General features: G+C 67.5%; 32 protein-coding genes. 21 read left to right on the top strand and 11 right to left on the bottom strand.

All coding sequences use genetic code 11. The features are described 5' to 3' along the window. Positions 1-91 precede the first annotated feature (91 nt). From IP83_RS02300 to IP83_RS02290, 3 genes are all read right to left on the bottom strand, one after another. A complete protein-coding gene (locus tag IP83_RS02300; RefSeq protein ID WP_054120594.1) occupies positions 92-3,151 on the bottom strand; it encodes an efflux RND transporter permease subunit in 3,060 nt (1,019 codons plus the stop codon). Next, the gene (locus tag IP83_RS02295; RefSeq protein WP_231624870.1) at positions 3,148-4,110 is read right to left on the bottom strand and encodes an efflux RND transporter periplasmic adaptor subunit; all 963 of its coding nucleotides are present in this window, start codon (positions 4,108-4,110) and stop codon (positions 3,148-3,150) included. Before IP83_RS02295 ends, IP83_RS02300 begins: the two co-directional genes overlap by 4 nt. A gap of 209 nt (positions 4,111-4,319) precedes the next feature. Then, positions 4,320-4,952: a TetR/AcrR family transcriptional regulator gene (locus IP83_RS02290; RefSeq protein WP_054120593.1), complete on the bottom strand. Its 633-nt coding sequence runs from the start codon at positions 4,950-4,952 to the stop codon at positions 4,320-4,322. Between the two features lie 48 nt (positions 4,953-5,000). On the opposite strand from IP83_RS02290, the gene IP83_RS02285 reads away from it, so the two are divergent. Next, the gene (locus IP83_RS02285) at positions 5,001-6,452 is read left to right on the top strand and encodes an efflux transporter outer membrane subunit (RefSeq protein WP_054120592.1); all 1,452 of its coding nucleotides are present in this window, start codon (positions 5,001-5,003) and stop codon (positions 6,450-6,452) included. A 111-nt stretch (positions 6,453-6,563) separates the two neighbouring features. Continuing rightward, the gene (locus IP83_RS02280; protein WP_054120591.1) at positions 6,564-7,463 is read left to right on the top strand and encodes a L,D-transpeptidase family protein; all 900 of its coding nucleotides are present in this window, start codon (positions 6,564-6,566) and stop codon (positions 7,461-7,463) included. Here IP83_RS02280 and IP83_RS02275 read toward each other — a convergent pair. Continuing rightward, positions 7,460-8,365, bottom strand: a complete 906-nt coding sequence (locus IP83_RS02275; RefSeq protein WP_054120590.1) for a LysR family transcriptional regulator — start codon at positions 8,363-8,365, stop codon at positions 7,460-7,462. The genes IP83_RS02280 and IP83_RS02275 overlap by 4 nt on opposite strands. A gap of 98 nt (positions 8,366-8,463) precedes the next feature. On the opposite strand from IP83_RS02275, the gene IP83_RS02270 reads away from it, so the two are divergent. The 5 genes from IP83_RS02270 to IP83_RS02250 are packed head-to-tail and all read left to right on the top strand — an operon-like array spanning position 8,464 to position 14,928. After that, positions 8,464-10,575, top strand: coding sequence for a malate synthase G (locus tag IP83_RS02270; protein ID WP_054120589.1), 2,112 nt, complete (start codon positions 8,464-8,466; stop codon positions 10,573-10,575). Positions 10,576-10,591: 16 nt separating this feature from the next. Further along, positions 10,592-12,085 (top strand): FAD-linked oxidase C-terminal domain-containing protein, encoded by a 1,494-nt coding sequence (locus IP83_RS02265; protein WP_054120588.1) that lies wholly within the window; start codon positions 10,592-10,594, stop codon positions 12,083-12,085. Next, positions 12,085-13,212 (top strand): FAD-binding protein, encoded by a 1,128-nt coding sequence (locus tag IP83_RS02260; RefSeq protein WP_054120587.1) that lies wholly within the window; start codon positions 12,085-12,087, stop codon positions 13,210-13,212. The genes IP83_RS02265 and IP83_RS02260 overlap by 1 nt, the downstream gene beginning before the upstream one ends. Further along, complete coding sequence (gene glcF / locus IP83_RS02255) at positions 13,190-14,491, top strand: glycolate oxidase subunit GlcF (protein WP_054120586.1); 1,302 nt, start codon at positions 13,190-13,192, stop codon at positions 14,489-14,491. Before IP83_RS02260 ends, glcF begins: the two co-directional genes overlap by 23 nt. A 5-nt stretch (positions 14,492-14,496) precedes the next feature. After that, positions 14,497-14,928 carry a heme-binding protein gene (locus tag IP83_RS02250; RefSeq protein ID WP_054120585.1) on the top strand — a complete coding sequence of 144 codons (432 nt, stop codon included), beginning with the start codon at positions 14,497-14,499 and terminating at the stop codon, positions 14,926-14,928. Here the strand turns inward: IP83_RS02250 and IP83_RS02245 are convergent. The 3 genes from IP83_RS02245 to IP83_RS02235 all read right to left on the bottom strand — a co-directional run bounded on the left by IP83_RS02245 (position 14,903) and on the right by IP83_RS02235 (position 17,170). Continuing rightward, a complete protein-coding gene (locus IP83_RS02245) occupies positions 14,903-15,910 on the bottom strand; it encodes a pyridoxamine 5'-phosphate oxidase family protein (protein ID WP_054120584.1) in 1,008 nt (335 codons plus the stop codon). The genes IP83_RS02250 and IP83_RS02245 overlap by 26 nt on opposite strands. A 63-nt stretch (positions 15,911-15,973) precedes the next feature. Further along, positions 15,974-16,594 carry a glutathione S-transferase family protein gene (locus IP83_RS02240; RefSeq protein ID WP_054120583.1) on the bottom strand — a complete coding sequence of 207 codons (621 nt, stop codon included), beginning with the start codon at positions 16,592-16,594 and terminating at the stop codon, positions 15,974-15,976. 111 nt (positions 16,595-16,705) lie between these two features. Further along, complete coding sequence (locus tag IP83_RS02235) at positions 16,706-17,170, bottom strand: nuclear transport factor 2 family protein (protein ID WP_054120597.1); 465 nt, start codon at positions 17,168-17,170, stop codon at positions 16,706-16,708. 454 nt (positions 17,171-17,624) lie between these two features. Between IP83_RS02235 and IP83_RS02230 the strand changes: the two genes are divergently transcribed. From IP83_RS02230 to IP83_RS02185, 11 genes are all read left to right on the top strand, one after another. Beyond that, positions 17,625-19,844, top strand: a complete 2,220-nt coding sequence (locus IP83_RS02230; RefSeq protein ID WP_197274252.1) for an ABC transporter substrate-binding protein — start codon at positions 17,625-17,627, stop codon at positions 19,842-19,844. Next, a complete protein-coding gene (locus IP83_RS02225) occupies positions 19,841-20,857 on the top strand; it encodes an ABC transporter permease (RefSeq protein WP_197274251.1) in 1,017 nt (338 codons plus the stop codon). Before IP83_RS02230 ends, IP83_RS02225 begins: the two co-directional genes overlap by 4 nt. Next, positions 20,854-21,921 (top strand): ABC transporter permease, encoded by a 1,068-nt coding sequence (locus tag IP83_RS02220; RefSeq protein WP_054120582.1) that lies wholly within the window; start codon positions 20,854-20,856, stop codon positions 21,919-21,921. The genes IP83_RS02225 and IP83_RS02220 overlap by 4 nt, the downstream gene beginning before the upstream one ends. Beyond that, on the top strand, positions 21,902-23,503 hold the full coding sequence (locus IP83_RS02215; protein WP_197274250.1) for an ABC transporter ATP-binding protein: 1,602 nt from the start codon (positions 21,902-21,904) through the stop codon (positions 23,501-23,503). The genes IP83_RS02220 and IP83_RS02215 overlap by 20 nt, the downstream gene beginning before the upstream one ends. A gap of 98 nt (positions 23,504-23,601) precedes the next feature. After that, positions 23,602-24,441: a phytanoyl-CoA dioxygenase family protein gene (locus IP83_RS02210; RefSeq protein ID WP_054120580.1), complete on the top strand. Its 840-nt coding sequence runs from the start codon at positions 23,602-23,604 to the stop codon at positions 24,439-24,441. A 10-nt stretch (positions 24,442-24,451) separates the two neighbouring features. Further along, positions 24,452-25,312 carry a helix-turn-helix domain-containing protein gene (locus IP83_RS02205; protein WP_054120579.1) on the top strand — a complete coding sequence of 287 codons (861 nt, stop codon included), beginning with the start codon at positions 24,452-24,454 and terminating at the stop codon, positions 25,310-25,312. Positions 25,313-25,344: 32 nt separating this feature from the next. Then, a complete protein-coding gene (locus tag IP83_RS19795) occupies positions 25,345-25,506 on the top strand; it encodes a hypothetical protein (RefSeq protein ID WP_156309541.1) in 162 nt (53 codons plus the stop codon). Between the two features lie 725 nt (positions 25,507-26,231). Beyond that, entirely contained in the window at positions 26,232-26,867 is a 636-nt protein-coding gene (locus tag IP83_RS02200) for a TetR/AcrR family transcriptional regulator (protein ID WP_054120578.1), read from the top strand. 123 nt (positions 26,868-26,990) lie between these two features. After that, positions 26,991-28,052, top strand: coding sequence for an efflux RND transporter periplasmic adaptor subunit (locus IP83_RS02195; protein WP_054120577.1), 1,062 nt, complete (start codon positions 26,991-26,993; stop codon positions 28,050-28,052). A 39-nt stretch (positions 28,053-28,091) separates the two neighbouring features. Then, complete coding sequence (locus tag IP83_RS02190; RefSeq protein ID WP_054120576.1) at positions 28,092-31,142, top strand: efflux RND transporter permease subunit; 3,051 nt, start codon at positions 28,092-28,094, stop codon at positions 31,140-31,142. Positions 31,143-31,155: 13 nt separating this feature from the next. Continuing rightward, positions 31,156-32,586, top strand: a complete 1,431-nt coding sequence (locus IP83_RS02185) for a TolC family protein (protein ID WP_054120575.1) — start codon at positions 31,156-31,158, stop codon at positions 32,584-32,586. Here the strand turns inward: IP83_RS02185 and IP83_RS02180 are convergent. Genes IP83_RS02180 through IP83_RS02170 form a run of 3 tightly spaced genes read right to left on the bottom strand, consistent with a single transcriptional unit; the run spans position 32,578 to position 35,111 of the window. Further along, on the bottom strand, positions 32,578-32,991 hold the full coding sequence (locus tag IP83_RS02180; protein WP_054120574.1) for a RidA family protein: 414 nt from the start codon (positions 32,989-32,991) through the stop codon (positions 32,578-32,580). The two genes, IP83_RS02185 and IP83_RS02180, sit on opposite strands and share 9 nt — an antisense overlap. A 24-nt stretch (positions 32,992-33,015) precedes the next feature. Then, positions 33,016-33,645 (bottom strand): cytochrome c, encoded by a 630-nt coding sequence (locus IP83_RS02175; RefSeq protein ID WP_054120573.1) that lies wholly within the window; start codon positions 33,643-33,645, stop codon positions 33,016-33,018. Beyond that, positions 33,645-35,111, bottom strand: coding sequence for an FAD-dependent oxidoreductase (locus tag IP83_RS02170; protein WP_054120572.1), 1,467 nt, complete (start codon positions 35,109-35,111; stop codon positions 33,645-33,647). The genes IP83_RS02175 and IP83_RS02170 overlap by 1 nt, the downstream gene beginning before the upstream one ends. A gap of 144 nt (positions 35,112-35,255) precedes the next feature. On the opposite strand from IP83_RS02170, the gene IP83_RS02165 reads away from it, so the two are divergent. After that, the gene (locus tag IP83_RS02165; RefSeq protein WP_054120571.1) at positions 35,256-36,719 is read left to right on the top strand and encodes an NAD(P)/FAD-dependent oxidoreductase; all 1,464 of its coding nucleotides are present in this window, start codon (positions 35,256-35,258) and stop codon (positions 36,717-36,719) included. Between the two features lie 28 nt (positions 36,720-36,747). Then, entirely contained in the window at positions 36,748-38,919 is a 2,172-nt protein-coding gene (locus IP83_RS02160) for a N,N-dimethylformamidase beta subunit family domain-containing protein (protein ID WP_054120570.1), read from the top strand. 22 nt (positions 38,920-38,941) lie between these two features. On the opposite strand, the gene IP83_RS02155 is transcribed toward IP83_RS02160, so the two are convergent. Continuing rightward, positions 38,942-39,553, bottom strand: coding sequence for a TetR/AcrR family transcriptional regulator (locus IP83_RS02155; RefSeq protein ID WP_054120569.1), 612 nt, complete (start codon positions 39,551-39,553; stop codon positions 38,942-38,944). Between the two features lie 314 nt (positions 39,554-39,867). Between IP83_RS02155 and IP83_RS02150 the strand changes: the two genes are divergently transcribed. After that, on the top strand, positions 39,868-41,328 hold a 1,461-nt coding region (locus IP83_RS02150), incomplete at its 3' end, for a TonB-dependent receptor (protein WP_156309540.1).

Here is a 41,328-nt window from a genome sequence, read left to right as displayed (position 1 = left end):
CCCGCCGAGCCGTGGGCGAGCATGGAGAATACCGGCAGCTGGTGAGGGCCGTTCCCCTCTCCCAACCCTCTCCCCTCAAGGGGAGAGGGCTTCAGCGCCGCACCATCCACAGCGCGTAGAGCGCGGGGAGGAAGAACAGCGTGAGGGCGGTGCCGACAAGTGTACCGCCGATCAGCACGACCGCGAGCGGGCCCCAGAAGCTGGACAGCGTCAGCGGCAGGAAGGCGAGCACGGCGGCGAGCGCGGTGAGCAGCACCGGCCGCGCGCGGCGGACGGTCGCCTCGATCACCGCTTCTTCAAGGCCCAGCCCCCGCGCGCGTTCGCTGTCGATCTGGTCGACGAGGATCAGCGTGTTGCGCATGAGGATCCCGGCGAGGCCGATCAGGCCAAGGATCGCGTTGAACCCGAAGGCGAACCCTGTGACGAGCAACGCCGGGATCGCGCCGAGCAGGCCCAAGGGAGCGGTCGCGAAGACGAGGCCGGTCATGCGGAACGAGCGGGTCTGCAGCATCAGAACGAGCAGCATGAAGCCGATCATGATCGGGAACAGCGGTGCCAGTGCGGCGTTGGCCTTGCCCGCCTCCTCGACCGAACCGGCGGTGACGATGGCATAGCCGGCGGGCAGCTTGTCGATCAGTGGTTGCAGTTTGGGCTGGATCGCTGCGGTGACGTCGGCGGGCTGGATGCCCTTGGTGATATCGGCGCGTACGGTCATTGTCGGCGCGCGGTTGCGGCGCATGAGCAGCGGGTCCTCGCTGGTGGGCACGATTTTCGCGACTTGTGAAAGCGTCACGCCTGTCCCGTTCGCCGTGCCGATAACGAGGCTGCCGAGATCGCCGAGCGCATGCCGTTCGGTGCCCGGGGTGCGCACGACGACATCGGTGGTGCGGTCGCCGTAGCGGGCCTGGCTGACGGTGGCGCCCGAGATCAGCGCATAGACTTGCCGGGAAACACTGGCCGGATCGAGCCCGAGCAGGCGCAGGCGGTCGTTGTCGAACTGAAGCGTGACGGACGGCGTGCGGTCACCCCAGTCGGTGTTGACGGCGACGGTGTTCGGGTTGGCGCGGACAACCTCCGAAACCTCGGCAGCGATGCGGCGCAGCTGGTCGGGGTCCGGGCCGGTAACGCGGAAGGCCACGGGATAGGGCACCGGCGGCCCGAACAGGAGGCTCAGCGCGCGGACGCGGGCGCCCTGGTAGGCACCTTCTGCGGCGCGCTTCTGCACCGCCAGGCGCAGCCGGTCGCGCGAGGCGGGGCTGTGGGTGAGCACGATCAGCTTGGCGAACGAAGGGTCGGCGGGTTCGGGATTGAGCGAGAGAAAGAAGCGCGGGGCGCCGCCGCCGAGGTAGCTGTTCACATAGCGCGCTTCGCCCTTCATGTCGGGCCGGGTGAGGAGATCGTGCTCGATCTTCTCGACCACGCTGCGGGTGGCAGCGAGGCTTGAGCCATGGGGATTGTAGACCTCGATCAGCAATTCCGGCCGGTCCGAGATCGGGAAGAACTGCTTGGGGATGGCGACGACAAGGAGCACGCCCGCAAGCACCATCGCGAGCACCACGCCGATGGTCAGCCGCCCGCGCTGCGCCACGCTGCGGGTGATCCAGTGGCGCAGCTGCTGGTAGCGCGTTGTTGCGTAGATGGCATCGTGGCCGCCTTCGACCGGCTTGATATCGGGCAGCAGCTTCACGCCGAGATAGGGGGTGAAATAGACCGCGACGATCCACGAGACGAGGAGCGCGAAGCCGACGATCCAGAAGATGTTGCCGGCATATTCGCCCGCGGTGGAGCGTGCGAAGCCGACAGGAAGGAAGCCGACAATGGTGACAATGGTGCCCGCCAGCATCGGCCCGGCGGTCGCACCCCAAGCGAAGGTGGCGGATTCGACGCGGCTCATGCCTTCCTCCAGTTTCACCACCATCATCTCGATCGCGATGATCGCGTCGTCGACAAGCAGGCCGAGGCTGAGGATCAGCGCGCCGAGGGTAATGCGGTCGAATTGGCGGCCGGTCATCAGCATGATCACGAAGACGGCGGCGAGCGTCAGCGGCACCGAGAGCGCGACGACGATGCCCACGCGCCAGCCGAGCGCGATGAGGCTGACGACCATGACGACGCTGAGCGCGACCGCGAATTTCAGCATGAACTCGCCGTAAGCCTCGCTGATGTTGGCGGCCTGATCGGCGACTTCGGTGACGGTGACGCCAAGCGGCAGCCTTGCGCGCACGTCCGAGAGCTTGGCACTGAGTTCGCCGCCCAGCGCGAGGCCATTGTACTTGTCCTGCATGACCACGCCGAGCATGACGGCCTCGCCGCCCTGATGGCGCACCTGATAGGTTGGCGGGTCCTCGTAGCCGCGCTTCACTTCGGCCACGTCGCCCACGTGCAGCACGCGGCCACCGGCGGCGATCGGCGTGGCGCGCACGGCATCGAGATCATCGAAGGCGCCAGTCACGCGGATCGGCACGAGGCGCGAGGAGGTCTCGAACTGGGCAGCGGGTTGGATCAGGTTCTGGTTCGCCAGCGCGCCCAGCACGGCGTCGGCGCCGAGGCCCAATGTCGCCAGCTTGCGGTTGGAAATCTCGACATAGATGCGCGGGCGCTGTTCGCCGATGAGGACGACCTTCTTGACGCCCTTGACCTGCTGGAGTTCGCTGCGGATCGCCTCGGTCCGCTCGATCAGCGCGCGGTGGGGGAGGCCCTTCGCTTGAACCGCGATGAGCGAGAAGAAGACGTCGGAATACTCGTCGTTGACGATCGGGCCGATCACGCCGCGCGGGAGATTGATCGCTTCGTCGCTCATCTTCTTGCGCGCCTGATAGAGCATTTCAGGCACCTCGCTGGGCGGCGTCTTGTCGCTGAAGACGACCGTAAGGGTGACGAGGCCGGGGCGGGCCTGCGTCTCGATGCGGTCCGACCAGGGCAGTTCCTGGATGCGCTTCTCGAGCCGGTCGGCGACCTGGTCCTGCATTTCGCGCGCGGACGCACCGGGCCAGACGGCCGTGACGGTGAGCACCTTCAGGGTGAAATTGGGGTCCTCCGCGCGGCCGAGCTGGAAGAAGGCGAAGATGCCGGCCGCCATCGCGGCAAGCAGCAGGAACAGCGTGACCGACGGTTCCTTGACCGCGATCGAGGAGAGGTTGGGGCCCTTCACCGGACTTGTCCTTCGATAAGGTGGACTTTCTGGCCGGGGCGCAGCAGCTGGCCGCCCAGCGCGACGACGCGGGTGCCGGGAGGCAGGGCTGAGGCAGGGAGGAAGGCTTCTTCTTCGGTCAGGCGCAAGGGCTGGGCCGGGCGGAAGAGCAGGCTGCGGTCGGGCTGGATGACCCACACGCCCTGGCCTTTGCCCAGATCGACCAGCGCGCCGAGCGGTACGCGGCTGGTGGCGGATGAGGCGCCGGGCAGGCGGACGGTGATGGTCGCACCGAGCGGAGCGTCTTCCGCGGGACCGGAGAGGACGTAGCGCGCGGCAAATGTGCGGGTCAGCGGATCGGCGGCCCCGGCAACCTCGCGCAAGGTGGCGGTGACGGGGGCGCTCCGACCGTAGACTGCGGCCTGCGCGGACTTCGGCAACGCGGCGAGCGCGGTTTCGGGCACGGCAACGAGCGCTTCGCGGGCGCCGCTGCGGGCGAGGCGCAGGACCGGGGTTCCGGCGGCGACGACTTGTCCGGCCTCGGCGAGCACTTCGGTTACGATACCGTCAGCATCCGCAACCAGCACAGCATAATCGCGTTCGTTCGATGCGTTGCTGGCGGCGGCGCGGGCGGCGGAGAGCGTGGCGGCTGCAGCATCGCGCGCCGCGCGTGCGCCGTCATAAGTGGAGGGCGAGATGGCGCCGGTGGCGACGAGCGGGCGCAGGCGGGCTTCGTCTGCCGCGGTGCGTGCAGCATCGGCCTGTGCAGCGCGGACCCTGTCGGCAGCGGCGGAGGCGGCAAGGCCGAGATCGCGCGCGTCGAGCCGATAGAGCGGCTGTCCCGCGCGGACATGGGCACCCGCATCGACGAGGCGGGCGACGATCTTGCCGGGGACGCGGAAGGCGAGCACGCTTTCGGTGCGGGCGTGGACCGTGCCGGTATAGGCTTCGCCTGCCGCGCCGCCTTCGCCTTGTGCCACCGCTGTTGCGACAAGCGGTTCTGCGGTTTGCGCGGACGGTGCGCCCGAGCATCCGGCAAGGAACGAGCTACCGGCAAGTGCGGCAAAAAGGGCGAAATGCCGGGATCTGGACTGCGATCGCATCAAAGCCTCCGTGCCCCTCAGGGCGCTGACGACTCCGATATAGTAGCAGTGGGGCTTTCAGAAAAGATGAAAATAAGTTTCTTTTTTCATTTTTTTGATTGGAGGGCGGTCAACATGAGTTGTGTGAGCGCCGCCGTCTCGCTTTCGAGGTCTGCAACGCCAAAGGTGTCGAGCATGACCGGGTGCCAGACCTTGACCATCGCGCTCACCACTGCAGCCGATGTCTGCTCCAGCGGCAAGTCGGCGCGCATCACGCCCTGGCGCTGGCCTTCGGCGATGACGTGGCGGATGACGCCGTGCAGTGTGTCGGTGAAATCACGCACCGGCGGCCAATGTCCGCGCGTGGCGGCCAGGCAAAGATCGCTCGCGCGGCCGCTGCGAAATAGAATATCACTCATTTTCAAAGCGATATCGCTACAGAGATGGCGGAACGCCGCGATCGGATCAGCAGCGGCAGTGCGCGCGACCTGCCACGCGGCGTCTTCCACGGCAGCGAGCGTGCGCTTGGTCACCGCCTCGTCGATCGCCTGCCGGTTAGCGAAGCTGCGATAGAGATTGGCCGGTGACATGCCGAGCGCGCGCGCAACGTCGGTCACCGTTACCTTCTCGAACCCCATTGCGTCATAGAGCCGTTCGGCCGCGTCGAGGATCTCGTCGCGGCGATCCACGGTCGGACGACCAGCCTTGCGTTTTCCTGAAACGGCGGGATTGATTTTCATGAAAAAGGATATATTCTTTCATCATTCACAGGTCAAGGACTCTATCCGATGCGGACCTTTCTTGCCGCAACCACTGCCCTCCTTCTGCTCGGCACAGCAACGCCCGATGCGTTGGCTGCGTCGCACCGCGTGCCCCCGCCGCCGCCTGCGTTGAGTACGGCGTTCCGCAATGCACCGGTTGCTGCGGACAGCGTGCCCCTTGCCGAGGGCTGGTGGAAGAGCTTCGGCGATCCGGTGCTGGACCGACTGGTGGACACGGCGCTGTCCGGCAATCTCGACATCGCCGCTGCGGCGGCGCGGCTGGAGCAGGCGGCGGCGGGCCTGAAGGCGGCCAAGGGCGCGCTGCTGCCGCAGGCCTCGCTCGACGGATCGGGCGGGTTCAAGCAGCAATCGATCGAGGACGTGCAGGGGCGCGCCTTCTCGCGTTTTCCCGGCTTCAAACGTACCGTCGAGCAATATGGCCTCAATGGCGCGGCTTCGTGGGAGCTTGATCTGTTCGGGCGGCTCTCCGCCGGGGCGCGTGCGGCGCGGGCGGAAGCAGGCGCGGCGGATGCGGGCCTTGCGGGCGCCCGGCTGACGATCGCGGCGGAAGTGGTGAACACCTACATCGACGTGCGCGCGATCGAGGCGCGGCTTGAGCTCGCCAAGGCGCGTGTCGATGCGGCACGCGACGCGGATGCGCTGCTTCGCCAGCGGGCGGAGCGCGGGGTTGCGGCGCTGACCGAGACCGACCGCAGCAGCGCGGAACTGGCGGGCGCGACATCGGCGGTGCCGGCGCTGGAAACGGCGCTGGAAGTCGAGCGAAACCGGCTTGACGTGCTGCTTGGCCGCGCGCCCGGGCAAGCTGCGGCAGAGACGGGCAGCGGCGCGATCCCCGCCGTGCGTGCACCTGCGGTGCCCGATGGTCCGGCCTCGCTGCTGGCGCGGCGGCCCGATGTGGTCGCGGCGGAGCGGCTGGTCGCGGCGAGCGATGCGCGCGTGGCCGAGGCGATCCGGGCGCGCTATCCGCGGTTCACGATATCGGGGTTTGCCGGGTTCGTCGCCAACGGGATGAGCAACCTGTTCACCGGCGGTGCGGTGCAGACAGGGGCAAGTGGGGGCTTCAGCGTGCCGGTGTTCACTGGCGGGCGGCTGCGGGCGCAGCAGAAGGCGGCCGAGGCGCGGCTCAAGGAAGCGGTGGCGCAATGGCAGCAGACGGCGCTGCAGGCTGCTGCCGAGGGCGAGAATGCGCTCCTCGCGCTGACCAAGCGCAGCGAGCAGGCCGATGCAGCAGCTACCGTCGCCGCGCGGCTGGGCGACAGCCGGCGGCGAATCGAGACAGCGTTTCGTGCCGGAGCGGTCAGCCGTGTCGAGGCGCTGAACGTGGAGCGGCAGCGGCTTGACGCCGAGGATTCCGCGATCGCCGCCAGGGCTGAAGCTGCGCGGGCTGGCGTTGCGGCATTCCGCGCGCTGGGCGGTGGCTGGCAGGCGGGCGGCGAGCGGCTGGCGCTTTCCCGTTAGGGCAGGCGGCGCGCCCCGGTGCGGCGCAAAAAAGCAGTGTCGCGTAAGGTAACGATCCGTTAACCATAAGCCATGGGGTGGGCTAAGGGACGAGTCTCCGTCATAGCGGCAATGGCGCTGGCGCTGCTGGGATGCGGCGGGCTGGCGCTTTTCGCGTTTTCCAACCGGGCGGCCGTGGCGGCAACTCCGGTGCAGTTTGCAACGAGTGGCGCGCAATGCGGTCCCGATCCGGCGCTTGACGGTGCGCCGCAGGCGCCGCCTCCGCCGACGCCGGCGTCTGCCGCGCACCGGGGGGTGCTGATCGTGGTGAGCATCGCGTCGCAGCGGCTCTTCGTGTTCAAGGATGGCGCGGAGTGGGGCTCGACCACTGTCTCCACCGGGAAGCGCGGCTATGGCACGCCGGCAGGGACGTTCACGATCCTGCAGAAGCATGTGAAGCATCGCTCGCGCACCTATGGCAACGCGCCGATGCCCTATATGCAGCGGCTGACCTGGCGCGGGGTGGCACTCCATGCCGGGCGGGTGACAGGCTATCCGGCCTCGCACGGCTGCATCCGCCTGCCGATGGACTTCGCGCGGCAGCTCTATGCGCTGACCAATCCAGCTTCCACGTCGGTGGTGATCCTGCGTGAGCCGCTGGCCTATGCCGAAGCCGCGAAGAGCGCGGCGCTGGGGCTGCCTCCGCCGTTTCGCGAACCGCCGGTGCGGCAGGCCTATTTGCCCCCGCTGATGGATGCACCCAAGCCCGTACATGGACCCGCGCCGCAGCCAGTTCAGGGCCAGCGCCAGACGATCCAGCTGGCCGCAACGCCCGATGTCGAGGGCGCGGACGACCTGTGGCAGGAGCTCTCGGAAAGCGAACCGGAACTGCAGGCGCTCGATCCGGTGATCATTCCCGCGGTGGTCCGCCAGATGCAGGTCTACCGGCTGCGCGCCTCCGGGCCAGATGCCTTTGCGATCTGCTCGCGGCTGACGGCGCGGGGGATCGCCTGCATGAAAGTCACCGCCTAAAAATCTGGGGCCTGACCAAGGCCGCTGCCCGCCTGCAGGTGGGCGCCAAGATGCGCGATAAAGGCTTCGATCCGCGCAGGCAGGGCGGGCGTTGGCGCATGGACGGCGTAGATGCCGACATCCTGCGAGCCTTGGTATTGCGGGAGGACGCGGGCCAGAGCGCCTGATGCCAGCGCTTCGTGCACATCCCACAGCGAGCGCAGCGCGATGCCGCAACCGCCAAGCGCGAGTTCGCGCACGACTTCGCTGGAATTGGTGCGGACGTGGCTCTGGCCGGAATGCGTGACGGTGCCTTCGGGGCCATCGAGCTGCCAGGGGAGCTGGCTGACGGTGGCCAGCACGCGGTGGTGCCGCAGGTCTGCCAAGGTCTTTGGCGTGCCGAACTGGGCGAGATAGGCGGGCGCGGCGCAGAGCACGCGGTGGCTGGTGCCGAGGCGGTGGCCGACAAGACCGTTGCCGATCCGCGCGCCGATGCGGATGGCAAGGTCGCAGCTGCCGTCGAGCAGGTCGGCGAACTCGTCGGAGAGATCGAGTTGGAGGCGGACGTCCGGGTGCGCGGCGAGGAAGGTGGGCACGTGGGGGACGACATGCATGCGGCCGAAAGAAGTGGGGGCGGTGACGCTGAGAGGGCCGCGCACATGGGCGTGGCGGCCGCTGACGCGCTCTTCGGCGGCCTTGAGACTGGTGCGCAGCGGAAGCAGGGCATCGTGCAGGTCCTGCCCGGCCGGGGTGAGCGCGAGGCGGCGGGTAGTGCGGTTGACGAGGCGGGCGGAAAGACGCTCCTCGAGGCGGACGAGGCGCTTGGAAAGCGCGGCGGTGGAAATACCGCGCGCGCGGGCCGCAGCGGAGATCGAGCCGGCTTCGACGATGCCGAGGAAGAGATCGTAGTCGGGATCGAACATTGTTAACCTGCAGGATAAGCTGCGTTGAATTATTTCCTTCTACCGCATGAGCAGGTGCGGGCCTAGGGAAGGGGCACGAAATTTCAGGAGTCGATGCGATGAGCGGATATGTCGAGCGTTCGGGGCTGCAGGTGGCGGAGAGCCTTGCCGCGTTCATCGAGAGCCGCGCGCTGCCGGGGACGGGGCTGGCGGCGGATGCGTTCTGGGCGGGCGCTGCGGACATCTTCGGCAAGTTCGCGCCGCGCAATGCCGCGCTCTTGGCCAAGCGCGAAGACCTGCAGGCGAAGATCGATGCGTGGCACAAGGCACGCGCCGGGCATTTCAATCAGAATCTGGCGCAGGACATGGCGGCCTACAAGGCGTTCCTCACCGAGATTGGCTATCTGGTGCCGGAGCCTGCGCCGTTTTCGGTTGCGCCGCAGAATGTCGATGCCGAGCTGGCGACCACCGCGGGGCCGCAGCTCGTTGTGCCGATCCTCAATGCGCGGTTCCTGCTGAACGCGGCAAATGCGCGCTGGGGCAGCCTTTATGATGCGCTTTATGGCACGGATGCCATTCCGGGCGCGGCGCAAGGCAAGGGTTACGATCCGGTGCGCGGCGCGGAAGTTATCAAGTGGGCCAAGGCGTTTCTCGATGAGGCGGTGCCACTGGCTTCGGGTTCGTGGGCGGAATGGGCCGGCGGCGAACCGGCGCTGAAGGACCCTTCGCAGCTGGTCGGCCGGGCGGGCGCGAACCTGCTGTTCAGGCACAATGGCCTTCACATCGAAGTGGTGATCGATCCCGCGCATCCCATCGGCAAGGACGATCCGGCGGGCATTGCCGATGTCGTGCTGGAAGCGGCGATCTCGACGATCTGCGACTGCGAGGATTCGGTCGCGGCGGTCGATGCCGAGGACAAGGTCATGGCCTATGCCAACTGGCTGGGGCTGATGCAGGGCAATCTCGAGGATACCTTCGAGAAGGGCGGTGCGATGATGACGCGGCGGCTGAATGCGGACCGCGTCTATACCGCGACCGATGGCAGCACGCTGACGCTGCATGGCCGCTCGCTGCTGCTGGTGCGCAATGTCGGCCACCTGATGACCAATCCGGCCGTGCTGCTGCCGGGCGGCGGCGAGGCGCCTGAGGGTATCCTCGACGGCATCGTCACCAGCCTGATCGCGATGCATGACATCAACGGGGCGCGCCGCAACAGCCGCACCGGCTCGGTCTATATCGTGAAGCCGAAGATGCATGGACCGGAAGAAGCCGCCTTCGCCAACGACCTGTTCGATGCGGTGGAGGACTTGCTCGGCCTCGCGCGCCACACCATCAAGATCGGCGTGATGGACGAGGAGCGCCGCACCAGCGCGAACCTTGCCGCGTGCATCCATGCGGTGAAGGACCGCATCATGTTCATCAACACCGGCTTCCTCGACCGGACCGGCGACGAGATGCACACCTCGATGCAGGCGGGCGCCATGCTGCGCAAGGGCGACATGAAGACGACCCCGTGGATCACCTCCTACGAGGATCGCAACGTGCAGATCGGCCTCGCTTGCGGGCTTTCGGGCAAGGCACAGATCGGCAAGGGCATGTGGGCAATGCCCGACCGCATGGCTGACATGCTGGTGCAGAAGGTGGGGCACCCCAAGACCGGCGCGAACACCGCATGGGTGCCTTCGCCGACCGCCGCGACGCTGCATGCCACGCACTACCACAAGGTCGACGTGTTCGCCCGGCAGGTGGAGCGCCGCGCGGAAGGCATCGCCAGCCTCGATGCGCTGCTGACCATTCCGGTGGCGGCGGGGCAGAACTGGTCGGAAGCGGATATCCAGGCCGAGATCGACAACAATGCGCAAGGGATTCTGGGCTATGTCGTGCGCTGGGTCGATCAGGGCATCGGCTGCTCCAAGGTGCCCGATATCAACGACGTCGGCCTGATGGAGGACCGCGCGACGCTGCGCATTTCGAGCCAGCATATCGCCAACTGGCTGCTGCATGGGGTGGTTACGGAAAGCCAAGTCGATGCGGCGCTGCTGCGCATGGCGGCCAAGGTCGATGTGCAGAACGCGGGCGATCCGCTTTATCAGCCGATGGCTGGCAACCCGGACGGCAGTCTGGCGTTTCAGGCGGCGCGGGCGCTGGTGTTCGATGGCGTATCACAGCCGAGCGGCTATACCGAGCCGCTGCTGCACGCGTTTCGCCAGAAGGTGAAGGCAGCCGCCTGAGCCGGAGAACCCGCCGATGTCGATTGCCATGCCGGTGCCCGATGCCGCGACGCTCGCCAAGTGCGAGCGGATCGCGCGGGCGCTGCGGGCAATCGTGCCGGGAGAAGGCGTGATCGATGCGCCCGAGGCGCTGCGGCCGTGGGAATCGGATGGGCTGACCGCCTATCGCCAGCTGCCGCTGCTGGTCGTGCTGCCCGAGACGACGGCGCAGGTTTCGGCGGTGCTCAAGTGGTGCCATGCCGAAGGCGTGAAGGTCGTGCCGCGCGGGGCGGGGACTTCGCTATCAGGCGGCGCGCTGCCGCTGGCGGATGCAGTGCTGCTGGGGCTGGGCAAGTTCAAGCGCGTGCTCGAGGTGGACTACGAGGACCGCGTGGCGGTGGTGCAGCCGGGCGTCACCAATCTGGCGATCACGCAGGCGGTGGAGGGCAAGGGCTTCTACTACGCGCCCGATCCTTCGAGCCAGATTGCCTGCACCATCGGCGGCAATGTCGCGGAGAATTCCGGCGGGGTGCATTGCCTGAAATATGGCCTGACAACCAACAACGTGCTCGGCGCCGAGGTGGTGCTGATGGACGGGGAAGTCGTGCGGCTGGGCGGGCGGCATCTCGATTCCGGCGGGCTGGACCTGCTCGGCGTGCTGGTGGGATCAGAGGGGCTGCTGGGCGTCGTCACCGAAGTGACGGTGCGGATATTGCCGAAACCGGAAACCGCGCGTGCGGTGCTGGTGGGCTTTCCGGATGCCGAACAGGCGGGCGCGTGCGTGGCGCAAGTGATCGCCGAGGGGATCATCCCGGCGGGCATGGAAATGATGGACCGGCCTGCGATCCACGCGGCGGAGGCCTTCGTGCAGGTCGGCTATCCGCTCGATGTGGGCGCCCTGCTGATCGTCGAGGTCGACGGCCCGGCGGCGGAATGCGATTTCCTGATCGGCGAGATTGCGCGGATTGCGGGCGCGAATGGTGCGGTGACTTCGCGCGTTTCTGAAAGCGAGGCCGAGCGCATGGCGTTCTGGGCGGGGCGCAAGGCGGCGTTTCCGGCGGTGGGGCGCATTTCGCCGGATTATCTTTGCATGGACGGCACGATCCCGCGCCGCCGCCTTCCGCAGGTGCTGCGGCGGATGGAGGAGCTTTCAGAGGAGTACGGCCTCAGGGTCGCCAATGTGTTCCACGCGGGCGACGGCAATCTGCATCCCCTGATCCTCTACGATGCCAATGTGCCGGGCGAACTCGACAAGGCCGAAGCCTTTGGCGCGGATATCCTGCGGCTGTGCGTGTCGGTGGGCGGGGTGCTGACGGGCGAGCACGGCGTGGGGATCGAGAAGCGCGATCTGATGCCGGAGATGTTCAGCGAGGTGGACCTCAAGCAGCAGCAGCGGGTGAAGTGCGCGTTCGATCCGGAGTTGCTGCTCAATCCGGGCAAGGTGTTTCCGGTGCTGCACCGCTGCGCGGAGCTGGGGCGGATGCATGTCCACCACGGCGCACTGCCACATCCCGAGTTGCCGAGGTTCTGATGCTGGAGCCCAGGGATGTGGCAGACCTCGCCGAGATCGTGGCCGATGCGGCATCGAACGGGCGCAAGCTGGAACTGCGTGGGGGTGGGACCAAAGCCGGGTTCGGCGCACCGCGCGAGGCAGCGGTGGTCTCGCTGGCGGGGCTGACAGGGGTCGTCGATTATGATCCGGCGGAACTGGTGCTGACGGTGCGGGCTGGCACTTTGCTGAGCGAAGTGCAGGCGCTGGTCGCGGCGGAAGGGCAGATGCTGGCGTTCGAACCTTGGGGCGAGCCGGGGGCGACCATTGGCGGGACCATTGCGGCTGGCGTGGCAGGCTCGCGCCGGGTGACGGCGGGCAGCGCGCGTGATCATCTGCTCGGGCTGACGGCGGTGTCCGGTCGCGGCGAGGTGTTTGTCGCCGGAGCCAAGGTGGTCAAGAACGTGACCGGCTATGACCTGCCCAAGCTCATGGCCGGGTCGTGGGGCCGGATCGGGGCGATGGCCGAACTGACTGTCAAGGTCCTGCCGGTCCCTCGCGAGGTGGTGACGCTGGCGGCGTGCGGCCTGACACCCGAGGCAGCGCATGCCGCGATGGCCTGCGCGCTCGGGAGCAATGCCGAGGTTTCGGCGGCGGCGGCGCTTTCTGACGGCACGGTGCTGCTGCGCGTCGCAGGTTTTGCGCCATCAGTCGCGGCGCGGTGTGCGGCGCTGCCGGGATTGCTGGCGGGGCATTGCGGGTTGGCTCGGCTCGAGGATGCCGCGCCGCTGTGGCAGCAGGCGATGACCGGCGAGGGGTTGAAGGGCGCGGTGCGCTGGGACGTTCATCTGCCGCCGCGCGCTGCGCCCGCGCTGATTGCGGCGCTGCCCGCTGATGCGCAGTGGGCAATGGATTGGGGTGGTGGACGCGTGTGGGTCGAGACGGACGCTGAGGATAGCGGGTTGCGCCAGCTTGCGGCGCAGCTTGGCGGAGAGGCACGGCTGGTCGCAGCACCCGAAGCCATGCGTGCCCGCGTTCCGGCATTCCACCCACGCGCGCCCGGCGTGATGGCACTAGAAGCTCGCGTTCGCCGCGCGTTCGATCCTGCCGGGGTGTTCGTCACCGGCCGTTTTCCGGAGGACGCGGATGCAGACGCAGTTCTCGCCTGAGGCGCTCGCCGATCCGGCGATGGCAACGTCCGAGGGCGTGATCCGCAAGTGCGTGCACTGCGGGTTCTGCACCGCGACGTGCCCGACCTACGTGCTGCTCGGCGATGAGAACGACAGCCCGCGCGGGCGGATCTATCTCATCAAGGACATGCTGGAGAACCAGCGCGAGCCGGGGCCGGAAACGGTCAAGCATGTCGACCGCTGCCTTTCCTGCCTTGCCTGCATGACGACCTGTCCTTCGGGCGTGAACTATATGCACCTCGTCGATCACGCGCGGGCCTATATCCACGAGAACTACCGGCGGCCCTGGCCAGAACGGGCGATGCGGCGGTTGCTGGCATGGGTGCTGCCCTATCCGGGGCGGATGCGGCTGGCTCTGGAGCTGGCGCCACTGGGGCGCCCGCTGGTGCCTTTGATGAAGCGTTTGAAGGCGCTGCGCCCGCTGGCGGCGATGGTTGCGCTGGCGCCGGCGCGCGTTCCGGCGCCAGTGCTGGTCCAGCCCGCGCGGCGTGCCGACGCCAAGGGCCGCGTCGCGCTGCTGCAAGGCTGCGCCGAGCCGGTGCTGAGCCCGCAGGTGCGCGCGGCGACGGTGCGGCTGCTGGAGCGGGCAGGGCGGGAAGTGGTTTTTGCGCAGGGCGAGGGCTGCTGCGGCGCGCTGGTGCACCACATGGGGCGGGAGAGCGATGCGCTCGATGCTGCCCGGCGCAATGTCGATGCCTGGATGCGCGAGATCGAGGGCATGGGCCTCGACGCCGTCATCATCACAACCTCGGGCTGCGGCACCACGATCAAGGACTATGGTCATATGCTCCGTGCCGATCCTGCCTATGCGGAGAAGGCGGCGCGGGTGAGCGCACTGGCGATGGATGTCAGCGAGTATCTGGCCAAGGTCGGGCTTCCTGTCGCTACCCCGCACGGGATGACCGTCGCCTATCACCCGCCTTGCTCGTTGCAGCATGGGCAGAAGGTGACCGAAGCGCCGAAGCGGCTGCTGGCCCTTGCAGGCTACACTGTGCGGCTGCCTGCCGAAGCTCATCTGTGCTGTGGATCGGCGGGCACCTACAACATCCTCCAGAGCGAACTGGCCGGTCAGCTTGGCGCGCGCAAGGCCGAGCGGCTGGCGGCACTTGAGGCCGACGTCATCGCCACTGGCAACATTGGCTGCGCGGTGCAGATCGCCCGGCACTCTGGCCTTCCCGTCGTCCACACCATCGAACTGCTCGACTGGGCGACCGGCGGGCCAAGACCACAAGCACTGAACCACCTTCCTCAGGAGTAACTGCAATGACCCGGATTACCCTCGATCAGGCCCAGACCATCGTCTCGGGGGCCATCAAGGAAGCGCGCGCGCTCGGCCTCAAGCCGATCAGCGTCGCTGTGCTCGATGCCGGTGGCCACATGATTGCCTTCGGGCGGGAGGACGGCTCGTCGAACCTGCGCCCGCAGATCGCGACGGCCAAGGCCTCCGGCGCGCTTGCGCTGGGCGTTTCCTCGCGCACTATCGGCGAGATGGCGATCGAGCGGCCAACCTTCATCAACGCGGCGGCGGGCCTCAATCCGGCAGGCATCGTACCCGCAGCGGGCGGCGTGCTGGTGCGCGCGGATGGCCCAGATGCCGGAGCCGTGATCGGCGCGGTGGGCGTGACGGGCGATACCAGCGACAACGATGAACTCGCCGCGCTGGCCGGCATCAAGGCAGCCGGGCTGGCCGCTTAGGCGCAGACGCGGCGGCGGTTTCCCAGTCGCCGGTCGCAAGCGCTTTGGGTGACCAGCCGTCCTCGCGCATCACCCAGCGCAGCGGCAGCGCGTCGCGCCGGCGGACCATGCGCCGCGTGCGGAAACGCCAGAACCGTTCGGCGCCCTGGAAAGCCGTGACTTCGGAGGCGTCGGGCACCAGCTCGGCGTCGCCGGAAAGCTGCAGCAGGTCGCCCGTCTCGAAGCTGGCGAAGGCGAGGCCCGCCTTCCTGTTGGTGAAGATGTTGCCGAGCGTGGAGAAGAACTTGTTCCCGGCGAAATCGGGGATCGTCAGCGTGCCATCGGCATCGACGCGGACGAAGCCTGCTTTGCCGCCGCGATGCGACACGTCGACCCGGCGCTCGCCCTTGTCGGGGTCTGCGTAGGACGCGACGAAAAAGGTGTCGGCTGCGGTGATGGTGCGGCGCGCTTCTGCATCGAGCGTGGCGGCGGTCTCGACCGCACCGGTGGATACCTGCTGCGGATCGCGGACGAAGGCGTAGTCGCGCAGCTGGATGTACTGTGGGCAGTTGCCGAAGCTTTCCTCGACCGCGACGGCCATCTGGTCCTCGCCAAGCGCCGCGAGCCTCCCGTTCAGCCGATTGCGGCGGCGGGTGTGGAGTTCGATGCCCAGCAGGCCGACCGGGTCTCCCGCCAGCATGCCGCTGCGCGCCGGATCGCCGTTGTCCGGCGGCAGGCGCATGTGCAGCGCATCGTCGGTGGGCGCGGCAAGGAAGCCGGGCTGGCCGCAGAGCAGCGTTGCCCAGGCATCACCTTCGGCGTCGACGCTGCCAGCGACGATGAAGGGCAGCTGCGCGTAGAACGCGCGGTGCTGATCGAGCAGGAAGCGGCGGATCATGCGGCTGCCGAGATCTGCCATCCGCTCCGCCGCGCCTATGCGGCCCTGCAATTCGCGTTCGCCGGCGTGCCAGGGGCCGGGACCGGTGTTCGGATCATCGCTCATCGGTCGGCTCCTTGACGGTATGGGGGATCGGGGCGCACCGCGATGGATGCGCCCCGCCCGGGGTCAGGTGGCGGCAGAAAGCCCCACCGCGGTTTCGGCAAAGGGCGTGAAGCCCGGCAGCGCCTCGATCCGCCGCAGGAACGCGCGGACGAGCGGGTAGGCGGCAAGGTCAACGTTGCCTTCGGGCGCGCGGGCGACATAGCTGTAGATCGCGACGTCGGCGATGGTCGGATGGTCGGCCACCAGCCAGTCCCGCCCCGCCAGCGCGGCTTCGAGCCTTCCCAGCAGCACATGGGCGCGGGCGATCACTTCATCGGGGTCGTACTTGGCGCCGAAGATGGTGACGAGCCGCGCGGCCGCCGGGCCAAAGGCGACATCGCCCGCCGCGACCGAGAGCCAGCGCTGCACGCTGGCGGCACCTGCGGCATCCTCCGGCAGCCAGTCGGTCCGACCAGTCTTGCGGGCAAGATAGACGAGGATCGCATTCGAATCCGCAATCACCGTGCCGTCGTCGTCGACCAGCACCGGCACCTGGCCAAAGGGATTGAGCGCGAGGAAGGCGGGCTGCTTGTGCGCGCCGGCCCTGAGATCGACTTCGATCATCTCCGGTGCAAGGCCAAGCAGCGAGGCGAACAGGCGGGCGCGGTGCGAGTGGCCCGAAATGGGGTGGTGATAGAGCTTCATGGATTGTTCCTTTGACAGGCGCGAGCTATCGGGCTCCGCCGCACGGCGCGGCGGGGCGAATGGGCTCGCATTTGGGGGGTGCCGGTGCCAGATCAGCACTGGCTGTGGGCGTCAGAAACCGAAGTGGCTGAGGCCCGGATGGTCGTCGGGCCGGCGGCCGAGCGGCCAGCGGAACTTGCGGTCGGCCTCGGTGATGGGGTGCTCGTTGATATTGGCAAGGCGGCGCGCCATCAGGCCGTCGGCGTCGAACTCCCAGTTCTCGTTGCCATAGGCGCGGAACCAGTTGCCGCTGTCGTCGCGGTATTCATAAGCGAAGCGCACCGCGATGCGGTTGCCGCTGTGCGCCCAGACTTCCTTGATCAGCCGATATTCCAGCTCGCGCGTCCACTTGCGAGTGAGGAAGGCCTCGATCTCGGCGCGGCCCGAGATGAACTCGGCGCGGTTTCGCCATTGGCTGTCAGGCGTGTAGGCGAGGGCGACGCGCGCCGGGTCGCGGCTGTTCCAGCCATCTTCGGCCAGCCTTGCCTTCTCGGCGGCAGTTGCGTCGGTGAACGGGGGCAGCGGGGGGCGGCTCATGTGATGTCTCCTCGGCGGGTAACCGGTCTGTCCGGCTGAAAGCGGAGTAGGCCATTCACGCTGACGGGAGGAGTAGGGCGTTTGTGGAACCACCCTCTCGTAATCCGGAAGGAAAGCTTTGGATTCGTCGAGGCCGGCGATCTCGAAGTGATACTGCCCGCGCTCCTCATTCACGCTGATGTTGACCTTGCCCTCCGCAAAGCCAGCCGGGTAATAATCGAAATCGGGCAGAGACCCGCGGCCCTTCGGCGTGAAAGCAAAGCGCGGCGCGAGCACCTGCGCCATCAGCGGGCTGGCCGCGATTGCCTTCAGCGTGTCGTTGATAGCTCTGCCACGATTGCCATTCTCTGAATTATCTTATCAATATGACATTGCGAAATCGCCAGTTCCGGGTAACATTGGCGTTCGGCAATATCTGCGCTTGGGGCTGCGCAAAAGCCGATTGTCATGACTATTGACTGAAGCAGTCAGGCCGCGGGCATCGCCCGGACCGACCGGCCGGCAGGGAGAGGGCCAGATCATTACCCTGCAAAAGCGACCCTTTGCAGAACCGGCCCGGCAGCGCGGCACGGCCCCGCGGGGCCTGGATACCCTGGCGCTGGCCGCCTCCCTGCTGCTAGCGGCTTGCGGCGATCATGCCGCCGCGCCCCACCCCGACCGCCGTCAGGATCCGGACGTCCGCGGGGCAATCGATTTCGACGCCGCGGCACGCACAGGACGCTTCACCCCGACCGATCTGGTCGGCTTCCGCGCCCTGCCGCGCTACAGCGAGCCGGATTGGGTGACACGCGACTTCGTGCGCACCGGCCGGCTTCCCCCGGTGGCCCAGCGACTGCCGCGGGAGCCCCTGGTCTATGGCCCCGGCGCCATGCCCGACGGCCCCGGCGTCTACGGCGACGTGCTCCGCCAGGTGACCGGCGGGCGGCCCGAGGGCTGGAACTACAGTGCCGGGCAGTCGCAGGGCTGGGGGGGCATCGATCTCGCCACGATGGAGTGCCTGACCCGCACCGGACCGCTGTTCCTGGTCGATCCAGCCCGGCTCGAACCCCTGCCCAATCTGGCGCGCAGCTGGCAATGGTCGTCCGACGGGCACCAGCTGACCATGCAACTGGTAGAGGGCGCGCGCTGGTCTGACGGGCATCCGTTCACCAGTGACGATGTCATGTTCTACTGGACCGACAACGTGCTAGATTCCAACGTCAGTCCGCTCAACGGAGCCTCGCCCGACAGCTTCGGGCCGGGCACCAGGCTCGAGGCGCTCGGCCCCTACACCATCCGCTGGACCTTCCAGCGCCCCTTCCCGCGCGACTATCTTTACCAGATGGCCTACGGGAAGTTCTGTCCCGGTCCGGCTCACGTGCTGCGCCCGCTCCATCCGCGCTACAACCCGCGCAGCAGCTACCAGGCCTACAAGTTGGCCTTTCCCGCCAGCCGGATGAATTTTCCGGTGATGGGTGCCTGGGTGGTGACCGAGTATCGTCCGGACGACATCCTGATCCTGCGACGCAATCCCTATTACTGGAAGGTCGACGCCCGCGGCCGGCAGCTCCCTTATCTCGACGAAGTGCAGTACCGCCTGCTCGGCTGGTCCGATCGTGATATCCAGGTGATGGCCGGCGGCTCCGATCTCGCCAATGTCGACGCGCCCGCGACCTTCGCCGAGGTGCTGCGCGGCGCGGCTCGCCCGGGCGCCAGCTACCGTGCGGTCTTCGGTCCGCGGACGATCGCCTACGCCGTTCAGTTCAATCTCTCCGGAAACGGCTGGGGCTCGCCCGATGCCCGGGGGCAGGCCATCCGCCAGCTCAACCGCGATGTCCGCTTCCGCCGTGCCGTGAGTCTCGCGATGGACCGCGTGGCACTCGGCGCGACCCAGATCGGCGGGCCGTTCATCAAGCCCTACCCCGGCGGGTTGCTGGAGAGCGCGCCGTTCTACGACGCCGCCGCCAGCCGCCGCTACGGCTACGATCCGGTCGCCGCCCGTGCCCTGCTCGCCGAGCTGGGGTTGGTCGATCGCGACGGTGACGGCTTCGTCAACCATCCCGCCGCGCAGCTCGGTGGGGCCAACGTCACCATTGTGCTGACTGCCAGTCCGGACAGCGTGATCGAGCGCTCGCTCGCCGAAGGAATCCAGATGCTCGCGCGCGATGTCGGGCTGCGTGTCGTTCTCCGCTTCGCCAGTGGTCCACAGCGCGACGCGCTGCGGGCCAGCGGGCAGTTCGACTGGGTGCTCCAGCGCAACGAGACCACCGAGCTGAACACCGTGGTCCAGGGCGCCGACGCGCTCGCTCCTACGGGACCCTTCACGCATGCCTATCATCGCGCTGGTCCCTCGGGCCGGCTCGACCTGCTCCCGCACGAGCGGCGCATGCTCGATCTGGTCCGCGCGTTCATCGCCACGCCCGATCAGGGCGAGCGCCGCCGACTGATGCGGTTGTACCAGCAGGTCTCTACCGAGAACGTCGATGCGGCAGGGCTGATCCAGTACTCCGGCGGGGTGCTCATCGACAAGCGCTTCGCCAATGTGCCGGTCGGCACGCCGGTGATCATGTTCAACTGGGCCGAGGATGCGATCATGCGCGAACGCCTGTGGGTGCCGCGTGCGCGGCAGAGCGGCTATGAACTGCGCCCGCACACCCTGCCGGGCTGTTTCGCCTGCGGGGGAGAAAAGCGATGAGCGTGCTGTGGTTCCTCGGCCGACGGCTGTTGGCAGCGGTGCCGACCATCGTCCTGCTCAGCCTGGTCACCTTCCTGATCATCAAGGCGCCGCCCGGCGACTATGCCGATACCCTGCGTACCCAGCTGATCAATCAGGGCGGCGCCAGCGTTGCCGATGCCGATGCCATGGCCCGCGCTTTCCGCGCCGAGCACGGGCTCGACGATCCGGTCCTGCTGCAATACGTGCACTGGATCGAGGGGATCGTCACCCGCGGCGATTTCGGATTCTCCTATGCGGCGAACCGCCCCGTCGCCGATATCGTCGCGGAGCGGCTTTGGCCGACCTTGCTGCTTGCACTGACCAGCCATCTGCTGGCGACCGCGCTGGGTATCGGGCTGGGCGTGCTCGCGGCCATGAGGGCCGGTCGCTGGGTGGACAGCGCGCTCAACCTGTTCGCCTTCATCGGGATGACCACACCGCGCTTCCTGCTCGCGCTGATCGCGCTCTACGTGCTGGTTTTCCAGTTCGACGTCGCCTCGGTCGGCAGCTTCCAGTCGGCGCGCTACGTCGGTGCGCCATGGTCATGGGGCAGGTTCGTCGATCTGGTCGGGCACATCTGGCCGGCGATCCTGATCGCGGCCTGGGGGGGCATCGCCTATTCGATGCGGGTGATGCGCGGCAACCTGCTCGACGTGCTCAACGCGCAATATGTCGAGACCGCCCGCGCCAAGGGCCTGTCCCCGGCGCGAGTGATCTGGCGGCACGCGGTCCCCAACGCGCTCCACCCGCTGGTCGCCTACCAGGGCGTTGCCTTGCCCTACATGGTCACCGGCGAGATCGAGGTGGCGATCGTCTTCGGGCTCGCCACGGTCGGTCCGGCGATCGTCGGGGCCATGGCAGTGGGGGACGTTTTCGTCGCCGCGACCTTCATGCTGGTACTCGCGATCACGCTCATCCTCGGCAACATCCTCGCCGATCTCGGCCTTGCGCTGCTCGATCCGCGGATCCGGCTCGAAGGACGCAAGGCATGAGCGCGGCCGGTGGCGATAGCTATGGCAGGCTGGTCTGGCGGCGTTTCCGCCGCTCGCGGCTGGGGATGACCGGACTGGGCGCGCTCGTCCTGCTCGGCGTGATCCTGCTGGTCGGCCCGTTCCTGGCTCCGCTCGATCCCGATCGCCGCTTTGCCGCCTATCAGCCGCCCAGCCAGATCCGGCTGGACGGGCAGGGGCTCTACGCGATCAACGCCCGGCCGACAGGACAGCTCGATCCGGTAACCTACCAGCCGATTCTCAGCCGTGAAGGCGCCCCGCGCGAGCGCCTTGGCCTGCTCGTGCGCGTTGCGCCTTATCGCCTGCTCGGTCCACTGTGGATCGACTGCCGCCTGATCGCGCCGACCGCGCCGGGCGGGCGGGTGCACCTGATGGGAGCCGACCGGTTCGGACGCGACATCTTCTCCCGCGGGCTGGTCGCGGCGCGGGTGTCGATGCTGATCGCGCTCGCGGTGGGCACCCTGACCACGCTGGCGGGACTGCTCGTCGGCGCGACTTCGGGCTACCTGGGCGGCGCCACCGACCGCTGGATCCAGCGGGTGGTCGATTTCCTGCTCGCCTTCCCCCAGTTGCCGCTTTACCTCACGCTGGGTGCCTTGATCCCGGTCACCCTCTCCTCGGGATGGTTTGTCGCGATCCTTATCGCCACTCTGTCGGTGCTTGGCTGGGCCGGGCTCAGCCGCGAGATCCGCGGCAAGACCCTGACGCTGGCACGGATGGACTATGTGCGCGCCGCGATTGCGCTCGGCGCCGACGACTGGCGCATCATTGTACGCCACATCGCGCCCAACCTGATGTCGCACGTGCTGGTGCGCTTCACCCTGACCCTGCCAGCAATCGTGCTGCTCGAGAGCTTCCTCGGCTTCCTCGGCCTGGCGGTGAAACCGCCGATGATCTCGTGGGGGCTGATGCTGCAGGACGTCAGTGGCTATGCTGCGATCGGCTCTCATCCCTTCATCCTGTTTCCGGTGGCCTTCGTCTTTGTCGCCGTCTTTGCCTTCAACGCTGTCGGGGATGCGCTGCGCGATGCCGTCGACCCATACTGAGTCCGCGCCCCTGCTCAGCGCCCGTGATATCCGCGTGACCTTTCGGGTCGACGGCGGCTCGATCGAGGCGGTGCGCGGGGTCGATCTGGACATCCGCGCCGGCGAGATGCTGGCGCTGGTCGGCGAATCCGGTTCGGGCAAGTCGGTCACCGCCCGCGTGCTGATGGGCCTGCTCGGCCGCAATGCCCGGGTGTCGCCAGAAACCCGGGTCTGGCTCGACGGCAGGCCGCTGGCAATCGACGACGAGCGGCGGATGCGCACGGTCCGCGGCAGCGACATCGCAATGGTGTTCCAGGAGCCGATGAGCTCGCTCAATCCGATCTACCGGGTGGGCGACCAGATCGTCGAGGCGATCAAGGCCCATCGGCGCGTCGACCGGGCGGCCGCGCTGGCCCGGGCCGAGGATTTGCTCGGCCAGGTCCGCCTGCCCGATCCGGTCGCCATGCTCCGCCGCTATCCGCACGAGCTGTCGGGCGGGCAGCGCCAGCGCGTGATGATCGCCATGGCGCTCGCCAACAACCCCCGCCTGCTGATCGCCGACGAGCCGACCACCGCGCTCGACGTCAGCGTCCAGGCCGAAATCCTCAAGCTGATCCGCGCGCTGCAGGTCGAACAGGGCATTGCCGTGCTGCTGATCACCCACGACCTCACCGTAGTCCGCCACTACGCCGACCGGGTGGTGGTGATGCAGCGTGGCGCGCTGGTCGAGCAGGGGGAGACCGCCGCCCTGTTCGCCTCTCCGCAGCATCCTTACACCCGTCAGCTGCTCGCCGCCGAGCCGACCGGCTTCGCCGCGCCGGTCGAACCCGGGCCGCCAGTGCTCGAGGGTCGCGCCGTACGGATCACCTACCCCGGGCGGACCCGTGCCGTCCCGGTGGTGGCGGTGCACGGTGCCGACATTGTGGTCCGGCGCGGCGAGGCGGTGGGCATCGTGGGCGAGTCGGGATCGGGCAAGACCACACTCGCTCTGGCGCTGACCCGGCTGATCGAATCGACCGGCACGATCGAATTCGAGGGCGCGCCGATCGATGGGCTTGACCGACGCGGGATGCGCCCGCTGCGCCCACGCTTCCAGATCGTCCTGCAGGATCCCTTCGCTTCGCTCAATCCGCGGATGTCGGTGCGCGCTCTGGTCGAGGAAGGGCTGATCGTCCACCGCATCGGGGTCGGCACGGCCGACCGGCTCGCCCGGGTTCGCGCCGCCCTCGCAGCGGCCGGGCTACCCACCGACATCTTGAACCGGTTCCCGCACGAGTTTTCCGGCGGACAGCGGCAGCGCCTGTCGATCGCCCGCGCGATCGCGCTCGAGCCGGACATGCTGGTGCTCGACGAGCCAACTTCGGCGCTTGACCTCTCGGTCCAGGCACAGATCCTTGCGACGCTCAAGACCCTGCAGACGGAGCGCGGGCTCAGCTACCTGTTCATCTCGCACGATCTGCGGGTGGTCCGCGCGCTGTGTCAGCGGATCGTGGTGATGCGTCACGGCGAGATCGTCGAGGCTGGACCGACCCGCGAGGTGCTCGAGCGCCCCAGCCAGGACTACACCGCCCGACTGATCGCCGCCGCGTTCGAGATCCAGTAGCCGGCGTGCGACAATATCGCATGTTTTGGCGTCATCGACCGATTTTCCTCGCAGACCTTGCGCGCTAGGGTGCGACGATCGTTCCAGGGACCTCCGCCATGCTCGACAACAGCCACGATGCGCTCGATTTCTCGTTCGACCTCAACGGCTACCTCCTCTTGCGCAACGCAATCGAGCCCGAGCTGCTCGCCGAGCTGAACACTGCCTTCGACCGCTTTCCGGACCTTGCCAGCGGAGAGTGGTGGGGCAACGTCCAGCGGCTCGACACCGCCGGCCACGCCGGGGTCGAGCTGCAGAACATCGTCGAGGCCGGTGCGCCGTTCGAGGCGCTGATCGATCACTCCGCCTGGATCGCGCGCGTCGCCCGCTACTGCGGCGAGCAGGGCACCTACGTCGAGGGTCTGTTCATCGACGAGTGCTTCGCCTCGGTCCGGCGCACCGGCGGCTTCTTCCCGCTCCATTCGGGCGGGCAGGACGGCGTGGTGCGCAACCAGTTCCGCTATGTGAACGGGCAATTCCGCTGCGCCCAGGTCAACATTCTGCTGGCGCTAACCGACATCGGCCCCGGCGATGGTGCCACGCGGGTGCTGCCGGGCAGCCACAAAAGCAACATCGCTCACCCGATCTTCGCCCGCAGCTTCGACGAGCGGCGTGAGGAGGAGGACGAGGCTGTCGAGGGTGCGATCGAGGTCCATCTCCAGGCGGGGGACGCCCTGCTGTTCGTCGATGCGATCGCTCATGGTGCGGCCCGCCGGACGAACCCGGGCGACCGCCGGGTGGTGATTTACCGCTACGGTCCGAGCTGGGGCACGACACGGCACGGCTTCCGCTACAGCGACGAGCTGCTCGCCCGGCTGACCCCGGCCCGGCGACGCATCCTCCAGCCGATCCCCCCACGCATCCCCGGGGTTACCCGGGGCTACGGCGCCCTGGCCTGACTCCCGGGCTGTGGGCGGGTCTGCGGGCGAAACGCCAGCCGCACCGATCCTGGCGGGCGACCAGCGCCAGAGCACCGGCGCGGTATCGAGCGCGGTGCGCCCCGGCGGCACTGGCGACTGGCTGCTGGTCGCCACCTTGGACGGGGCAGGCATGGTGCGCGCCGGCGGATGCCGCCACGATCTGCTGCCGGGCGACCTGCTTCTGTTTCAGCCCCATGCGCCGCAGGACTACGGCCATCGCGACGTCGACGGCGAGTGGCGCAATGTCTGGGTCCATTTCCAGCCGCGTGCGGACTGGCTTCGGTGGCTGGCATGGCCTAACCTGGCCCCCGGTGTGATGCGCCTGCGCCGACCCGATCGGTTGACCCGGCTTCGCCCGCTGCTGCTCAGGCTCGCCCGCGCGCTCGACGGCGGGGCGCTCGGGCGGCTCGATGCAATGAACCGACTTGAGCGGGTTCTGATCGAGCTGGCGGACCCGGTCGCGCCGGAGCGGCTCGATCCCCGGCTGCTCCGGGTGACGGCGCATATCGCGGCCGATCCTGCCGCGCCGCTCGACGGGCCCACACTCGCCGCCGTCGCCGGTCTGTCCCGCTCGCGGCTGATCGCGCTGTTCCGCGCGCAACTAGGCGCGACCCCGCAGGACTACGTCGAACGGGTGCGCCTGCTCCACGCTGCCGGCTTGCTGCAGTCGACCCGCCTGCCGCTCGCCGAAGTCGCGCTGCGTTCGGGCTTCGCCAGCCCCTACTATCTGTCGGCCCGGTTTCGCCGGGCCTTCGGCACGGCTCCAGGCCACTACCGGCGGGCCGCGCGCCAGGCCGCGAGCTCCGCCGGGGGCGAGCCGGCTCTCCCGATCCGCAGAGCGGAGAGTTGACGGCGGGTGCCGGCCGATGGCGGGGCAGGCGCATGACCGTGCATGCCCTGACCGCCGCCGAACGCGATTCGGCGCTTCTTGAACTGACCGGTTCGACGCTGCGCGGCGACGGACTGGCCATCTGCTGCAGCCTGATCAGTTCCCGTGCATCCTCGCGGCGACGGCGGGCTTCGCCCAGGCCAACCTGCGTGTAGGCCCAAGTGGCCAGCAGCTTCTCACGCCCGCCGATACGATCCTTGAGCCGCCAGAGCTCCCCCCCCCCCGGCTGGCGTGATCAGCATGAACATGTCCCCGCCGTCCGCCAGCTTGATCGCCTTCGTGCCGGGTTTGGCATTGCGGACGAGTACATCGGTCAGAGCCCCGGATTTCTTGGCCTCTCCTGGCTCTCTAGCACCAATATACCTCCAAGCGTTGGGGTATCGAGTGGGCCATTTTGCATATACCCCCCAATCATACCCCCGGCAGAAGGTGGCTGGATGCGAACGCGGGTGAACGCTTGCGGCCTGATAACCTCTAAACACCTTGGATATTTGGGGCTTGTCTAGACGCCAACGGACAGTGGCGGACAAGAAAATGGAGCGGTGAAGGGAATCGCAAATTTTTCTATAAATATTTGATTTAAAAACTTTATTCTGCGATATTCGCCTTAACAAGGCCCCTAAAAGTGCCCCGAAAGGGTCCGAAAGCACCGGTTCGGCGGCCTTTTGGGGAATCGCGATATGGTCGATACCCCGAAAACTATGATCGCAATCATTTCAGAAACCGGCAGTGGATGCCAGCAAACTCAAGCGGAATTGACAAACCGTAAGAAGATCCTCGCGGCGCGATCAGCGCTGCCGTCTTGTAAGGGCGTGCAAGCGGAACAGCCCGCGCGAACCAGCTGTTTACATATGTAAGGGATCGCTCATATAAATGAGCCATGACGAATCGCACTCTCAAGACGACGACCCTTGGCCGTCCCGCCAACCCGGAAGCGCGGGCCCACCGCCGCGAGCAGATCCTGCGCGGGGCGCGGGCATGCTTTCTGCGCAAGGGGTTCCACGCCGCAACCACCGCAGAAATCAGCGCCGAGGCGGGGGTCAGCGTGGCCAATATCTACCAGTATTTTCCGGCCAAGGAGCACCTGATCCGCGCGCTGATCGAGGAAGACCTCACCAGCGATCTTGATCTGGTCGACATGGTCGAGATGTCCGGCAGCTTCCGCAAGGGGCTGGAAATGACCTCGCGGATCGTCATCGCCGATCCGCAAGTGGCGCAGGACAGCATGCTGCGGCTCGAAATTCTCGCCGAAGCCTCGCGCAATCCTGAGATTGCCGCGGTGGTCAAGGCGGCGGACGAGCGACTGGTGGCCGCGATGGGCAGTCTCATCGCGCGCTACCAGGCAAAGGGCGAACTTCATGCCGAGATCAAACCCGATGCTGCAGCACGCCTTATCATCTCGCTATATGACGGGCTGATTGGACGGGTCGCATTGGGCGAACAGTCTGGCGTTGAACTTCTGACAGCTGCAGACAAGTTCATTTCGCGAGCTTTGGAAGAAATCATTATTCCGTAATGTACCTCGTGTCAAAGCCGATATATCGCATCATCATTCGTTAAGCGGCGGATTGTAGTTCCATCCTGATTAATTCAGCGAGATGCTTCTCGAAGGCATCTCGCTTGATTTATGGAGAATTAGATGAGTAAGACCTCATTTATATTTATCGCAAGCGGTGCCGCGCTGCTCTCGGCCTGTTCCGATCATGCCGCCAAGCCGGCAGAGACTGCCGCGCGCTCCGTCCTCGTCAGCCGTGTCGGCGAAGGTGCCGAGGCAGGAGACCGCGTCATCGGAACCGTGCGTTCGGTGCGCATGGACGTGGTCTCGGCCGAGCAGGGCGGGCGTGTCGTCGCGCTGCTCGCCGATGTCGGCGATCGGGTCGTCGCCGGCCAGATACTGGCTCGGCTCGATCCATCGGCACAGGCCTTGCGGGCAGAGGCAGCGGATGCAGAGAAATCACGCGCGGCGGTAGTTGCCGCTGAACGGGGTCGCAATGCCGAGCGCGTCCGCCAGCTCGCCGCCGACGGCACGGCCTCGCCCGCCGATCTCGATGCGGCGCTGGCCGAGGCGAACAGTGCCCGAGCGGCCTTGCGCGCAGCGGAAGCACAGGCGCGCATCGCCCAGCGCGACCGCAGCCTCACCGTCCTGCGTGCACCCGCCAGCGGCGTGATCGCGGCACGGCCGGCACAGCTTTCCGCCGTGCTTGCGCCAGGTGCGCCGATGTTCGAAATCGAAAGCGGCGGCGAGCGGCGCATCAGCGCACCGCTCGCGGCGAGCGTGGCCGCCCGGGTCAAGCCCGGCCAGCAGGTGCACTTCCGTGCCGGGGAAACGACCAGCGAAGCGCGCCTGCTTGGCCTGAATGCCCGCGAAAGCGGGGCAGGCGGCCGCGAGGCCAATTTCGCCGTCATCTCTGGCAACCCGGCACCGGGCGCGGTGGTGGAACTTCTGCTTCCCGGTCGCAGCGGCATCGCCGGTACAAACGTCCCGCAGGCCGCCATTCTCGAAGCGCGCGACGGCAGCCGCAAGGTGCTTGTCGTGACGCGCGAGAACAAGCTGCGCGGGGTGCCCGTGCGCCTTGTCAGCCTCGCCGGGCCCAATGCGCTTGTCGAAGGACCGCTCAAGACCGGCGAAGTCGTTGTCGCCGCCGGCGGTGAGTTCCTTGCACCGGGCGAGGCCGTGCGCCCCGTCTTTGCCACCCGCTAAGCGCGCCCCCGCCCGCGCCCGCGAACCAGGATCCCTCCCATGTCGATCACCGCCGTCGCGCTCCGCCGGAGCCGCTTCACGATTGCTGCCGCCATTGCCTTGCTCCTCGCGGGGCTCATGGTGCTGCTCGATTTTCCTGCCACCGAGGAACCCTTCATCCAGGTCCGCACCGCAACAGTCGAGGCCTATCTTCCCGGCGCCACCAGCGAGCGTACCGAGCAGCTGGTCGCCAAGCCGATCGAGGAGCGCCTGCGCGAAGTCGCCGATGTCAAGAACATCGAGACCAATGTCCGGCCCGGCTCGGTGTTCATGACGGTGACCTTGCACGACGGCACCGCTGCAAGCCGACTGCCTGCAATCTGGCAGCGCGTGCGCGTCAAGATGGAGGAAGTCCGCGCACAATTGCCGACAAACATGGGGCCGATACTGATCAACGATGAGTTCGCCCGCGTTTCGGTGCGCAGCCTCGCGCTCAGCGGCGAGGGCTACAGCGCCGGACAGCTGCAGGACTGGGCCCGCACGGTGCGCGAGCGGCTGCAGACCGTCGATGGGGCCGAACGCGTCTCGCTCCATGGCGTGCGCGAGGAACGCGTGTTCGTCGATCTCGATCCGGCGCGGCTGGCGGCGGCAGGCCTCAGCTACGAAGCGGTCGCGGGCCAGCTCGCCGAGCGCAACATTGCCGCTGCAGCAGGCGAGATCGACACCGGCCGCCGCCTCCTCGCGCTCGAGCCGACCGGCGATGTGCCCAATGCCGCCGCGCTGGGCAGCGTGCCGATCGCGCTGGCCAATGGCACCACCATGCCGCTCGGCACACTGGCGCGCATCACGCAGGCGCCCATCGATCCGCCGCAGACCGCAGTCGTCGTCAACGGCGCGCCTGCGGTCGTGCTCGGGGTCTCGATGCGCAGCGGGCTCAACGTGCTCTCGTTCGCCCAGCGCCTCGATGCGCGCCTTGCCGAAGTGCGCCCCTCGCTCCCCGCCGGTATGACGCTGACCGACATCACCGACCAGGCCCACGTGGTCGAGAAGGACCTGATGAAGGTCGGCCAGACCTTCATCGAGACGGTCGTCGTTGTCATGCTCGTCGTCGTGGCCTTCCTCGGCTGGCGCGCGGGTCTGGTCACCGGGGTGATCGTGCCGATGACGGTGATGGGCACGCTCGTGATCATGCGTTTGCTCGGCATCGAGCTGCACATGGTCTCGATCGCGGCGGTGATCATCTCGCTAGGCCTGTTCGTCGACAATGGCATCGTCGTGGTCGAAGACTACCAGCGCCGCCTCGGCCTTGGCGAAACCCCTGCCGCCGCTGCCGAGGCCGCCGGCCGCACGATGACCGCGCCGCTGCTCACCTCCAGCCTCGCGATCATCTTCGCCTTCGCTCCCCTCGCCGCCGGCAGCAGCGATACCGCCGAATACATGCGCAGTCTCGCGATCGTGCTGGCCATCACGCTGCTGCTCTCGCTGTTCCTTGCGCTGACGATCATTCCGCTGATGTCGCAGTACTTTGCCGGTGCGCATGACGCCGAACACGAGGACAAGGGCTGGCTCGCCAAGGTCAAGCGCTGGTACGAAGGCAAGGTCGGCTTCATCGTGACCCGCCCGCGCGTGATCGTGGGCGCGATGGCCGGGCTGCTGGTGCTGTCGCTCGCGATCTTCGCGACGATCCCGCCGCAGCTCCTCGCCGCCTCGGCCCGCCCGCAACTGCAGATCCCGGCGGAACTGCCTGCCGGCGCCTCGACCCGCGCAAGCTACACGCTTGCGCTCGAGATGTCGCGCCTGCTGGCCGACCGCAAGCAGCTGCCCGAGCTCACCGGCAACGCGATCTACGTCAACGACGGCGGTCCGCGCTTCATCCTCGGCCTCAATCCGCCGCTGCCTGCGCCGCACCGCATCTATGCCGTCGTCAATCTCGACAAGCATGCGGATATCGAAGCCACGCGCGACAAGCTACGCCACTTGCTGGCGGCGCGCTTCCCCGAGGCGCGGATCGAGCCCAAGCGCTTCTCGCTCGGTGTGTCCGAAGCAGGCACGGCGGTGTTCCGCCTTGCCGGGCCGGATCGCGGCGAACTCGAACGCGGGGCAGCGCAATTGAAGCAGGCGCTCGCCAAGGTGCCCGGGATCACCGACATCCGCGACGACGCCGAAGGCCGCATTGCCCGCCTGGTCGTCGATATCGACCAGGGTCGTGCGCTGGCAGCCGGCGTGTCCTCGGCAGCGGTTGCCCGCTCGCTGGAAACGGCAACGGCCGGTACTCCGGTCAGCGTGCTGCGCGAAGGCGATGTGCTGGTGCCGGTCGTGCTGCGCGCCGGTGAGGACGACCGGCGCGCGCCCGAACGGCTCGCCGCGCTGCCGGTGTTCGGCGCCCAGGGCAGCGTGCCACTCGGCCAGATCGCAAAGGTGCGCCTTGCCAGCCAGGCCAGCGTGCTGGTGCGCCGCAACCAGAGCCCGGTGATCACTGTCACCGCGCGCCATCCGACCCTCTCGTCGCAGGAAATCGTCGATGCGGTCGCCCCTGCCGTCGAAGGCCTCAAGCTGGCGCCGGGGCACGAAGTTCAGCTCGGCGGCGAGATCGAGGAGAGCCGCACTTCAAACGCCAGCATCGAACTCTACTTCCCGGTCGCGCTCCTCGGCATGGCCGCGCTGTTCCTCTGGCAGTTTGGTTCGCTGCGCAAGACCACGATCATCATGGCTTCGATCCCCTTCGTGCTGATCGGTGCCTCGCTCGGCCTCAAGCTCAGCGGCGAGGCGATGAGCTTCACCGCAACGCTCGGGCTGCTCGCGCTCGCCGGGATCATCGTCAACAACGCGGTGCTTTTGATCGAGCGGATCCAGGAAGAGCGCGAGGCGGGCCTTGCCATCAACGATGCCGTCGCCACCGCCGCTGCGGTCCGCCTGCGCCCGATCGTGATGACCAAGCTCGCCTGCATCATGGGCCTCGTGCCGCTTTACCTCTTCGGCGGCGAGCTGTGGCAGCCGATGGGCGCCGCGATGATCGGCGGCCTCGCGCTCGGCACGCTCATAACCCTTGTCCTCATTCCGGCCCTCTACGCGCTGCTGTTCCGCGAACAGCAGGCCCCGGCCGCAGCCTGACGGAGACCTCCTGATGACGAAACCGCTTTTCCCCGCCATCGCGCTCGCCCTGCTGCTGGCCGGATGCGCAGGCGCACCGCCGCCCAAGCCGGTGCCGTCCGCGCCTGCCGCCGAGTGGAGTGCAGCTGACCCTGCGCTGACGGGCGCCGCGATGCGCTTTGACTGGTGGACCGCGTTCGGTTCGGCAGAGCTGGACCGGCTGGTCGGCGACGCGCTTGCCGCCAACCACGAGATTGCTGCAGCCTATGCCAATCTCAAGGCGGCTGGCGCCCTCGCGCGCGAAGCTCGCCAGCTCAGTCTGCCGCAAGGCGGGCTCAGCGGCGGCATCCAGCGCCTTCGCGAACCATCGGCCACACAGCCGCCGATCTTCCGCACCCCCGGCGCCTTCCCGGACATGACCATCGCCACCATCGGCAGCGAGCTTTCGTGGGAGACCGATTTTGTCGGCGCGCGCGGCAAGACGGCGCGCGCAGCGCTGGCCGATGCGCGCTCCGCTTTGTGGCAGCGCCGACAGGTCGAGGCGGCGGTCGCAGCGCAAGTCGTCCGCGCCTGGCTCGATCTGTCGCGCACCCGGCAGCTTGCATCGCTCACCGACGGCCGGATCGCAGTGCTCGACGAGATGATCGCGATGACCGCGCGCCGTGTGGCGAGCGGCGGCGGCACCGAGGCCGACCTTGCCGCGCTGCGCCAGACGCGCGAGCAGCTGGCCGGCGAGCAGCCTGCACTGGCAGCCTTGCAGCGCAGCGCGCTGCGACGGCTGGCGGTGCTCACCGCCCGCGATCCGGTGGCGTTCGTGGCGGAGGGAGCCAAGCTGGCTGCCGAGGCGCGTACGCCCGATGCGCTGGCGGCGGACGATCCGCGCACCCTGTTGCGCATGCGGCCCGATGTCCAGATTGCCGAAGCGCGCCTTGCCGCCGCGTTCGAGCGCGCCGGCGCTTCGCGCGCGGCGCTCTATCCCAGCCTGTCGCTGGGCGCGACCGGCGGGCTTGCCGCCACGCCGGCGGACTTCGGCTCGCCCGGCGCATTCCGCTTCGCCATCGGACCCGCGCTCAACTGGGGCATCTTCAATCTTGGCCGGGTCAAGGCCGGGATCGCCGCTGCCGATGCCACCAGCGAAGCCGCCGCCGCGCAGTGGCAGCAGACCCTGCTGGCCGCCGTCGAGGAAGCTGACGGCGCGATCGACAACTGGCTCGCCGCGCGCAAGGCCGCCGCCACCGCGCGCCGCGCCGAAGCAGCCGCGCAGGTCCTGCTCGAGGCCGCTCGGAGCCGCCAGCGCGCGGGCACCATACCGGCCTACGCCCTCGCACAGGCCGAAGCCGACCATCTTGCCGCCCGCACGGCGCAGGCCTCCGCCGAGGCGGCCGAGCGCGATGCCTGGGCCTTTGCCAACCTCGCGCTCGGCGCGGGCTGGCGCGACGAGGATAACCAGGCGCCGTCAGGCTGAGGCTGCGCCCGATCCCGCAACCGCGGTCGCCCGGACTTCGACGAGCAGGCCCGGGATCGCCAGCTGGCTCACGCCGATGGCGGTCCAGGCTGGGTAGCGGTCGGGGAAAAAGGCATCCTTTGTGGCCATGAAGGCCTCCATGTCCGAATGGAGATCGGTGTGGAAGGTGGTGAGTTCGACCACATCGGCCATCGTGGCCCCGGCCGCGGCAAGGATTGCCTGCAGCGACAGGAAGGCAAGACGGGCTTGTTCGGCCATGCCATCGGCCGGGTTCATCTCGGCATCAATGCCGACCTGCCCCGAGACCCAGATGGTGTCCCCCACCTTGTTGGCCTGCGCGAAGTGGAACGTCTCGTAGGCATATTCAGCTTGCGGAAGATTGATGATCTCACGGGGCGTGCTCATCGCGGGGTATCCTTTCTGGAACGGTCAGCGGCGGGCGGGGTCAAGGCTGGCAAGATAAGCGGCGATGGCCCGCCGCTCTGCGGGCGTGCGTGCAGAGGCCACCATCTTCATCATTCCGCTCGGCTCGTTGCGGGTGCCCTCGGCAAAGGCGTCGAGCTGGCGGGCGAGATAGTCCGCTCCCTGCCCCGCCAGGCGCGGGAAGGCTTGCATGCCGGTATAGGCCTCGCCGTGGCAGGCGGCGCAGCCACCGGCCTGCGCAAGCTTCCTGCCCTGGGTGAGCATCGCCTTCGGGCCGGGCGCATAGGGATTGGGGCGGGCCGGTTGCCGCGCGTAGTAGGCCGCCAGATCGGCAATCTCCGGTTCGCCGAGCTGCATTGCCAGGGGGCCCATATTGGGGTTCCGCCGCGCGCCGGATGCAAAGGCGCGCAGCTGCGTCTCGATATAGGCCGCAGGCAGGGCGGCAAGGTTGGGGTAGCGCGGATTGACCGATTGGCCCTTGTCGCCATGGCAGAAAGCGCAGCTGTCAACCTTGCTCGGCCAGGCCAGTTGCTCGCCGGCAGGCGGCGTGGACTGGCCCGTCTGCAGGCGCCCTTGCGCCATGGCGCCGTTGGCAAGCGCGAGCGCCGCAAGCGCGGGCAGGACAAGGCGGCGCATCAGGCGTCTCCCCGCATCGCAACAAGGCTGTTCAGCGCTTGGAGCGCGGCCTTGTGACCCGAACGGACCGCCCCATCCATATAGCCGGCCCAGATCTCGGCGGTCTCGGTGCCCGACCAGATCAGCCGACCGCATGGCGGATGCAGCGCGGGCCCGTGCCGGCTCCAGAAGCCCGGCGGGATCGCCGAGACGCAAGTGATTGTCCAGGGATCGTCCTGCCCCCAGTCGTGATCGTGAAAGCCGATCGGTTGCAGCGCTTCGGGCCCCAGCGCGTCGGCATAGATCTGCGTGTGGATGCGCTTCGCCGCTTCGGGTTCGAGCGGCATCGATCCGTTCTTGAGGAAGGCGTTGATGATTCCGATTTCGCCCCCTGCGGGCGAATTGTCATAGGCCCAGACGATCGGGCCGCCATCGGCGAAGATATGCCCGTTGAGGCCCTTCGCGCGCCAGAACGGGCGGGCATAGACCATCGCTGTCTTGCGGCCCGGCGAATGCGCGGGCCATGCGCGGTGGAGCGCGGCGCGCGCAGGCGGTAGCGGCGGGTCGAAGGCGATCTGGTTGGCGAGCGGCGGGCTCAGCGCCATGATCACCTGCCGCGCGCGGATCGCGCCGCGGTCTGTTTCGATGGTGACGACCGCGCTGTCCCATCCGCTGATCCGGCGCACCGGCGACGACAGCCGCACATGGGCCCCCAGCGCCTCGGCCATGCGGATCGAAAGCATCTGCGAGCCGCCTTCGATGCGGGTCTCCTGCGCGCTGCCCCTGATGCCATCGAGCCGGGTGAACTGGCTGTCGGCCGAGTTGATCATCGAGAGGTAGTGCAGCAGCCCCATGCGCGCCGGGGGCGTGCCGCCTGAAAGACTGATGCTGCTGTCCCAGCCCATGCGCTCCTCAGGCTTGATCGCCTTGCCAGCCAGCCAGTCGCCGAGCGACAGCCGGTCGAGTTCGGCCACCTTGGAAGAGGTCCACGGCGCGCCGCAAGGCACCTCGCGTGCCATGGCGCTGAGCTCCTGCTCGAGCGCCGGATCGGTGCCGAACGCGCCGTCAAGGTCGACCGCGACCTGCCCGCCGCCGGCGAGTACCACCGTCTTGCCCTTGTAGTAGGTCGGGAAGGTGCCGATGCCGAGCTGTCGGGCAAGATCTGCCACGGCGGTCTGTCCTGGGCCGATCCACTGGCCGCCGACCTCGCTGAAATGCCCGTTGCCGGCATCCCAATTGAGCGTGCGTCCTCCCACCCGGTCGCGCGCCTCGATCACGGCGAACGACCGGCAGCCCGCCGCTGCCAGATCCCGCGCGGCGGTGAGCCCGGCAAGGCCTGCGCCGATCACGGCGATGTCGAGCACCGCCGCATCCTCGGCGGCCGCTACCGGAACAGCGGGCAAGCCGGCCACCACGGCAGAGGCCCCCGCCAGCTTGAGCATGGCGCGACGGCCCAGTCTGCGCGTCTCCTGAACGTCCCCGGTCATGCGATCCTCCTCCCGCGAGCCGCCAACGGCTTCACCGCCACCATCGAGCCTGATAATCTTATAGTCAATTATAAAAATAGTTTGACTCCAAACATACTGAGGCGTCACTTTGGTGTGGGATCGCAGTACACTGGATCGAGGAAGATGGACGCAGCCACCCGTGACGATATGCCACTGGATGTCGTGATCATCGGCGCCGGGCTCTCTGGCATCGGCGCGGCGGCGCAGCTGCGGCAGAAGGCCCCGCGCAAGTCGCTGGCGGTGCTGGAAGCACGCAGTGCGATTGGCGGTACCTGGGACTTGTTCCGCTATCCCGGCGTGCGCTCCGACAGCGATATGCACACACTGGGCTATGCCTGCAAACCCTGGCCGCTCCGGCATTCGATCGCTTCGGGGGCCGAGATCCGACGCTATATCGAGGATGCAGCGCAGGAGTTCGGGATTGCGCCGCTGATCCGCTACAACCACCGCGTGCTGGCCGCCGATTGGGACAGCGGCGCGCAGGTCTGGCGCCTCTCCGTTTCCGTGGACGGCGGCGCGCCCGGGGAACTGCGTTGCCGCTTCCTCCATCTCTGTTCGGGTTATTACGATTACGGGCAAGGCTATACGCCCGAGCTGCCCGGGATCGGGCGTTTTCGCGGCACCGTGGTGCATCCGCAGCACTGGCCGGAAGAGCTGGATTACAACGGTAAGGCCGTCGTCATCATCGGCTCGGGCGCGACGGCGGTGACGCTTCTGCCCGCGATGGCGCAAAGCGCGGCTCGGGTAACCATGCTGCAGCGTTCACCCGGTTACGTGATCTCACGACCTACACGTGATGCCGTCTCCAGCCTCGTCCGCTTTCTTCTGCCGAAGGCGCTGGGCTACAGGATGCTGCGCTGGAAACACCTTCACGAACAGCGCTGGCTGTTCAGGACGGCGCGCAAGCATCCCGAGCGCGTGCGTCGCCAACTCATCCGCCGGGTCGCGGCAGCGCTGGGCAACGCAGACTATGCGCGCAAACACTTCGCGCCGCGCTACGATCCCTGGGACGAGCGGCTCTGTCTTGTTCCCGACAATGATCTGTTCAAGGCGATCCGCTCCGGCAAGGCTGGCGTTGAAACCGATCACATCGACCGCTTCGAGGAGAACGGCATTCGCCTGAAGTCGGGCAAGTTGCTTGTCGCCGACGTGGTGGTGACGGCCACCGGGCTCAATCTCAACTTTGCGGGCGGTCTGCCCCTTGCGCTCGATGGCAAGCCGGTGCGCCTTCCCGAACACGTCACCTATCGCAGCTGCATGATCGACGGCGTGCCCAACCTCGCCTTCGCGTTCGGCTACACCAATTCCTCGTTCACGCTGCGCACCGATCTCGTCGCCGACTTCGTAAGCCGTCTGCTGAACCACATGGACGCCACCGGGCGCAGGGTGGTGCGGCCTTTGGCCCCGCCGGACATGGCGCGCCGGCCATGGTTTGACGATTTCCTACCCGGTTACATCAAGCGCGCCATCGAGACCCTGCCGCAACAGGGCGATGCGCCGCTCTGGCGCAACAGCCAGGACTACGAAGCGGATCGGCGCCTCTTTGCCGAAGTGCCGCTGACCGACCCGTCACTCGCCTACGAATGAATTCGCGAGATCATGGAGAGAACCGAAGATGAGCAAGCTTGTCGCCGCCTATCCGTCCCAGCTCGTCGTTCGCCCGGGCGAGGACGTCGCTTTCCATGTCCATGCAGAGCAGCCGCTGACGTGCGTCGTCGATCTTGTGCGCGTGGTGCAGGGGGACCCGGCGCTGCCGCTCGATCTCCCACAGGTCGAGGCGCCGTTTGCCGGACAGCTGGATGTCGGACCCCAGCCGATCGCGGCGGGCTCGTTCGCCGAACTGGTCCCCGAGGCCCCGTCGGCATTGGCCGAGTGGAGCATCGCGCTCGCCCTGCAGCCGACTGTGCCGGGCTCGGGTGCCGAAGGGTTCCTCGCCCTGCTTGACGAAGGCGGCGAACCGGTTCTGCAACTTCTCCTCGATGAAGAGGGCAGGCCCATGGTGCAGGTCGAGATGCTGGGCGGCATGGCCGAGCTGGCGCTGCCGCTGCGCCTGCCGCACCACCGCTGGACCTTGCTGACGCTCTCCGGCCACACCGGCGGGCTGCGGCTCGGCGCACGGATTTTGAGCGAGGGGCCTGCCGACCATGCCGGGGAGGCAGAGCGCGCGGTGCTGGCTTCGCTCCCGCCCTTGCGCCTCGAACGCTTGCTCCTCGCGCGCGGGCACCGGAAGGGCCGGTCGTTCGACGGCAAGCTCGATGCGATCCGCATGCTTTCGCGCTGCGCGGATCGAGAGGCGCTGGAAGCGCTTGTGCTCGATCCTGCACCCTCAGATCCCGCGCTGGCCGCCGCGATCGACTTTGCCGAAGGCACCGGCTCGCCCGCCGTGCATAGCAGCACCGGGCCGCGCTGGTCCGGCGAGACGCACAACCTGCCCTCGCGCGGGGTCAAAGGCGTGCGGTGGGACGGGACCTGCCACGATTGGCGGCTGGCCCCGGCGCATTACGGCGCGGCACATTTCCGCTCGGACAATATCTACGACATGGGCTGGGCGCCAAGCTTTACGTGGACGGTCCCGGCAGACTTGCGCTCGGGCGCCTATGCCGCGCGGTTCACCGATCCCGATGGCGGGCGGGCCTATGCCACGGTCTTCGTCGAACCGGCGGGCGCATGCCACGACACCGTGTTCCTCGCCTCGACCGCGACCTACCTTGCCTATGCCAACGAGACCGTGTCGCTGCGGCTGACCGAAATGCTGTACGGCGTGCTGCCGCCAGTGCCGGACGAACTGGTGCCATTGCTGGCACACCCCGAATTCGGCACCTCGCTCTACGAGCACCACGCCGATGGTTCCGGCGTGCGCACCTCCTCATGGCTGCGCCCGCTGTTCAACCTGCGTCCCGAGACGCGGATGTGGTCGTTCAACGCCGACACCGCGATCACCTCCTGGCTCGAACAGGTCGCGCCGGGCTATGACACGGTCACCGATCATGGCCTTCACGCACGCGGCGTCGCGGCGCTGGAAGGTGCGCGCGTGGTCGTCACCGGTACGCACCCCGAATATGTCAGCGACGAGATCCTCGATGGGCTCGAGGCCTTTCTCGCGCGCGGCGGGCGGCTGATCTACATGGGCGGCAACGGGTTTTACTGGCGCACTGCGTTCTCTGCGCATTACCCCGCCGCGATCGAGATCCGCCGCGCCGAGGACGGGACCCGCGCATGGGTGGAGACGCCGGGCGAATATGTGCAGGAGTTCGATGGCCGGCTCGGCGGTCTGTGGCGGCGCTGCGGGCGACCGCCCAACCGGCTCGTCGGCGTGGGCTTTGCCGCGCAAGGCTTCCTGACCGGCGCCGCCTATCGCCGCCAGCCCGCCGCGGCCGATCCGCGCGCGGCGTTCATTGTGGAAGGGGTGACTGGCGATCTCATCGGCGCGCACGGCGCACGCGGTGGCGGTGCCGCTTCGGAGGAAATCGACCGCTGGGACCCGGCGCTCGGTTCGCCGCCGCATGCTCTCGTGCTGGCCTCGTCTGAAGGACACGGCCCGGACATGCTCAAGGTCAACGAGGAATTCAGCGCGACGATGCCCTACCTGCAGGACGCGGACGTGCGCGCAGACCTCACGTTCTTCGAGACACAGGGCGGCGGCGCGGTGTTCTCGACCGGCTCGATCGGATGGGCCGGCGCGCTCGCCACGGATGGTTTCGACAACGATGTCGCGCGCATTACCGGCAATGTCCTGGGGCGCTTCCGCGATCCGGCGCCGTTTGCATGGCCGCAAGGCGAGGGTTGAACTCCAGAATCTGCCGCCGATCTCAGTCGGCGGCAGAAGCACCTGCCAGCACCAGCGACACCTGGTCCTTCAGCGATTGCAGGGTCGCCGCAAGATCGGCGCTTTCGGTCGAGACCCAACCCGTGAACTCTGCTTCGACCAGATTGAAGATCGTCCGCGCTACGAGATCGGTGGCATAGGTCGCCGACAGCTTGCCATCGGCCTTGAGCCGCTCGATCTGGGCATTGAGCTGGACGATATAGGGCCGGTTGAGCTGCTCCATCTCGCTGCCGCTCAGCAGCACCGGCATCACATGCCGGAGCAGTGCACGGTCGTACTGCCGCGCATAAGCGAAGAACCCCTCGATTACCGCGAAGATGATCTTGACGCCCGATCCGCGCATCTTGCGCACCCGCGCATCGATCCGGGCGATTTCCTCTTCGGCTTCGAGCGTGAGCGCATGGACCAGCAGGTCCGACTTCTTGGCGAAGTAATTGTAGAGCGTGCCGACCGCTACATCTGCGGCATAGGCGATATCCTCGACGGAAGTTTCCTCGAAGCCGCGATGCCGGAACAAGGTCAGCGCCTCGGTCAGAATGCGCTGGCGAGTCGCGGCCTTCTTGCGTTCGCGCAGGCCGCGGGTGGGGGCGTCCATCTGGGTTCCTCAAAATCTGGTCAGGGAGAACGCCCTGCCACGTCAAAGTTGCCGTGCCGTGCACAGGCGCGCAAGCCAAATCCTCCCTTATCGACCATAAAATTGGGATCGTAACAAAAATGGAGTCGACCTTGATGCGCCACACTGTCCGGTTTTCCGGGATTTACGCCTCCCAAAGTTTTGTGGCGCCGGGGCATTCGGCGGGTTGAAACATGAGGGACGCTAAAAATAGTATTGACTCATAAAAATAGGCAACTCATGTTTTGCTGTGGAAACGCCCGGCGGGCAGCGAGGCGTCGAACGAGGGGAAGACCATGCGCCATATTGCGAAGAGTGCCTTGCTGCTGGGGGCAGCCTTTGTTGCCGAGCCCTGCCTTGCGCAGGCGGCGGACCCAGTGCCAGAAGGTGAAATCGTCGTCACAGCCCAGAAACGCGAGCAGCGCCTGACCGATACGCCGCTGGCGATCAGCGCCTTTGGTGAAGACGCGCTCAAGGCGCGCGGCACGAATTCGATCTCCGACCTCGTTTCCAGCGCCCCGGGCCTCAGCGGCGCGCAAGTCTCGGGCACCCAGCCGCTGCTGACCATTCGCGGCATCGGCACCAACGACTTCTCGATCGGCGTCGATCCGGCACTCGGCATCTACGTCGACGAAGTCTACATCGGCCGCTCGGCGGGCGCGATCACCAACATTTTCGACGTCGACCGCGTCGAAGTGGTCAAGGGCCCGCAAGGTACGCTGTTCGGCCGCAACACCACGGCGGGCGCGATCAGCATCGTGCGCAACCAGCCCAAGGACCGGTTCGAGGCCCACGCCGATGCGGAATACGGCAGCTTCAACCTGTTCTCGGTCTCGGGCGTGGTCAACGCGCCGCTGACCGATACCGTCGCCGCCCGCGCCTCGCTCTATTACCGCAAGCGCGATGGCGACAATCGCCGTGTGCTCGGCGGACCTGCGGCCGAACGCATCGATTCGTTCTCGGGCCGCGCTGCTCTGCGCTACAAGGGCGCGAACCTGACCTACGACCTCAATGTCGATTATCAGCGCGACCGCAACGGCGGGCCGGCCTATCAGTCGTTCACCTTCAACGGCGACCGGCCTGCGCTCGGTTACTACGACACCGCCACCGATCTCGGGGACCGCGACAGCAAGGCCGACCGTGATGTTGTGCTGGTAAGCGGGCGCGGGACGCTTGATCTCGGAAGCCTCAGCCTCACATCGATCACCGCCTACCGGCACTACAAGGTCGATTATCTTGAAGACACTGACGGCGGGCCAACCACGATCCTCAACTTCGGCACCAAGGAGAAGCAGGACGCCTGGTCACAGGAACTGCGCCTGAACTACACCGGCGAAAAGGTCGACGCATTCCTCGGTGCCAGCATTTTCGAAGAGAAGCTCGATTCGCGCAGCGCTGCGATCTATGACGAGGAAGCGGTCTGCGGCGGCATCGCCCGCGCCAATGGCGCCGGCACCTTGCCTTGCGGCATCCTGCTGAATGCGCTGTCGGGCGGTCTGGTTCCGGTCGAATTCACCGGCCTGCCGCGCGTGCAGGAAGATGTTCTCGCCACCGGCAAGTTCTCGAGCTGGGGCATCTATGGCGATTTCACCTTCCGCCCTGTCAAGGGCCTCGAACTGATCCTCGGCGCGCGCTATTCCTCCGACCGCAAGCGCGTGACGATCGATGTGCCGGCCCCGGTCACATCGCTCGCGCCGATCGTGGCGGGCGCACCGAGCCTCTACGTGCAGTCCACGAGCGGCGTGCTTGCTCCGCCG

It is taken from the genome of Novosphingobium sp. AAP93 (assembly GCF_001296055.1).
In the GTDB taxonomy this organism is placed as follows: Bacteria; Pseudomonadota; Alphaproteobacteria; order Sphingomonadales; family Sphingomonadaceae; genus Novosphingobium.
This window is presented reverse-complemented; position numbering and strand designations above follow the sequence as displayed.

What these genes read in the sequence shown, in the direction of transcription:
- IP83_RS02290 (WP_054120593.1), bottom strand. Translation starts at nt 4,952, where the DNA reads ATGAAAATCAATCCCGCCGTTTCAGGAAAACGCAAGGCTGGTCGTCCG.
- IP83_RS02285 (WP_054120592.1), top strand. Translation starts at nt 5,001, where the DNA reads ATGCGGACCTTTCTTGCCGCAACCACTGCCCTCCTTCTGCTCGGCACA.
- IP83_RS02280 (WP_054120591.1), top strand. Translation starts at nt 6,564, where the DNA reads ATGGCGCTGGCGCTGCTGGGATGCGGCGGGCTGGCGCTTTTCGCGTTT.
- IP83_RS02275 (WP_054120590.1), bottom strand. Translation starts at nt 8,365, where the DNA reads ATGTTCGATCCCGACTACGATCTCTTCCTCGGCATCGTCGAAGCCGGC.
- IP83_RS02270 (WP_054120589.1), top strand. Translation starts at nt 8,464, where the DNA reads ATGAGCGGATATGTCGAGCGTTCGGGGCTGCAGGTGGCGGAGAGCCTT.
- IP83_RS02265 (WP_054120588.1), top strand. Translation starts at nt 10,592, where the DNA reads ATGTCGATTGCCATGCCGGTGCCCGATGCCGCGACGCTCGCCAAGTGC.
- IP83_RS02260 (WP_054120587.1), top strand. Translation starts at nt 12,085, where the DNA reads ATGCTGGAGCCCAGGGATGTGGCAGACCTCGCCGAGATCGTGGCCGAT.
- glcF (WP_054120586.1), top strand. Translation starts at nt 13,190, where the DNA reads ATGCAGACGCAGTTCTCGCCTGAGGCGCTCGCCGATCCGGCGATGGCA.
- IP83_RS02250 (WP_054120585.1), top strand. Translation starts at nt 14,497, where the DNA reads ATGACCCGGATTACCCTCGATCAGGCCCAGACCATCGTCTCGGGGGCC.
- IP83_RS02245 (WP_054120584.1), bottom strand. Translation starts at nt 15,910, where the DNA reads ATGAGCGATGATCCGAACACCGGTCCCGGCCCCTGGCACGCCGGCGAA.
- IP83_RS02240 (WP_054120583.1), bottom strand. Translation starts at nt 16,594, where the DNA reads ATGAAGCTCTATCACCACCCCATTTCGGGCCACTCGCACCGCGCCCGC.
- IP83_RS02235 (WP_054120597.1), bottom strand. Translation starts at nt 17,170, where the DNA reads ATGAGCCGCCCCCCGCTGCCCCCGTTCACCGACGCAACTGCCGCCGAG.
- IP83_RS02225 (WP_197274251.1), top strand. Translation starts at nt 19,841, where the DNA reads ATGAGCGTGCTGTGGTTCCTCGGCCGACGGCTGTTGGCAGCGGTGCCG.
- IP83_RS02220 (WP_054120582.1), top strand. Translation starts at nt 20,854, where the DNA reads ATGAGCGCGGCCGGTGGCGATAGCTATGGCAGGCTGGTCTGGCGGCGT.
- IP83_RS02215 (WP_197274250.1), top strand. Translation starts at nt 21,902, where the DNA reads ATGCCGTCGACCCATACTGAGTCCGCGCCCCTGCTCAGCGCCCGTGAT.
- IP83_RS02210 (WP_054120580.1), top strand. Translation starts at nt 23,602, where the DNA reads ATGCTCGACAACAGCCACGATGCGCTCGATTTCTCGTTCGACCTCAAC.
- IP83_RS19795 (WP_156309541.1), top strand. Translation starts at nt 25,345, where the DNA reads ATGACCGTGCATGCCCTGACCGCCGCCGAACGCGATTCGGCGCTTCTT.
- IP83_RS02200 (WP_054120578.1), top strand. Translation starts at nt 26,232, where the DNA reads ATGACGAATCGCACTCTCAAGACGACGACCCTTGGCCGTCCCGCCAAC.
- IP83_RS02195 (WP_054120577.1), top strand. Translation starts at nt 26,991, where the DNA reads ATGAGTAAGACCTCATTTATATTTATCGCAAGCGGTGCCGCGCTGCTC.
- IP83_RS02190 (WP_054120576.1), top strand. Translation starts at nt 28,092, where the DNA reads ATGTCGATCACCGCCGTCGCGCTCCGCCGGAGCCGCTTCACGATTGCT.
- IP83_RS02185 (WP_054120575.1), top strand. Translation starts at nt 31,156, where the DNA reads ATGACGAAACCGCTTTTCCCCGCCATCGCGCTCGCCCTGCTGCTGGCC.
- IP83_RS02180 (WP_054120574.1), bottom strand. Translation starts at nt 32,991, where the DNA reads ATGAGCACGCCCCGTGAGATCATCAATCTTCCGCAAGCTGAATATGCC.
- IP83_RS02175 (WP_054120573.1), bottom strand. Translation starts at nt 33,645, where the DNA reads ATGCGCCGCCTTGTCCTGCCCGCGCTTGCGGCGCTCGCGCTTGCCAAC.
- IP83_RS02170 (WP_054120572.1), bottom strand. Translation starts at nt 35,111, where the DNA reads ATGACCGGGGACGTTCAGGAGACGCGCAGACTGGGCCGTCGCGCCATG.
- IP83_RS02165 (WP_054120571.1), top strand. Translation starts at nt 35,256, where the DNA reads ATGGACGCAGCCACCCGTGACGATATGCCACTGGATGTCGTGATCATC.
- IP83_RS02160 (WP_054120570.1), top strand. Translation starts at nt 36,748, where the DNA reads ATGAGCAAGCTTGTCGCCGCCTATCCGTCCCAGCTCGTCGTTCGCCCG.
- IP83_RS02155 (WP_054120569.1), bottom strand. Translation starts at nt 39,553, where the DNA reads ATGGACGCCCCCACCCGCGGCCTGCGCGAACGCAAGAAGGCCGCGACT.